We start from the raw sequence: 57,671 nt of genomic DNA, 5'->3' as shown, positions 1-57,671 counted from the left end.
ATTCTCATTGCGGGAAGATTCCCCTTGCAAGGCATATGGCTCAGTTCTCCGGTATGGCGCCATTGGATACACCGGATGCCCATTGGGGATCTGGATTATTTCTCCGTTAAGCAATATCTGGAGCGCTCAGGCATTTCTCAGGAGCCGATGATAAAACAGATTTGGATGAAAACTAGAGGACATCCGCTCACGTTATCCTTGATCGTCTCGACGACGATGGTTCAGAACATTCAGGGCTTGGAATTGGTGGATGAAATCGAAGTGTTCGAACATATCGTGAGCATCTGGTTAAAAGAGGTTCCGGACGACAATCTTAGGGAACTCGTAGAGACCGTAGCTGTTCTTCGGCATTTTAACCAAGAGCTGCTCTCCTATGTATTGGATCGGCAGGTAAAGACGGTTTTATTCCAACGACTGGTCGGACTTTCCTTCATTCGGAGAGTGGATAGGGGTTGGATCCTTCATGATTTGATGCGGGATGCCATCAGCTATGAGTTGCGTTTGCGCCAGCCCGAACATTACGACCGGTTATGGAAGCGCTGCATCATGTATTACTACAGCAGGATGACCAACCAGTCAAATAGAAAGATGATCGCTTGGGAAGGCGTCGAATGGTACTATTATATCGGCGATCATGTTGTCCGCAATTTCTGTTTTCAGAAATTGACTCCGTATCTCTTGGAGACGTTGAATCCGTCCAATTGGGCGGAGGCTGAGCAGTATTTGGAAAATCGTATCATCAATCTGAAGGAAGTTTGCCTTCCTCTCCAGAACCCGGACACGGGCGAGAGGTTTGAGTATATGATTTCTAAAGAAGAATGTTTTTACCCGATTAAGCATATTCATCTTCAAGAGCTTTACGAACTCGATCCTGGCATTGTTAAGCTGATGAGAGATCAGCAGGGGGCAATATGCGGTCTGACGGCAATTATTCCGATTCATACAGGAACACTTGACTACTTGCTAACTCACCCGCCATCATCCACTTATTTCCAAAGTCTCCCGAATCATAGGCTGAAGGAACTCCGGGTGCCGAAGGAACATATTGCGGGTTATTTTGTGAAAACGGTCGATGTGTCGGATTTTGAGGACGTGGCGATACGTACAACTGCAGGGCTATCGTTCATCTCACTGCTTATATCTTCCGGTTATGTCGTGACGACTGCTCCTCCGGAGCTCTCCTTCTTAAAGGAATTCCACCTTAGCTTGGGGTGCGAGCAGGTGAAAAACGTTGCCCATTACGATTATGACATTAACGCTCCTACGCCATATTACGTTCTCGATACGAGGGGCGGCAAGCTGCAGGATTATTTGAACAAAATGATAGCGTCCTTCGGCCTTGTAGATCATTCCAAGCAGCAGGATGATGGTATGCAGACGCTATCTGAGCGGGAAAAAGAAGTGGTGGGGCTGCTGGAGAAGGGTTATACGAATCAAGAAATTGCGGCGGACTTGTTTATTACAGAAGTAACGGTCAAGAAGCATTTGACAGCGGTATTTCGGAAGTTGAATGTCAGGAATCGAACGCAACTGGTTAACAGCTACTTGAAAAAAACAAAATGATCGTAATCAGACAAGTTTTCTCTTAAGAGAGAGCTTGTCTTCTTTTTTTTTTCCGTGAGGAGAACGAAGGTATACCCGAATTCGACTGTTTTACTACGTTCGGATAATAGAATGCGCGAAAGCAGGATGGTATTCTTAATGAGATTAAAAAACTTAATTTACTGGAGGAATAATACAATGTCCAATGACAAAGAATCAAAAGATTTAAAGCTTGAAGATTTGGAGAAGCCATTGACGGAGCTGGAAATGAAAGAAACAACCGGAGGAGCGGGGACAGTAGGGGCGTCAGGAACAATTGCCCCCCTTCCAAAAGTAAGCCCGAGAGGAACTAGTCGAAGCTCAAACTAAAGCACAAGTAAATACGACATACTTTGATTGTAGCAATGATTTGATTCTTTTAAAAACAGATTGTTGAACTGGAAAAACCTAACTATCGTTAGGTTTTTTCCAGTTCAATGTGAAGAGGTGGCTTATTATGGATGCTATGGAGCTAGTAATGTTTAACGTGAACGGTACGGAATGGCGTCTACGCGATGTATTAAAGCTTGCGTGCATGGAGGGGCGTTTTTCCGCTGTCGAGGATAGCATTCGAAGAGCCATTATGAAGGAGTTTGCGGAACAGCATAAGATATCAATCGATGAGCAGGAATGGAAAGTGAAAGTCAATGAGCTGCGACAGCAATTGGGGTTATACAGTGCTGCAGAAACTGTGGCTTGGCTTAAAGCGCGAGGGTTGGTAATGGCTGATCTGTTCGAGTCGGCCAAAGCCCGGCTTCTGGCGGAGAAGGTGAAGGAGATCGTATCAGAAGACAGGATAGACGCTTATTATTTGAAAAACAAACTTTCCTATGATAGAGCAATCATTTCTCAATTAATAGTCGGTAGCAGAGAGCAGGCACAAGAGTTGCTGTTTCAGCTTGAAGAGGGCGAGCCGTTCTACCAGTTGGCGCAAATCTATTGTTTGAACAGCAGCAGCAAGTACGACGGCGGGTACTTCGGGTCAATTAGAAGAACTGAAATGAGCGGGGAAGAGGAGTCATTTGTTTTCAGTTCGGAAGCAGGACAATCGGGAGGGCCTTTTCCAATAGGATCTTGTTTTCGATTACTGTATGTTTGGGAAGTGATTCCGGCTGCACTAACGGGGGAGCTTAGGATCAAGCTTGCTGATTTGATTTATGAAGAGTGGCTGAACGAAGCTGTAAAAAGATCAAAAGTCGATATTAAACTATGGGACTATTTGGCAGGGGAGCAATTAGGCTGATCGTTCGGGAGGCACAGGAATGCTGGATGTACATCATTTGATTTTGGATACAATCCCTATTTTTCAGGTGCTGTCGCCACAGGAGAAGGAAGAGTTATTTGCCTCCTTTGAGAGGCTTTCTTTCCATATGGGTGACACGATTATTGAAGCTGGGGAAAGAGGAGAATCGTTCCATATCATCTTGGCGGGCAAAGTACGAATAATCGGTAAGGATGAGGATGGTAAAGAGATCAATTTCGGATTAATGGAAGCGGGCTCGCATTTCGGACAGGAAGCGCTGTTGAATGAACAATTTCAGGAGCATACGCTGAGGGCATCGGCGAAGCTTGAGCTGCTACGTTTATCCAGAACCATGTTTATGCAAATGATCGACGCGCATCCTGAATTGAGGGTGTATTTACTTGAACAATTAGCCGATGATGCGATGCGCAAATTTCTGAAGCGGACGGCGCTGTTTGCCCCGCTGCATCATCAGGAGCTGCGCTCGCTGCTTGATATTATGGTTATGAAGGAATATGCACCCGGCGAGGCAATTGTCAATGAAGGGGAGACAGGAGATGCATTCTATATCCTTCGTACCGGTACGGCTTCTGTACTTAAGGAAAGCGAGGGGAATCGGAAGCTTAATATCGTCAAAGCAGGGGGGTTTTTCGGGGAACTCGCGCTATTGACCGGGGATCCTCGAAAGGCCAGTGTTGTAGCGGACGAAGCGGTTTCCGTGTTCAGTCTGGCCAAGAGCGACTTTGATAAGTTGATTCTTAAGTACCCGAAGGTTAGGGAAACGATTATAGGTATTGCTTCTGCTTATTTACAAAATGCGGTAGCGAGCGTTACCGATAGCGCAGTTTATGCGTCCGAAAGTGTTGAGGATGAAGCCGAACAGGAGAAGCAGCAGCGGTACGGCGGACGAAGGACTTGGCGTTTAAGGAATCGATTCCCGGTACGTATTCAGCAAAGTGAGATGGACTGTGGCCCAACCTGTCTCTCGATGATCGCCGAGCACTACGGCAAGCGATTGAGCATTTATCGGCTCAGAGAGCTGGCACAAGTCGGGTTGGAAGGAAGCACGTTATTCAATCTGTGCAAAACTGCGGAATTGATCGGTTTTCAAGCGGAGGCGGTCCGCAGCAGCTTGAAGGGACTCACCGAGCAGACGCTGCCAGCTATCGCCCACTGGAAAGGCAATCATTATATCGTAGTCGTTAAGGTAGACGAAAGATACGTGACCGTGGCCGATCCGGCTGTTGGGTTACTGACTTATTTGCATGACGATTTTCTGAAAGGATGGACACTGAATACGGTGTTTATGAAGCCTGTTGAAGCTTTCTTCACCCAAGAAGAGTCGAAGCCTTCATTCAGGCGCTACTGGGCTTTTCTCGTCTCCCACAAGAAGGCGTTGTTCCACCTCCTATGGATGACATTACTATTACAGCTCATTAACCTGGCGCTCCCACTGTTTACACAGCAGGTGATCGACCGTGTGCTTATTGGTAGAAATTATGATGACCTGAATGTCATGATGATCATTATGCTTGGAGTCTCTTTGCTAACCCTACTTGTACAATCGATCAGGGAATGGGTCATAGCGGGGACGTTCATTAAAATTGATATCGACATGATCATGAGCTTTTATCGTCATGTATTTCGCTTACCCATGCGTTATTTCGCCACTCGGAAAGTGGGAGACATCTTGACGCGTGCCGGGGAGAATCAGGTCATCCGGAAGTTTCTTGTCACGAACAGTATGAATGCTGTGCTGAATGTGATGACGATTGTTGTTTACATAGTCATTATGTTTACCTATAGCGTTACGTTGGCTTGGATCGCCCTGGCGTTCATTCCCTGCTTCATTGCTCTTACGCTGATCGTGACTCCCCTTATGAAGCGCAACAGCAGGAAGCAATTCCAAGCTGATGTCGATTTGCAGAATGTATTAGTAGAAGCTATTGGCTCCATGCGTACCGTGAAAGCTCTCGCGGCCGAGGACGAGGTAAGGAAGAAGGTGGAGGGAAGGTTCCGTCAAACTACTATTGTACAAATGAAGGGGTGGAAAATCGACATCTTCTCCGGTTCTGTCGCCACTGTGCTGCAAACCTTAAGCGGAATAACCGTACTGTATGCAGGGGCTGTATTTATTATCGGGGACAAGATGACCGTCGGTGAGCTAATGGCTTTTAGTGCAGTGTTTGCAATCGTTACCGATGCGGCACTAGGTCTAATCGGAATGTGGGATGAGTTTCAAGGCGTACGGGTTGCCTTGGAGCGGCTTGACGATGTATTCGAGACGGAGGTGGAGGAAGCCGATTTGAACCGATTGACAGCACTGCCGAAGCTTACGGGGGCGATTACTTTTGAACGCGTATCGTTTCGCTATAGTTCAGACGGGAAGAATGTGCTGCAGAACATTACCTTCGACATGGCTCCAGGCCAAACGATTGCTATTGTCGGTCGAAGTGGGTCAGGGAAATCGACCTTGGCGAATTTACTGCTTAAGCTATATGCTCCAAGCAGCGGGGCGGTTCGCATCGATGGGCATGACCTGCAGCGGGTGCAGGCTGATACGCTCCGTAAGCAAATTGGAGTGGTACAGCAGGAAGCTGGACTTTTTAGCGGAACGATTCATGAGAATATTGCTTATCAAATCCCCGATGCTTCGATGGATGAGGTGATGGCGGCTGCCATGCTTGCGGGGGCACACGAATTCATTATGACATTTCCGAATGGCTACGATACACAGGTTGGAGAGCGGGGCGCAAGCCTTTCCGGCGGGCAGCGCCAGCGCGTCGTCATAGCGCGGGCGTTGATCGGAAATCCGCGTATTTTGATTTTCGATGAAGCAACCAGCGCGCTCGATAATGAATCCGAGAAGACGATTCAGCGGAATATGAGCACGATATTAAAGGATCGAACGACCCTCATAATTGCTCACCGACTGAGCACGATTCGGCATGCAGACCGCATTCTCGTACTGGATCAAGGTGTTATTGCAGAGTCAGGTACTCATGAGCAGCTAATGATGGATAAAGGTCTTTATCACATGCTGGTTAGTCAGCCGTTAGAATAAGTATAGAAGAAATCACACGGAATTCGCGGTCATTGCGCTGAAGCCACAGACTGCACGAGAAGGTATACCCGAAATCGACTATTTTGCTACGTTCGGATAATAGAATGCGCGAAAGCTAGATGGTACCCTTAATGTTATCAAATCAAGGTTTTCTAGAAAGGAGAAAACTGGGTAATGAAGTGGTTGGTGTTGATACATGTATTATCGGCGGTTATTGGTGTTGGTCCGACATTTTTCGGACACGTGTTGGTTAGGAACAACCAAACGTTGGAGCAATTGAGACACTCTATGAAGCTGGCTCGTCTACTGGACTTTTTTCCGAAAATCGGGGGCTCCATTGCGGTGATCTCAGGTATTCTGCTCATCACGCTGGGCAACTATGGTTCTTACACGCAGATGTGGATATTGGGATCGCTTATACTCTATGTCCTGATCCAAATCGTCGTGATCGGCTTTGTGGCTCCGGCGCAAAAACGTGTCGCACAATGGGTGTTCGATGCGACGAACTTAAGCAAAATCGAGCTTCCTCAGGAGCAAAGGGGCAACCTCTCTAGAGCAAATACGATGCTTTATGCAGCTTCGGCAATGGGCTTGGTATTATTCGTATTTATGATTATTAAGCCTTAATTAATTGAGAAAATGGAGTGGGATGCTATGAAAAAGATTATGTTATTGGCTGTTAGTCTGTTCATTCTAATGTGCGGCAGCGTATCGGCGCACGGAATAACGGCGAGTGAGAAGAAAAGCGATGGTTTGACCATTATGGTCAACGGAGTTGAAGTGAAATCCGCGGCGAATCATGTAACGACCGATGGTAAAACGTATGTGTCCGTTCGAGCTTTCGCTGATTTGTTCGATCGTACGTATACCTTGAGCAATGGGAACAAAGAAGTGGTTTTTAACGATAAAAAGATTTCAAATATATTCATGAAGCAAGATGAACCGACGGCCTGGATCCGGGATTTGGCCGATGCTGTTCACGCCCAGCAAGTCAGTTGGGACGGTAAACAGGAAGTGTATGTACTGGCGCTTCCCGAAGGAACGATCAAAATAACGGAGAGCGTACCTGCCATGGGCGAACATTGGTCAAATCCACAAGCAGGAGACCTACCGACCGGACCGATCTTCGGCGTACACGATGGAAAACTGGTGTTCCTTGAATATATGATTGCTCAGGACGATTTTATAAAAGGAGTTAACCATACTAACCTGGCTGGTATGAAAGGGGTCCCGTCACCCGCTGTCGTGCAAGTGGATATCGAGTTCCAAAAGCATGGGCACGAAGGTTTCGAAGTTCCGCATTACGACATTCATGCATACTTTATTACCGACGAAGAGCAGCAGAAAATAAAATAATCAGCAATAAGCGTGTTCAGCCTATTAAATAAACAGGGGCTGAGCGAGGTAGGGTGAGGGATAGAATAGGTAAGGCCCGATTAGCTTGGTTTAGAGCAAATACGGGCCTTTATTTGTGCCTAATTCATCATCTCTGCTCTTTACACGTTTGAAGATTCGTTTACCCGTTTACTAAAATAGTGGGCAGTATGCAACGGGCAGGATAACGCAAAACATAGATTTAGCAGAGAGGTTACATGGGACCCCACGAAGAATATAAACTTATACACTGTAAATTTAGGAGTTGGTCAAATGTTATCAGATGAAATGATCCGAGATGACCTAATAAAAACATTTCATCGCCTCTTCGATTTGAAAGTACTTGAATCTACTCCAATAAAACGAGGTTGGTTAAACTTAAAATGGAAAGTTGCAACTGATTCAGGTCAATTTTTACTTAAACAATACAACAAAAAAAGATATAAATTGTATAATCCAGAGGAGCTATTGTTTGCATTCTCTCAACAGGTTAGATTATTTAACCAAGGTCTTGCTTGTCCAAATATGAGGATTTTTATAAAAAAGTTTGATCAATTAAATGAGCCTTATTCAACTAATGCCCTCCGTTACTATAAGTACAATATTTCACAAAGTTTCTACTTTTCCCTATTGTAAAACTCGAAAGTAAAAAGTATTTCCAACTTCCGAAGAACACCCAGATCGTGCATCTATATACCTCGCTAACCTGTTTGGCGGTATTCTCAAGTTTAGCGGATATAGATTTTTTTTGTACGCATTTTTTCATTAAGAACAAAGGTTCGCATTTTTCCTTTTCTTTAGAGCAAATATTTTGTATGATAAAAGAGAAGTGAATGATAGAGGAGGAGTTTGGATGTATCGACAAGTGGATGATTTTTCAAAGGAATGGGCAGTTGCTGTGAAAGGGACATTGCAAGTATTGCAAGCCGTAACAGATGACAAATTAGGACAAAGTATTTTGGAAGGGCATAGTACACTAGGTTGGTTAGGCTGGCATTTAGTAGAAACAACAGGTTATTTTAGTCATTTAGCAGGTTTAACTGTACCAATGATTGGTCAAGATGAACCAGCTCCAGCGACAGCAAGAGAAATTGTAGCAACTTACGAAAAAGCAGCAGAGGCAGTCAAGGAAGAGGTAGCCAAGCTATCCGATGAGGACTTGCTAACAGAAACAGGCATTGCAAGTCTTGCAACAAAAGGCGCAGTATTACGTTTCTTAATTGACCACCAAACACATCACCGCGGCCAAATGATGCTGCTATTACGTCAAGCAGGCTTACCAGTACCGCCTGTGATGGATCCAACAAAATAAATGCAATAACGAAAAGATGCCTTCCTTGGTAGTGACTCCTTAAAGTTAGAGTTTTTATTATACGGCTGATTGGTTGGTTTGAGTTCGGTATTGCATTGGACTCAAGCCAGCCAATAAAAAGTACAAGAAACACGCTCAGCGAGTACGTGAAATAAATTTTCCTCCACGCCTTCTTTTTCTTTTCCCCTCCAGCCTCCACTGTAATATAATAAAAAAACTAAACTAGAGGTAGGTGCGAACAAACATGATTCAATTAACAAACCGCCAGGCACGGCAATTTCTGTTGTTGAAGCATGGACTTTTGGGCAAATATAAATTTAGTGGGAAGCAGGGCGTATTGGATTTTGCTCGGCAGGTCAACTGTATTCAATACGACCCCATCGATGTTTGCGGAAAAAACGCCGAATTGGTGCTACAATCGCGAATTAAGGGATTTACCAAGGGAATGCTCGCCGAGTTGCTTTATGAGGATAGAAGCCTTGTCGATTATCCCGACAAGAACCTGGCCATTATCCCTGTCGAGGACTGGCCGTATTTTGAGCGATACAGGCAAGCCGCCCGACAACATGCCGAACGCTATCCCGAAATGGAAGCGTTGACAGCGCAAGTACGGGCTCATATCCAAAATCACGGTGCGCTAAGTTCGAATGATTTAAAATTGGATGGAGATTTCTCTTGGCAATCGGTCATCCATTGGAGCGGTGGAAACAATTCATCTCGATCGGTGCTGGAACAGATGTATTCGACGGGTGAGTTGATTATCCATCATAAAAAAGGAACGCGTAAATATTACGATATCGCCAAGAAGTACATACAGCCAAATCTACTGAATGCATCAGAGCCGTTGGAGGATGAGCTTGAGCATCATAAGTGGCGGGTACTGCGTCGAATTAGCTCTGTTGGTCTCTTATGGAATCGTGCGTCAGATGCATGGCTGAACATATGGGGGTTGAAAGCAGCACAGCGTAACGAAGTTTTCCGCCAGCTATTACACGAAGCTTGCATTGTTGCTGTTGCCGTGGAACAAATGAAGGATATGCTGTACTGCCTCGCGGAGGATTTACCGCTTATTGAAGCCGTTCTGCAAAATCAGGAGCCGAAATTGCGTTGCGAGCTTATTGCCCCGCTAGATAATTTCATATGGGACAGAAAACTTATCAACGAATTGTTTGACTTCGATTACACCTGGGAGATTTACACTCCTGCAATCAAACGAAAATTCGGCTATTATGTACTGCCTCTATTATATGGAGAGAGCTTCATTGGACGAGCCGAGATAATCGCGGAGCGAAAAACTGGAACGCTCGTTGTTAAAAACATCTGGTACGAGAACGGTGTGAAGCAAACAACACAATTGCGAACAGCCTTGAACAGTTGTTTCCAAAAGTTTGCGTTATTCAACGGGTGTGAGACGATTTCGGCAGATTCTATGAACTGATATTTCCTGTATTTGTATAGAGATAATAAAGTTGTTTAATTCGTTGCCGAATCTTCAACTTTTGCCCCTTACCCTAATTCTAGCTGGCACGCTGGTTTTTCGCTTGAGAATGCGAATGGTGTTGTTCATTGCACCCTTATAAATATAACATAATTAAGACTCACTATTAATAGGATTTCGGTTGAAATAAATACTTAACCCTGCGCGGGTAGCTAAAACACCTAAAACGCCAATTACTGCAGAAATTGCAACCACCGCTAAACTGTTTGAAGCAATACCAAAATTCATGAAATATAGCGTGTAGTGAAGTCCAAAATACATAATTAGAGGCTATAAAAGAACTGCTTCATGGTGTTTATACAGATCTTTTTAAATTACTTCCCCTCTCGCAGCTACACTATGATTTATTGAAAGCAAGAGGGTTGAAAGAAAATGAAATAAAGGAACATGGTTATGGATCCTTACCTATATCCGATCGACATAAAATTAGTAAAATATTATTTGATCGCTATGGTGAAGCTGCTCTTTCTTCTATACCGGGGGTTTATTCAAAAGAAGGTAAATACGGAGATTATTTTACAATTTTCGGTGGTACTGGTTTTATGATTCCCATTATGAATATTAATCGTCAAATTATTGGTATTCAGGTGCGGTTAGATCAGCCAAGTTCTAAAACAAAATATATTTGGCTATCTACAGATAGTAAAAAAAACGGAACAAACAGCGGCAGTCCGGTACACATAGGCTGGGGACAAATCCTCCTGCAGCTTTCCATCCACTTCTGGGATCGCGTTATTCCCTACATCCATTAATTATTTTAATAGAGTTTACACAAAACTATTGACAGACCCATGCTATCACATAATGAAAGTATTTTGCTTGAATCTGATAACGGAGAACGCTTCACGGTGATGGAATATTGCCAGGGCAAACTAATTCCACCAGGTAAAACTAATGTACATCAAATATACGATTTAGGTCGAGCAACAGGAAAAATGCATCGATTGTTAAACGATGGAACACTTAGTATTAAAAATAGCCCACAATTTATTCCTCCAAGCCGTAAGCAGCGTTTAGCACATTGGAACTCAGTTTGGGAACAGGCAAAGGAAGCTGGTAAAACTCGGTTGCTTGCTGATATAGAAACTCAACGTAGAGCAACTGAAGATATAAATATAGAAATACTCGAATTACTTCAATTAGGGTGGACTCATCGTGACCTGTGGGTCGATAATCTTTTATTTGATGATAATCGATTAAGTGCAATTCTTGATTTTGATCGGCTAAAATATGACTATCCGCAGCTTGATGTTGCTCGTGCTGTTATATCATGTGCGTTAGATGATAATTTAGATATCTCCCTTGCTTCAGCATTTATTGAAGGGTACAGCGAAGAACGCACCGTGATAAAGGGTTACTTAACAAATTCATTAAAGTTGTTGTGGTATATGGAGAGCACATTGTGGATAAATGCTAACATGGATCAACATAGTGTACCTCCCGCTCGCTTCGCAAAGGAAATGCTTTGGCTTGCTGAAAATCAAAAGAATATGTCCGCTTTGCTAGGAAATATTTAGATAATGCGAAACAATTATATGAAATAATGTAAATGATTATCCATTTTCCGTTAAGCGGAAAACGATATGATAAAAACTTAGACGCAGCTGCAGGCAACGATCGGCAGCCGCGTTATGCTAACAGGCAGATTAGCTGTGTAAGAATAGTCTTTATACGATACAATTAATGTACACATAGCTTTGTTAAGGGGTCTTTATTTTGAGGGCCAGAGTTATCCAATTGGCTGCTATAGGGCGATATTTTACGTTATTCAAGCTAGTAATAACGGGGCAGGTGAAACTAATTTAAAAGTAATTGTGAAATAAAATAGATAGAAGCTTTCAGACGAATCAGTTCGACTGAGAGCTTCTTCATTTATTAAGAGTTTATGTTTCGTTAATTAATGTACGTTTACATCAGCAGTCTTGATTATTTTGTCTTGGGAAGCATGTAGTTTTACCATCGCAAATCGTGCAATTGGTTGAATTACTAAGCTCTCAGCGATCAGTACAATTAAGAAATTTCTTGGCCAATTCGTCAAGAAGTGGCTAAAAATTTCAGAATGAAAACCGTTTCCTACAATATCACCAATAAGCGTCATACAGGCTGACATTCCTATTACAGTGAATAAGATGCGGAATAAAATTTTGGCATTAAAGCTATCCGTTGATTCTGTAAATTTTACAACCAATTTTTCTGCAATACGGCCAACAAGAACCGGTTCAAGAATCATAGCAATAATCCACATGATCGGTAACGTCTTAAGGATCGTTAAGGCAACGTCTGCATTAAATTCCCCAACCGCTAGAATGACATTTGATGACGTCATAAATAGAGCTGTCAGTGTAACAATAATTGCGCCGTACAATGCGCCCTCCTTCCCGTTTCTTGGCAATCTTGTTTCTTGATTCATTTTTTTCTTCCTTTCAAAAAAATATTTCTGACCTTAGCAATACGCTAAGTACAGCGACGATTATGCCAATAATCGATAACGTTACGGAGGAAATAACGTTTGGCATTCGTAAATTTCTACATTAAAACGCCTTAATTATATTCGGTAATAGTTTAGCGATCGTTTTTAAAGGATCTGTTGATTTTTGCGTTAAACAAAGCATCATCGCACCTTCAATCGAAGCTGTCATCAACAATGCAATAGCGGAAGCTGATTCATTTGAAAAGCCATCAGTTACAAGTTTTGCACAGTAAATATGTTGAATGTTTTCATAAAGCGCACTACATGCATTGCGGACAGGTTCACTCACTGTGGCCATTTCACTGACAATGCTGCTAAATGTATAGCCGATAATGGTACCTTCTGTCTCTAAGTTGTGAATTAACTTATCAAGTATTGATTGTGTGGCTTCCTTAGTTGATAAATGTCCCCTGAAAATATTCTCGATATCTGTCGTAATTGCTTCGTTTAATGCCTGTAAACAAGCAATTAATAGTTCTTCTTTGCCATTTGGAAAATGATGATAGAGCGCTCCTTTTGTAACTTTACAAGCTTTTAAGATTTCATTGAGTCCTACACTTTTGTAACCTTTTTGCTGAAAAAGAATTGTAGCAGTATCAATTATTAGCGATTTTGTATCCACATTAATGTATTCCTCCTAACATACCAACCAGTCTGTTTGATAGTATAACAAATTTTTTACCAATGATGTAAGTGTTTTTTTTCTCTTTAATTAAAATTAGTTCCAAATTTAAATTTCGCCCTCCTTATGATCCGTATCACAAGTAAGTACAGGATTCGCAACTACTTCTGCCCATTTTCGTTATTGTGTGTGAGCGATTTTTATCCGGAGTACAGAATCATTGGTTACTAGGATGACTGAACAGCAATAGTAAATTATCAATTTATGGAGTTGAATCATGCCATTTACACTTGCCCATCCAGCCTATGCATTCCCATTAAAATATATAAGTCCGAAGTATTATAGCTTAACAGGACTTGTGCTTGGAAGCATGGCGCCTGATTTTGAATATTTTTATCATTTAGAGCCATATCAAAGTATTGGTCATTCAATATGGGGCTTATGTATACAGGCAATACCAATATGTATTCTCCTGGCAGTTATCTTTCATTACATAGTTAAAGAATCGCTTGCCTTACATCTGCCATCACTATTTAACATGAATCAGAGGGCATATAATATATTAGGTGAATGGAAACTTAATAGTTTCAATGCTTGGATTATATTTTTAAGTTCTGTGATTGTGGGCTTTATATCACACGTTACAACAGATGCTTTTACACATGCTGGTGGTCTTTTTGTTGTTCATTTTTCTTCTCTAAGAGAAGTGATTATATTTAATCTCCCAAATTACAAAATGTTGCAATATGGTTTATCGTTCATTGGGTTATTCGCTATACTTGGAGTTGTTATATATTATTTAAATAGTAGTAACCCTAGGGCTGAGGGGATGCCCAAAATAACAAGGAGAAATAAGCTTTTATTTTGGATTTATATAATTACAACTTCAGTCGTTATAACTAGTGCTAAAATAGTTGTTTCGGATAGCCCTAATATCATTGGCATCTTAGTGGTTGCTCCTATATCTGGATTATGTTTAGGCTTGGTTTTATCATCATTGTTAATGAGGATGGCAAGATGATCATGATTAACGTTAATAGATTAACTAAGTAGATTGCCGCGGCAGTTGCTCCTCGTTTTCGGTGAAAAGATTGTTCAATTTTCCTGTTGTGGAACGTTAGTTGAAACAAACTAGGGAGCAGATCGCCGCGGCAGCTGCTCTTTTTATCATTAAGCTATTCCAGCTAATAGCTTGTCAATATTTAATTATTAATCAAAATAATAAAGGGTGCTATACTGAAAAAAGTGCATAACAAATAACCGTCCCATAGATATTGGGAAGGTTTTTCTCGATGTCTAAACTTTGCTTATTCAGTCTAGGCGGAAAGTTTCAAGACATTAATTTACTTTCGGAATCTGCTGCCGATCGGCAGTCTCGTTGATAAAATAATGATAATTGATTGGACGTAAAGTATCTGCCATAGTCCGGTCCCATTCCGTTTCTAAAATTTATTCAAATTTAGGATATATCAAATTTTATAGCGATTTACATCCTATCAATAAGATTGCATAATGATCTATTGTAAAGTATGCATATTTATATCATATACTACTAAAAGGAGAGTGAAACTTGTGCGCGAAACCTGTGTTCCGAGTGGCGTGAAACTAAAAGAAACTGGCTTTGGATACACGTTGTCCTTAATAGGCGGTAAATATAAAATGATCATTATGTATTGGCTGTCTGAAAATAAGGTTATGAGGTTTAATGAGCTGAAGCGATGTATCGGTAGCATTTCCTTTAAAACGCAAAGCATCATGTTAAAAGAGCTGGAGGCAGATGGACTTATCATACGCAAAGAGTTTCCCCAAATACCTCCAAAAGTTGAATATTCATTATCTGAACGTGGTCTTTCTCTAATTCCATTGTTAAATATGATGTGCGAGTGGGGAGAGAAAAACAGTTCGCCAGTTCTGGAGGCTGTACAGCGGTAGGAATAGCTATTTTGTTTAAATCAAAAGAGGTATCTCCTGAACAAGGAAATACTTCTTTTTTATAGTAGTCTTAATAAAACTACCTATTACAGGTTGTCAACAAAATTCAAATAATTTAGTGCACTTTTTTCCAATTCACTTGTAGACGAATCATTTTCTGTACCAGGCACATTTTCACCAGGCTCATTTTCCGTACCATAAAACGCAAAGAACGAACGATAATTTGCATTGCAGTATAGGAAGGTAGTTTCAAAAGGAGATAATAAATGATCAAGTGTATAGCGATATCTCCCTTCTTCACTATAATCTTCTTTTTTAATTCCGGCAGATACAGCTAAAGCAGCTTTGCGATTCTTTAATTTATCGCCTCCATTTGAACCATAGGCCCACCCAAAAGTCAAAACATCGTCAAGCCATTTTTTAAGGAGAGGCGGACAATTAAACCAATATATAGGGAACTGCAAAACAAGATTACCATGCGATTCAACCAATTTTTGTTCTTTTTCCACGTCTATGTTTCCATCAGGATAAGCCTTATGCAATTCGTGAACAGTATACTTTTCCGGATATTTTTTGAGTTCTTCTACCCACCGCTTATTAATGACAGATGTTCCTATGCTTGCGTGTGTTACGATAACAAGAGTTTTCAAAGATTTGTCCTCCTTAGTTCTTATTTATTTCCTTTTTTTGAGTATAAAGATTGCACTGCAAATATGTAAGTATGCACTTTTAGTACAGGTACTGTCATAAAGGTGAGTGTCACCCGAGCATATACACTAATCATTTATTTACTTAGCTAACGGGATACGAGAATTAACGAGCATGATTTCACGCATTCCATATTTGATAAGAAGAAATCTTTAATTGAATCATTGTCCCGCAGGTGAAGTAGATGATATTCGTTTTTTTTCAATATTTTGCTAAACATAAGAGACGATAGTTCCTGGAACGAGGGTTAAATTTGGTTTAACATTCGAGGGAGTACAGGCTGATAGAACTCTAGATGATTTGAACATAGTAGACCTTTTTATTGTGTGTGGAGACCCTGTAAGGGGGCGAACCCCAGGGTCAGTCCGCACCCAGGGAGCGAAGCGGACGAGTACAGCATGGGTCTCTACCGCTGCGGTTGTCCTCGTCGAGTAAGCTTCTGCGTAAGTGAGATCAAGGATATCCATATCCCCATAGGCACCACCATACATATAACCGCGTAACGCATGGGTTTCCAAGCGTTTTTTGTATTTTCAAGGGTTGAGGATCGGAATGACCAAGTATCTCTTTGACGACTTTTGGATTGATATTGCGGCTTAACATTAAGCGATCATAAGACAATCCATCCACGTAGCGGTCAGCTAACGCACACTTTTGCATTGGTTCAAGCACTGATTTTGGTAATGAGCTAGATTTGGACACAAAAAGTTTACAAGTCGGCGACGTGCATGATACAAGTAAGCCTTAAACTAAGTAGCGAAACGTATTGCCACTTTATGACAACAATCTACTGTTGGTTGAATCGGCTCATTCGAACGAAGTTGTATAGATGGGATTCCTTCACAGGAGAGGCAATACAGTTTGGTTGTACATTTTGCAGTGTTACGTGGAGGACGAATGGAGAAAACCAAAATTTTAATTATCGAGGATGAGGCAGCCATTGCGGATTTGCTCGAGTACGGGTTGAACAAGGAAGGATATTTGACCAAGAAGTCAAAAACGGGAGCCGAAGGCTGGAAAATACTTGAGACATTTAAGCCGGACTTGCTGTTGCTGGACTGGATGCTGCCCGACGAAAGCGGTCTGGACATTTGCAAAAAAGTGACGGCAGCTTATAACATGCCGATTGTCATGCTTACGGCGAAATCCGATATAACCGATAAAATACTAGGTCTGGAATTCGGAGCAGACGACTATATTACAAAACCTTTTGATCTACGGGAAGTTGTAGCCCGAATTCGCACGATTTTACGGCGAATCGCCCAAGCGAATCGGACGAGCATGGAATCCAAAGAGGAGCTTATTCGAATTAAGGATATTGCGATTTCTACAGCGGAGCGAATGGTCCAAAAAAACGATGAATGGATTGATTTGACGCCCAAAGAATATGACCTCCTGATGATGCTGTACCAGTACAGGGGCAGAATCTTCACCCGCACGGAACTGCTGGATACGGTATGGGGATACGATTATGTCGGGGATACGAGAACGGTCGATACGCATATTCAACGGTTGCGCAAAAAGCTGGGCTTCAGCGACTTGATCACTACCGTATTCAGCATCGGCTATAAATTCGAGAAGTAGGTGGGTTCATAGCATGTTTCGCACCATTGGAGCTAAGCTGTTCATCGGGTTCTTTTTGATTTTCCTAGTTTTCTTTTTGATCTTGAATCAGATGGTGGCAAAAAACATTGAATCCGGCAATCGTAAGATCATAACCGATAACTTGATTGGACTGAAGAACAACAGTAATGCTTATGTGCGGCAATCTTTCATGATCCACCATTTTGCCAACGACGAGCTTTATTTCGTCCAAATTGCTGAAGAAATGGCGAAAGACTTACAGCATGATATATCCTCTAGCATTGGAATGTATTCTTTAACCGGGGAGTTGCTGTATGCCTCTGATCAAAAGATTTTTTCTTCAAGCGGAGACGACTTGAATCAGGCGCTGCAAGGCAAGACGGCCTACAGCATTTCCTACGAAAATGGTACCGCATCCGTCCTCTTTTCCTACCCCGTCATAGTCGATGGAAGCAAGGTAGGGATTATCCGCTTCGCCAAGGACTTCACGCTGCTCTACGAGCAGAGTACCCAGATTCAGCGTACGATCTTTACGATTGCGATGGCGGTATTCGCAGCGGCTTTCCTGTTCTCCTATTTGCTATCCCGTCACCTCACCGTTCCGTTAGTGAAATTGACCAAAGCGTCCACGGAAGTCATGAATGGCAATCTTGACACTCGCATCACGTTCCGACGGAACGATGAGATCGGCAAGCTCGCCGCCAATTTTAGCAGGATGATTGAAAAGCTTCGGAATCAGTTCGCTAAAATCGAGAAGGATCGAGATCGGTTGGAGGAGTTGAATCTAGTACGCAAGCAATTTTTCGACAACGTGACCCACGAGTTGAAAACCCCGCTCACTACGATTATGGGCTATGCGACTATTATCCGAGAGAACGAAACGCAAGATCCTGTTTTATTCCATAAAGGAATGAACCATATTATAGATGAGAGTAAGCGGCTGCATGACCTGGTGTTGAAGCTGCTTGAAATGTCGAAGGAATCCTATGATCCAGACTCGTTTGCGCTTGTCGACTCGGGGCTTGTTTTGCGAGACGTTTGCGAGACGATGATGATCAAAGCTCAGCGCTATAAGAAGACAATTCTCTGTGAAGGCGTGGAAGCTTTATTCGTTCATGGGCATGCTGACAAACTGCGGCAGCTGTTTATTAATCTACTCGATAACGCGATCAAATACGGGTATGCTCATACGGACATTGTGGCAAGCGTTAGATTGGAGTCCGGCTATGTACGCTTTACATTTTCTAATCAAGGACCGACGATAAGCCCCGAGCATCTCAGCCGAATTGTTGAGCCATTTTATCGGGCTGATCCTGTTAGTCATGGAGCGGGCAGCGTAGGTTTAGGGCTTAGCATTATCAAAGGTATCGTCGAGGAGCATCAAGGCAGCATCCGCTTTACTAGCGAATTGGAGCAAACGAATGTATATATCGACATCCCCTATAGAACGGAGAGGGTGCTGGAATGAGCAAACGAGGGGCGGTGTTATTCGTTCTTCTCATGATTGTATCCGTTCTGCTGACGGGCTGTTTACGAGAAACACGGTCGGAAACGATAATAATTCCGGATTCGGGGGATGAGGTAGCGACAAGTGAGAAGAACGAACTGTTTGACGTCAAGACCATCTATCGCGTTTTGGACAAAAGCACGGAATCCGGGATGCCATTAGGGTGGATTGATCAAGATGCGCTGCTTAGCCTCTTTGGAGAGCATACCCGCTCACCTAGTCTGAATCGTGTCGACCATCCTTACGAATCTCACCTGAAATTGCGAAATGCGGATGTGCAGGAAAACCACATATCCTTATCGCCTAACGGTCAAACTGTTGCTACCACCGTAAAGAGGGACGACGGCACTTATGCCGTGAATCTGGTTTCACTTAACGATCAGCAGCAGACAAGTATAGGACGCTTATCGAATGAACAGATTCGATCCGTCAAATTCGGATGGTCCAATAATGGTCGGCACCTCATCTATATCGCCCGCAGTGGAGTAACCGGGGAAGTCCAGATCAGCGTGTACGATACGTCGGGGAAAACGATGAAAGGCTATACGTTCGCGGGATGGAAGCCGAAGGATACGATCTCCTCGGTCCATATTGCCGACGACGCTCAAAGTGTGGCGATTGTCAAAACGACGGATAAGCTTTCCTACGTCCAATTCGGCATATGGAACGGAAACGAATTTGCAAGCAAATATGAACATCTCGTTACACGCGACAGTGGGGTGGAATGGATTCATAACGATCAACTCACGTTCATCGGTCCGGAAGGTACCTTATATGCATATGACCGACGAAATGCCACGCTCTCCATCTTAATAGAGCAGATCGGCATGTTCCGCCTATCGCCGGATCGCAAATATATCGCGTACTCGCAGGATAAGGACACGCTCTATGTAGCTTCGCTGTATGGAAACAATGTGTTGAACAAAACTCAAATTTTTAAAGGGGTCGTGCCTTTACAGATGATTTGGAGTCCTGACAATGGAAGGCTGATGCTTAGCGGTTTGAAAGGTTACGAACAGGAGCCTCGTGTTGTTATAGCGCCTGGACCCATAGGCATTCAAAATTTGGTGATCGAGTTCAAATAAACTCGTGGAAAACGACACCTGCGCGTACAGGCGCAGGTGTCGTTTTCCGTACACATTAAATTTACAAGTTGGAGAAGTGATGGTGACATCCATGGACTATATTGATCTTGTAGGCACATAATCTTATGACATGGATGGTGGGAATCGAACATGAATAAACAACGATATTGGATCGGACTTAGCCTGAGCTTGGTTATGCTGGGGATGTCGGCTTGCAGTTCAAACACGAACAGCGGCAGAACGGATGGGACGACTGTTCCAAATACGGAGGAAGCGGGGAAGACAATATCTCAGCAAGAGACAGGGACGACTCCAGAGAGTTCCCCTAAAGGCGGGAAAAAGACAATCGTGTTTTCCACCTTTAATCTGGACAGTGGAGTGAAGGAAGCCAAGATCAAATATGAAGCTGCTCATCCGAATATTACCATTGATCTTCGACACGTTGAGACAGATGATGCACACGCGGAAGCTGAGCTCAAGAAATACGTAACGGCGACGAATACAGCGATGTTGTCAGGCAAAGGTCCTGACATGCTTACCTTGGATGTACTTCCGAGCGAGAAGTATGTGGGCCAGCATCTGCTTGCTGATCTTAGCGGGATGTTGAAAAAGAACCCCTCATTTATCAAGGGCGATTATTACAACAATATCCTGGAGAACAGCCACACCAATGGCGCCCTCTATGGCTTGCCGCTCGCGTTTTTTCTAAACGTTATGATCGGTGACGAAGGAGCCATTAAGCAAAGCGGCGTACAGATCGACGATAAAAACTGGACATGGGAAAAGTATGCCGAGACTCTAAAGCAATTGAGTCAAAAAGAACCGTTCAAATCGGGGCGAGGCGGAGTTGGAAATATGATTTTTTTACCGCCAAAAACAAAACAAGAACCGATGCAAGCGCTGCTGAGCAAAATGGTGAAAGAGAATTATACGCGTTTCGTGAATGAGGATCGCCGAACGGCAAACTTCGACTCTGCGGCATTTACCGATATAATGGCGCAGGTTAAAAGGTTGGTCGATGACGGTCTCGACTTAAGTAGCCTCAGTTCTATGTTTAGGACAGTTAATGTGAATTCGGCATCGGATTATCTCATTATGATAAAAGAATCCGGCAAGCAAGCGAGATTATACGCCAAGCCGCGCGCAGAGGGAACGAAAGCCGGAGGTTGCTTCTACCCATACCAAATTATCGGAATCAATGAGAAATCGACTGTGAAACAAGAGGCATTGGATTTTCTTCAGTTCCTGATGTCGGTGGAATTGCAGTCAACGGCTAAACGGGCGGGGTTTCCGATTAATAAAAAGGCATATGAGAAACAAGTGCAGCAGCTCTTGACTAAGGGAACGTTCAAAACCTATGAGGAAGGTCCGCTGAAAGGACAGGCGTTTCCAGTCGATCCTGCGCAGCTTCAGGTTTTGGAAGGTTACTTGACGGAAGCCATTCATCCTGTCGCGTTCCAGCCTTCCAAGATAGAAGAAGTCGTCTTCAAGGAGAGCCAAGCCTTTTTCAGCGGTCAGAAATCGTCGAAGGATGTAGCTAAGCTGATTCAGAATAAGGTTACGACTTATTTGAATGAATAAACTCCATTTGTCGGCTTGGCTTGGTAAGGACGGAATAGCAGCTTGGATTTTCTTGGCACCGAGCGCGGTCGGCTTTATTTTGTTTTATATGATCCCGTTTGGTGGGGGGATCGTTTACTCGTTTACAGACTCAACGCTCGGTGGATCTTTTGTCGGCATCGACAATTATACTGCGCTGCTAAGTAGCAAGTCGTTTCACAAAGCGGCTACGAATACCTTGATTTTCACCAGTGTGAGCGTCCCGCTGCTTATTATTTTGTCGATATCCCTTGCCCTCCTATTGAATCAGCGACTGCCTATGCGGAATTGGCTGCAGACGTCTTTTATTTTGCCGCTCGTCGTGCCAGTCGCTTCTATTATTATGGTTTGGCAAATCTTCTTCGATTGGAACGGTACCTTGAATGCTTGGATGCACAGCCGTCAGTGGGGACGGATAGATTGGTTGCAATCGGAAGGTTCAATGGGGGTACTGGTGTTCTTGTATATATGGAAAAACATCGGGTATAACATGATCTTGTTTTTGGCGGGACTTCAAGCGATTCCCATCTCATATTATGAGACGGCACGGATTGAAGGGGCGAGCAGGCTGCGCCAGTTGTTTCATATCACGCTAGTATATTTGACTCCTACGATGATTTTTGTCGTGCTGATCTCGATTATAAATTCGTTTAAAGTGTTTCGAGAAACGTACTTTCTTGCAGGCGATTATCCGTATGACCGCATCTATATGCTGCAGCACTATATGAACAATATGTTTTTTTCGCTGGATATTCAAAAGCTCACAGCTGCTGCCACGCTCATGGTCGGCTGCATCCTTATGCTAGTATCCATGTTGCTGGCTGTAGAGCGTCGGTTCCAGTCGTTTATGGAGTGAGAGGAGAGGAGGGGATGGAGCAAATGAAGCGTCATTTGCTTACGGTAGGATTGACCCTCCTATTAGGGATAGGAGCGCTGTTAACGCTAGTTCCAATTGTGCTGACTATAACGAATTCAATTATGACCGAACATGAGATAGGGCTGAATTATGATCTCCTCGGTAAGATGACGGATGAGGCAGCGGGTGAAAAGGATGTATTCGTGAATCTGAAGTGGATTCCCGATTGGGTATCCTTCGAACAATATGCAGAAGTGCTAGTGCGAAATCCGAAGTTTCTTCATATGTTTTGGAACTCGGTAGGCATGGTAGTTCCGATTATCGTTGGACAGATCGTTGTTGCGTCGCTAGCGGCCTATGCGTTTGCCAAACTTAGCTTTCGAGGGAGGGACAAATGGTTTTTGTTCTATCTTATGACGATGCTTATGCCTTTCCAAGTTACGCTGGTACCGAATTATATTATTCTCGATGAGCTGGGGCTCCTGAACACGAGGGCTGCGATCATCTTACCAGGTATCTTCGGTGCATTCGGTGTATTCATGCTGCGTCAATTTATGATCCATATTCCAAGCTCGTTAATGGAAGCAGCCAAAATAGACGGAGCTGGACACTTCACGATATTTAGCCGAATTATTTTGCCGCTCGTGAAACCTGGTTTAGCTGCATTAACGGTTCTGTTGTTCGTCGATTACTGGAATATGGTCGAACAGCCACTCATTTTTTTGCAGGATGTGACCAAACAGCCTTTATCGCTTTATTTGTCCCAGATCAGCAAGGAAGCTCAGGGTGTCATCTTCGCTGCGTCTGTGTTATTTATGAGTCCGATCGTTTTACTGTTTTTGCATGCGCAAACGCACTTTATAGAAGGGATTCAACTTTCCGGGATAAAGGGATAAAAAGCAGGAGGAATCAAATTGGAATTACAGACGAACGACGAAAGCATCGTAAGACGGAAACGCTGGCTTAGTCTAATGACCGGCTTACTGATCGCCTTCCTAGTGATCTGCACCTTACTCAGTAACACGCTATACGCTTTAACGCTGCCGAAAGTGACAACGCAAGTGGTCGGTCAGGGACCATTGGATCAAACATTCAAAGGCAGCAATGTCATCAAGCCAGTGGAAGTCAGAGATGTAACAGGACAGGCGGGTTGGAACGTTAAGAAGGTGCTGGTACGGGGAGGAGACGTTGTCCAACAAGGACAGTCGCTTGTACAATACAGCAACGACGAAGCTGAGCAACAACTTGTGTCGGAGCAGGCTGCGCTGAAAAAACTCCAGTTGTCGGTAGAGAAGCTGGAGTACGATTATATCCTATCGGAGCGGAACGAAGATAACGGGACTCTCCTTGCCGCCAAGGCTGCTTTGAAAAGTGCAAAGATCGATATCAGCTTGCAGCAGCAACACATACTCGACTTGCAGGCAAAGATTAGCTCGTACCAGGTCATGAAGGCTCCTTTCGATGGAATTGTTGCAGCGGTGAATGCCAAAGAAGGGGTATCCGCAGGCGTAGGTGTACCAGATATCCGACTTTCTAATGCGCAGAGTGGGTTTCAGCTTGAATTGCAAATCCCTTCAGAAATAGCCGAAAGTCTTACAGTTGACGAAGTAATGGACGTTCATCTTCCTAGGCAAAACAATCGCGTCATTGAGGGGAAAGCTGCAAGTCTGGTACAAGCCGATTCCGCAGCAGAGCTAGGGATTTCTCGGTTGACGGTCCTGTTGCAGGACCCATCGCTTGTAAGTGGAGAGAGGGCAGAGGTCATCATAACTAAAAAAGGAAAAGCCGACACATTGCTCATCTCAAGTGCCGCTATTCGGAAAGATCATACAGACACATATGTCTACACGCTCGAGGAAAGAAAAGGTCCGTTGGGCAACGCTTTCTACGCCAATCGCAGGACCGTTACCGTGGCTAGCTCCAATGAGCATGTCGCCGCTATCAGCGCAGGCTTGTTCAACCAGATGTCCGTGATCGTCGAGAGTAGTGAACGGCTATTGGAAGGGAGCCGAGTGCGAGTCTTAACCAAATAATCCGCCGTTGGAAAAATACAGCTGTCGGACCGTCACAACCGAATCAAGGCTTTCAACGTCGTCATTACTTCACTCGTAATCGCGACCGCTATAAGGCTGGGATTTTAGTCGAATGTAACCGCAATCGCCTTTTGTGTTAATTAATCAAGAACTGATTGCTACCCCACGATTCGTTGTTATTGGTCACAGTTTTCCTTTCTTGAGCGCCACAGCGCTCTCGAACGTAGAAAAATAAACTCTAAAAAGCCTTGTCCCACAAGGCTTTCTTCTGCTATCACCGAGGCGTTTTTCTTTTTTCAAAGACGAAATTAATCCATCTACAGGAATTCTAACGGAGAACAAAAGTTCAATGGACGTAATTATGAGGGGATTTCTTCCTTTAGTACGTCCATCTTATTTTTGATTATTTTTCCTTTTTACTACTAAATAAATTATAGATATTATTAGGGCAAGAACGACAATATAAACTATAGAATTTAAGAAAAAAACAGACCAGATTACTCTCATACTACTAATTTCCTTAAAATAATATTATTATTTCATAAGCCGCATGCTTTCAAGTACTTTTAAACATCTCCAGAAGCTCCTATTTAGCAGTTTACCATGCATGATGCATGATGCTCGAGCAAAAGTTTTTCCTCAATGTTGAGACCAGCAAAGCCTGAATGAAAGCGCTTAGAATTAGGTTTACATACAAAAAAACGTTTGCTATAATCATATTATCTTAATCATTAAAGTATATAGTGAAGTACGGGAGGCACATCCTTGAAAAGCTTGAAACCAATGTTGCTGACTGAGAAGAAGTTGGAGAGACGGATTACGGATTTGAGCAATACCGGAATTGGACCGGATGGTTGCACACATTGATGTGATTGGTGTAATTGATCAAGTCGATAACGGGGGCGTGAATGACTTAATATTGGAAAGCTTGCAATATTGGTCGTTTCAAGGGAAACTGATTGTCGTCAATAGCCGCAACAGAATTGGCTTATTTCACGGATTGATTGTAAAAACTAATGAAATCGAGGTCATGCGAAGTATAAATAAGAATTCCTCTCTCATACAAGAAAGTCAACACGAAATAGTTACAGCAGGGTTCAATTGTCGGATCAAGTGGGCAAACCCTGCTGTATTTTTTTAGGTGATAAAGGCGCAATGTGGATTGAAATTCAATTGTGTACATTTGTTCCGACAGAAGCTGTTGCGCCACCCATCGATATCACCGGAGCCGGAGATTTGTTCAATGCAGCTTTGATCTCGGTATTGGGAGTAGGCTGCAGCAGAACGATGGCTGTGGCATTCTCTCACTTAGCTGCTAATGTTTCCATTCGGAAGTTAGACGGCGCCGGTACAGCTTCTCCGGAACAAATACTAGGCGATTACGATGAATTGAATTAGGGGAGGCTTATTGTCTCTTTGTTGATGGTCCAATTTTGCCGCTTGGCGGAGAAAATCAGAAGTGATAGGTACTTTGATGGAATTGCTTTTTGTGGTGAGAAACATTGTTCCTTATTATTTCTAGGGGGAACTGAAATGAAAGCTGTTGTCAACTATCAATCCGGAGCGGGAGTGGTTAAAGTATGTGACGTCCCGGCACCTACCGAACTGAGGCCGAAAGACATATTGATTCAAGTGAAAGCTGCAGGTGTCTGCGGTAGCGATCTGCATATGTATCACGATATAAAAAGCTTGGCCAAAGTCTGGGTACTACAGATATCGTAAATTTAACACAAGTGGAAGCAGCAGACAGTGTGTCCAAGCTGGAAGATGGATTGGGAGCCGATATCGTGTATGAATGTGCGGGAAAAAGTAATGCTGTGGGTATGGCCTTCTCCATCGCTCGCAGGGGCGGGAAAGTCGTTCTACTTGGTGCAGCCTGCAAGGATGCGAAAAAGGTTGACAAAGCGCTCGATGTTTTGGATTCCGGGAAAGGGATCGGGAAAACGCTGATCGAGCTTACCTAATAATATTCGAAAAGATTGAATGTTAAAATTCGAAATGGGGAGACAAAACCGTGACAAAAACAATTCGTGTTGGAATTATAGGCAGCGGAAGCGTCGCTAGAGCGCATGCGGCCAATTACAAAGCACTTCCAGGAGTAGAGATTGTCGGGGTGGCGGATATTGTTCCCGGCAAAGCGAAGGAGTTTATCGAGGTTAGACAGTTGAACGGTGCTTCAGCGTTCGAAAATCACCTCGATCTACTGAACGAGGATATTGAAGCCGTCAGCGTATGTACGCCGCACGTCGCGCATCATCGTACAACAGTCGATGCACTTCTCGCAGGTAAACACGTGCTCGTTGAGAAACCGATGTGCTCCTCTTTGGAGCAAGCGGTGGAAATGGTTGAGGCTGGCAAAAAGTCCGGGAAAATATTAACGGTTGGCTTCCAACCGCGTTATGACCCTAACCATAAGGCAATGAAAGAGATCGTAGAATCGGGGCAGCTCGGTAAAGTGTATTATGTTCAGACTGGTGCCGGTCGCAGACGCGGTATGCCTGGCGGAACGTTTATAAGCAAAGAAATATCGGGTGCTGGAGCAATATTCGACATTGGCTGTTATTCCCTAGATATGGCACTGAACACGATTGGTTATCCGAAACCGATCACTGTTTCGGCCTATACGTCTAATTACTTCGGAACTAATCCGAAATATCACAATCAATCGGAAAAATTCGAAGTCGATGATTTCGGCGTTGCAATGATCCGTCTTGAAGGAGACATTCTTCTCAACTTCAAAATATCTTGGGCGATGCATGCCAATTCCTTTGGGCCGACTTTGTTCCTTGGTACGGAAGGCGGTTTGAAAGCGAATCCATCGGGGCAGACATGGGATAGTCCGGTTGCAAGCATGACTTTGTTCCACGACCTGCTAGGACACCAAACAGACACGTCGATTCCGGTTAAACAGCATAAAATTGATGTATTTCATGAAAAAATTCGCGATTTTGTAGAGGCAATCCGTGAAAAAAGGTCTGCTCCGATCCCGGGTGAACAAATTATGATCAACCAATCGATTCTTGACGGTATTCTCCGTTCTTCTAAACTAGGCAGGGAAGTTGAAGTTCATATCCCCAAATTTTAATGGCTATTGGATTCGAGTGTTCCACACCAAGACGGGATCCCCACGGGCTGAAACCGCTATTCAAATATGACAGAGAGGACTTGATGACCATATGAAATGGAAAATCGGTATGCGTATTCCCAGGATGATTGGGCAGCAAGGCTTTGAAAATACAGCGAAATGGGCGGCAGGAGTAGGGCTCGATGTACTGGATATCGGGGGAACCGAATTGGCTGCAAAGAAGGAAATATGCGATCGATACGGCCTGGAGATCGGTTCCGTAGACGCGAGCCTTGTCGGCCATTTGCTAAGCGCGGACGAGAGCAAGCGAGAAAACGCTCTCGAGTCCATCAAGAGACAAATGGATGACATGGCATCTATCGGGGCAAGCGTCATGTTTATGTGCCTCGTTCCAGAAGACCCTAAAATGCCGCGTCACGTAACATTTGCCATTTGGAAGGAAACCTTTCCTGAAGTCGTCCGGTATGCAGAACAGAAGGGAGTGTACATTGCCATCGAAGGATGGCCGGGCCCGAGTCCGGAACTTCCTACGATTGGTTGTACTCCGGAGATGTGGCGCGCCATGTTCGAAGCGATTCCTTCCAAGCATTTCGGACTGAACTACGACCCTTCTCATCTCGTTTGGCTTCGCATCGACTATTTGCGGGCTTTGTCGGAATTCGGGGAGCGGATAAATCACTGCCATGGCAAGGATACGGAAATTTTGTACGATGAGTTATACAATTCCGGTGTTATATCGCCGACCTTTGGTTCGAAGTATCACTATTGTGGCGGCTCCTGGAGGTATACCATTCCGGGCCACGGAACGGTGGAGTGGGATAAAGTAACGGTTCGACTCGATCGTTTCGGCTACAAAGGAGCGATTTGCATTGAACTTGAGGATCATCGGTTCCATGGTACCATCGAGAACGAACAGCAAGGCATTGTGAAAGCCTACGAACACTTGGCGAAATACTTTAAGTGATTTTTAAAAAAAGACTCCTAGGCTTTGACAAGGTGAGTGTTTTCACATGAAATTATCTTATTGATTAAGTAGAATGAGTGAAAGGAGGCCAGCTTGTGTACAAAATGGAGCAAACCTACGATTTGGAACGATTAATCCAACAAAACCTGCATATTCACACTACGTATTCGCCTTGTGCCAAACCTGAAATGCTTGCTCGCGATATCGTGAACATGGGAGTGAAGGACGACATTCGGGTTATCGCGTTCACCGACCATTATAATAGTGGAGATTTTCCGATACTGGACACGAATCGCAAATTAAAGAAACAAGCGGAGGAATGCGGTACGGATCTAAACGTTTTGTACGCCGCCGAGTTGTCTGCATACGGTGTCGGCAAATTTCTCGATACGCCTGACATTAATGAAGCTTTGGATTACCGCCTGTATGCCTACAATCATTATCACCTCGATTACTGGGAGCACCCCGAAGACAAGTCGCCGCGAGGGTATGTGCAGCATGCGCTGCAAGTACTGGAGTCGTTATTTGCTACGAGTCGGGCTGATTGCATCGCCCATCCTTTTATCGGCAGATTTATTCATTGTTTCGAAGACAAGACACTCGTTACGAAGGAAATCACTGATAGCGAACTGGGGTATATACTGGAAAAGGGGAAACGAAGCCAGGTTGCCTGGGAATTGAATGTGCCGGCTTTGTTCGCCGATCCGGAATTTTCGAAGCGATATTGGCGTATAGGCAAAGAGGTTGGCGTTGTGTTCCATTTGGGTACTGACGCCCATTCGATGGCCGCCGTCTCGACGTCCCAGCACTTGGAGCGATTGAAACAGTTATTGGAGTAGATAGGTTCCTAAAGCGAATCATACCTCCAGATACGCCGATCCAGGAGTGGATCATACTGCGTGGATGCGTGGAGCGGCTAACTCTAAATGAATAAGAAATTAACTTAATGAATAAGAATACATAGTGGCGACTGAGTAAGAACTATAGGCTGTAACGCGTATTTCGGACCGTTTGAATTGAAGACGTCCCGAAATGAATTGGATCGTAGCCAGCCAAAGGAGAATCTTTTCTATGTTAATGTATATCTGGCTTCACTCAGCTTAACGGGCGGGCGGAGATGCACATTGCAAGCTAAATTTCGAATATTGAGGAAGTGATAGTATGTTGAACGTTCATAAATTGAAACATAACCATCCATTCTCTGGAGTGTTTTCATTGCTTCTTACCCCTTTTCTGCAAGACGGAAGTATAGATTGGAACTGCTACGATAAATATGTAGATTGGCAGCTCTCCATGCAGCCAAACGGCCTATTTGCCGTTTGCGGCAGCAGCGAGATGGGGTTGCTGACCTTGGATGAACGGTTGTCCCTTGCGGAAATTGCTGTGAAGCGAGCTGGCAATATGCCGGTTGTCGCTACTGTCAACGTCAGCCCCGACACCGGCAGCCATGCTGAAGAACTGCTCCGTATGGAGGATACTGGTGTGTCAGGTGTGGTTTTCATTCCTCCAAAAGGAATGGGTGAAAATCAAGAACGGCTTGGTGCATATTTTGCTGATCTGGCCGACCGATCTTCGGTGCCCGTCGTTTTATACGAGTGTCCGTTAAATAAGCCGCATCTTATCGATCCGCATGTGTACAGCAGTCTTGTTGTTAATCATGGAATTGTAGGGATAAAAGACACGACTTGTACGATCGAAGGTATAGAGGCGAAAATAAAAGGTGCTCCAGATAGTATCGTCTACCAAGCAAATACGCAGCACATGTTGGATGCAATTCATCTCGGTGCAGGAGGCATTATGGCCATTACGGCAACAGCTGCGGCTGACGTCGTGATACAGTTATGGCGCGAAGCATTAAGCCAATCTGACGAGGCTGTCAAAACACACGAGAAGCTTGTAGCTTTAGATAGCGCGCTTGGCTTGTGCTATACAGCAACCGCGAAATATCTTGCAGCTTTACGTGGAATACCAATGAGTAATGTAACAAGGTCAAATAAAAGCCTGAGTGAAGAAGCGGCAGCTGCGATACGCGAATGGCACAGTTCAACCAGGGACCTATGAAGAAATCGTTAGGGAAACATCGTGATCCAGGTAGAGCTTGCTTCACATGTTTCTGAGATGGGCACGAATGAAGGGGCTTCGCTGATGGCGCAAAATGTCAAATTCACGGTCGTATTTATTGCGATTCTGCCTATCCTGGTCGTTTATCCATTTGCGTAGAAGTATTTAGTTCAAGGCACTATGCTGGGAGAGGTGAAAGGATATCTGCTCCACTATAAGAAAAGTAGGAAAGGTTCGTGAAGGAGTATGACCATACGGATGTATATAGTCAGGCATGCGCAGCCTGCGAATCAAGAGCAGGGCTATACAGGCGGGCCTAATTACCCGCTGGGCAAGCTTGGAATGGAGCAGGCAGCGTGTGTAGGAGAACAATTCGCCAATTGGCTGCCACTGGATGTTATCTATTCCAGCACCCTGCAAAGAGCACTTCAGACCGCAGAAGCGATCCATAAAAAGAGGAGCGTACCTTGGTATGTGTATCCGGCGTTGTCTGAAACCGATCGCAGAGGCTGGCCACTGATGCGTGAATTGGTAGGTGCAGGGAGCTATCAGGTCCATGCTGAAGAAGCGGCTGCCAACAAAGCCGCCCAAAGCGAGCATTACCCGTTATTATCTAAAGTAGGAGAGCTGTTCCCCGGTGTACAAAGAGGACGGGACTTCAATTGGCCGGATATTTGGCATCCTGCACTAGAAGCGGAAACGAGAGAGAAAACCTATGATCGCGCGAGACGTGTGATGGCGACTATCAGGAAAATTCATGAAGGCACAGATGTCACGATTGCTATTGTCTGCCATGCGGCGTTTGGCTCCGTTATGCTAAACGAACTCCTGGGATGCGATCCGTGCGACCATAACCGGTTCAGCTTCTCACATGCGGCCATTGCCAGGGTTGATATCGAGGATGACGATTCGGTAAGCCTCCGACTGTTGAATTATGTTGGGCATCTTCGGCCGGAAATGGTCACTGAAGGTCTGGAATTGTAGGTGTAAGACGGCTTCAGGAGCCATTGGGAGTAAGCCATTCGAATTATAAAAAAAAACGGGTCGAGCAAATACGATAATGGTAAGCATGAACATGTTTGTAAGCGTGTGCAAAACAATCGTCAAGTTATAACAAATAAATTACTGGAGGAATCAAAATGAGTAAGTATTTCAATTTATTTGGTAAAGTTGCTACGTTTGGATTAACCGTTGCTATGATGACATCATGTTCAAGCTCTGGAGGTACTACTGCTTCACCTGCACCTTCTGGATCATCTTCAACACCTGCAGGGCCTGCGCCAACAATCAATATAGGTTTCAAAGGGGTGTTTGCAGATGGAGACAGAACCAAAAACCCGGTATTAGACGAATTAATGAAAAAAACCAACACGGTTATTAAAGTTCAAGAGATGCCGGATGACGGTTATGTTCAAAAAATCACTTTGCAATTCAACAGCGGAACCGCGCCTGATGTCGTTCATTCCAGCACCGATACTACAACGATCGGGATGATCAACAATTTTGGAGCCAACGGTTTGTTGATGAAAATGACGGACCTGTTGCCTAAAATGCCGAATGTTCAAAAATTTTATGATAAAGAAATGCAAAGCAAGTTTGTAAATGCAGACGGCAGTTTATATATCTTACCTACACCAAGAGATGTTGGTTATGGCGCTGTATTTATCAGACAAGACTGGTTGGATAATTTGGGTTTAAAAATTCCAAAGACATTTGATGAATATAAGGAAGTTTTAAAGCAATTTGCCACAAAAGATCCTGATAAAAATGGCAAAGATGGCGATACTTACGGCGCTGTATTTGATAAATCAGGCAGTTTGGAACCGGCATTAGCACCTTTCGGCGTTCCTACCGCAGATTGGATGAAAACGGCTGACAACAAATTAGTTTGGTCGCAGATCACTCCCGAATATAAGAAAGCTATCGGGTTTGCAAGAGAACTGGTTACAGCCAAAATAGTTGATCCTGAATTTGTAACCTATCAACCCAACAATGGTAAATCTCAACTTATAAGAAACAGCAAAGTTGGGGTGTATCAAGGGGTTTCCTCTGGTGCTGCTGCAGACTTAGCTATTATCCAGGAAAAGGCACCTAATGCTAAAGTCGTTGTTTTAGAGGTTCCACCAGCACCTGGAGTTGCAAAGAGTGTATCAGCTTATGGCAATATTATTAAAAAAAATAGCGAGGGTTTGCCTGTTGGTTTCTCTAGCATATGGGCCGTGAATTCAAAAGTAAAAGCTGATGTATTAGACGGTGCTGCAAGAATTTTTAACTTTACATCTGGCGACAATTTAATGACCGTTGGGGTTGAAGGTAAAGATCACACCAAATCAGGTAATGAGTATAAATTAACTAAAGACTTAAAAGGGTTAAGACAAGATGGGGCTTGGGATGTTTACACCATCGGTAATATGGAGCAGCAAAGAGTGTTCTGGAAAGACCTGTGGCCAGCAGAAACAGCTGCTAACATGGCTAATACAGGATTATCCACTCAACCAAGAGTCATCTATTTCTCAACTCCTACAACGGATGCACAATTAACACAAATTACATCTAAAGCAACTGAAATATTTACACAAATTATTTCAGGTAAAGTGGAATTAGAAGCAGGTTGGGCTGAATGGGAAAAACAATTTAAATTGTTAAAAGGCGATGTCATGTCTCAAGAAATAAACGAAAGATATGCTAAAAATGCTAAATAAAGCAAGCGAGTTATTTTAGATATTACAAGTGCAAGGATAAGGAATTTCTTGTCCTTGCACTTATTGATTCATAGATATAGAACTCCGTTTAGTAAAGAGGAGATGCCAAAATGTTTGTTCAAAATATCAAGAAACACTTTTCACTATATATGCTTTTATTGCCCGGGCTTGCCTTTTATATCATTTTTAAATACGTGCCTATTGTTGGTTACTTAATGGCTTTCCAAGATTTCAAAATAGGAAAAGGTCTATTCGGGAGTCCGTGGGTTGGCTTAGATAACTTTCGTTTTATGTTTCAAGATAATAACTTTGTAAACGCTTTAAGTAACACTCTCATAATCAGTGTATATAAACTTATTTTTGGAACTGTCGGACCCATTATCTTAGCATTATTATTAAATGAAGTAATAGGTACTAAATTTAAAAAGGTAATCCAAACCATATCTTACTTGCCTCACTTTATATCATGGGTCATCATTGCCGGTATATTGACAGGGATCCTTTCTTCTAAAGGTATAATAAATTATGTTTTAGTTGAGATGCTTCATCAAGATAAAATTATATTTTTGGCAGACCCAAAATATTTTAGAAGCATTATGGTAATTACCGAAGTATGGAAAAACCTGGGCTGGGGTACCATTATTTATTTGGCTGCCATATCTGGAATAGATACAGAAATGTATGAAGCGGCAATTGTTGATGGGTGTTCCAGATTTAAACAAGCCCTGTATATAACACTTCCTTGTATGATACCAACGATTATTGTACTGTTGATTTTGCATTTAGGAGGTATTCTTAACGCAGGGTTTGAGCAAATTTACTTGTTCTATACCCCACCTGTATATCCTGTTGCGGATATTCTGGATACACTCGCTTTACGTATTGGTATCCAAAATAACTTTAACTACGGTGTTGCAACGGCTATAACCATATTTAAATCAGTTGTAGGTTTACTCTTGATTATTGCAGTAAACAAAATAGTCAAATATGTGGATAAAGAACATGGCATATGGTAGGAGGCTAAGATGACAAGACGTACAACAGGTGAGAAAATATTCGGTTACGTTAATGGGTTACTACTAATAATTTTCAGTATATCAATTTTATATCCATTTATTAATATTATTGCCATATCTTTTAGTTCTACGGCTGCTGCTAACACAGGATCAATAACTATTTTTCCTATAGGTTTTAATATAGCAGCATATAAATATCTGGCTAATTACAGTCAACTTTTGACGGGTTTTAATGTAACTATGTTTGTGACGATTGTAGGTACAGCTTTAAATTTGATTTTTACAGTAGTTACGGCGTATCCGTTATCAAGAAAATATTTACCTTACAGAAAACCTGTTAAATTTTTCTTATTACTTACCATGCTTTTTCCACCAGGTATTGTGCAGCTGTATATTCTTTATATTAATTTAAACTTAATAGATTCGATATGGGTTTTAATTATACCGGGACTTATTAATACATTTAACGTCATTGTTATGATTAGCTTCTTCGAAACTATTCCACAAGATATTATTGATGCTTCCAGAATTGATGGGTTATCAGAGATACAAATGATTATCAGAATTATATTCCCGCTATCAATGGCAGCTATAAGCACAATTGGCTTGTTCTATGCTGTAGATCACTGGAATGCTTGGTTTAATGGATCTATTTTTATAAACACCAAAGATAAATGGCCATTACAGCTAGTGTTGAAAAATATTTTAAGTACAACGATAGCCGCCGACACTAATGTTGATACGGGTACAATTCCACCAGCCTATCAAATTCAAATGGCCATGGTGTTTATTACAACATTACCTATTTTGCTTGTATATCCATTTATCCAAAAATACTTTGTAAAAGGCGTTATGATTGGTGGTATAAAAGGCTAATCTCCATAGTCTATTTCTTAGTGTCTAATTCAGGAGGTACTTATGATAGAAGTAAGAAAACTAACGAAACATTACGGAAAACATGTAGCGGTAGATCATGTAAGTTTTACAATAGCCGATGGCGAAATTGTAGGCTTTCTTGGACCAAATGGAGCAGGTAAATCTACTACAATGAATATAATGACCGGATACATGGCTTCAACAGAAGGAGAGGTTATCATATCGGGACATAATATTTTGGATGAGCCGGAAAAAGCAAAATCTAAAATAGGATATTTGCCTGAACAACCACCGCTCTATTTTGACATGAAAGTAGATGAATATTTAAACTTTGTGGCTGAAATAAAAAAAGTCAAGTCTAGTCAAAAAAAGGCAATGATCGAAGAAATAAAAGAAACGGTACGGATTAAGGATGTATCTAATAGGTTAATAAAAAATTTATCTAAAGGATATAAGCAAAGAGTTGGTTTAGCACAAGCTATGATAGGTAATCCTGAAATCATTATTTTAGATGAGCCTACAGTAGGTTTAGACCCTAAACAAATTATTGAAATGCGCGACGTTATTAAAACATTAGGTAATAAACATACAGTCATATTAAGCTCACATATACTTTCAGAAGTTAGTGCAGTTTGTGACAGAGTTATAATTATCAATAAAGGCAAAATTGTTACTAGCGAGACTCCTGACAAATTGTCAAATAACTTGATACAAAGGTCTAAATTGTTGTCTCGTATTAAAGGGACAGAAGCAGAAATTAAAAATGCGATTGCTAGTTTTCCATTAATAAAGCATGTAAAAATACTGGGGAGCAAAGAATGCGATACGATAGATGTTCTTTTTGAGGGAGACGGTCACACGGATATAAGAGAATCTATTTTTAATGCTATGTCAAAAAGTAATTTACCGGTATTAACACAACAACCTCTTAATCTCTCCTTGGAAGAAATTTTCTTAGAAGCAACAGGAGAAAGGAACAATTATGACAAGCATAATTAAGAAAGAATTAAGAACCTATTTTACTACCATGTCAGGATATATTTTCTTGACATTTTTATTATTACTTTCAGCGGTATATTTTGTAATTGGAAATATAAGTGCACAATCAGCAGATTTTTCGGGAGTACTAACAAGTATTGCTGTTTATTATTTGTTTTTAATTCCAATATTGACCATGAGGTTATTTTCGGAAGAGGCTAAATTAAAAACAGACCAATTATTATACACATCGCCTGTTTCAATAACTGATATAACTGTAGGCAAATTTATAGCTGCTTCGATTGTATTATGTATAGGTACGGTAATTACATTCATCTTTCCTATAATATTATTACTATTTTCAGATATTAACCTGATGCTCATCGTTGTTAGTTATTTAGGATTTATATTGTTTGGTTTAAGCTTAATTAGTGTTGGAATGTTTGTATCGTCTTTAACAGAAAACCAAATCATAGCTGCGGTTATAACATTTGCAACGGTATTTTTGTTCTTTATAATGGACGGTTTAGCAAGAGCGCTGCCAGCTGATATAATGAGCTCCCTATTTTTTATTACAGCAATAATAGGTATATTTGGAATCATCGTGTACGACAGTACGAAAAATAAAGCAGTGGCAGTTTTTATTACCCTTTTATTCATAGTAGTAGAAGCGGTTTTATATTTCATAAAGCCAACCTTATTTGAGGGTACAATTGCTTATGCTCTACAATGGTTTTCTGTGTTTAACAGATTTACAAATTTTCAACGTGGCGTTTTAAATGTATCTGACATTATTTATAACCTTACATTTTTTATTGCGTTCATCTATTTAACCATAAATGGAATTGAAAAGAGAAGATGGAGGTAATAATGACTAAATTAATTCATGCCCTGAATAGTAAAAAATTTAGATATGGAGCATTTTCAACATTAACAGCAATAGTCGTTATAGCGGTGTTGATCGTTGTAAACTTAATTTTTTCCAGTTTAAATTTAAGTTATGATGTTAGTAAAAACAAATCATATTCCATATCAAAATATTCAATAGATATTATTAAAAAAGTACAAGATCCAATAAATATTTATGTTTTGGCAAAGTCTGGGAGTGAAAATCCTGATTTTAAAGATATTATCCTCGATTATACAAAATATAACAGTAATATTAAGGTTGAAGTAAAAGATCCCAATTTATATCCGCAGCTTGTGGACAAATTTAAATCGGACCCGTCGCAATCGGTTTCAAGTAACAGTGTTGTGGTGGAAAATGGAAAAACAAAAAAGTTCAAATTAATTGATGCCGGGCAAATGATTACAATAGGATTTGACCAGCAATCATATAAAGAATATGTGCAGTCAATCGATGTTGAGCCTCAAATTACTAATGCAATTGAAAATGTTACAGGTAATAAAACACATATAATTTATAGTATAACAGGTAATGGAGAGCTATCTTTGCCAGAAAAACTCATTAATGCTATTAAACTTGCCAATTATGAGATGAAAGATATAAATGTATTAACAGAAGAGGTTCCAAAAGAGACAAACTTAATATTTGTAACAACACCTGCTAAAGACTGGACACCAGAGATGGCGAATAAAGTGAAAACCTATTTGCAAAATGGTGGACAAGCGGTTTTTGCACTTAATTTTACTACTTCTGGTTTTCCTAATTTAATGTCAGTGTTGGGTGCTTATGGAGTGTCTGTAGATAATAAAGTGATAATAGAAACAAATACAAATAATTCTTTACCAAATCAAACTACGGTATTGCTACCTAACCTGGAAGTAAATGAAATTACAAAAAGTTTAGCAGACAAACAATACAAAGTATTGTTGCCGGTAGCAACTGGCATAAAACAAAATAATATTAAGAGAAATTCATTAAAAGTTAATCCGATATTAACCAGTTCAGCTAAGTCATATGCTAAAAATAGTTCAGCTCAAAGTGTTGAAAAAGTGAATGGCGATATGTCAGGGCCATTTAATTTGGCAGTAATGATTACGGATTATACGGATACGAAAACTTATTTCGAAACAAAATTAGTAGTTATTGGTACAGATACGTTAATATCACCTGAATCAAATTCGGTATCCGGAGGAACGAATTATAATTTTATAGTAAATTCAATAAATTGGACTCAAGGCAAGGAAAGCGGAAGCTACATCCCTCCTAAAGCTCCTAATGTTGCTACACAGTTACAATTAAGTGGCGGACAAGCGGTTATCATAACATTAGTAACCGTAATTGTAATTCCTTTGACAATATTAGTTATTGGTATTGTGGTTTGGGCTAGAAGGAGAAATAGCTAAATGAAAAAAAATTTTATATTTTTAATCGCGGTAGTAGTAGTTTTGATTATCCTGTTGATTATTCAATTTGCAATTCAAAATAACAATAATAAAGAAGGAACTCACGCAGCGGAAACAACCGTATCAACACCTACATTTTCGATTAGTGGTAGTGAAAGCGAAGTAAAAAAAATCAAAATTGTAAACACAGCTGGTATGTTTGAATTGGTACATGCAAAGGGGATTTCGGGTAGCGAGAGTATAGATTGGGTTTTGGAAACCAAGCCAGACTTTCCGGTTGACCAGAATTTGTTAAACAATATTGCTGTAAATGCTATATTAACCAAATTCAATATGCTTGACGAACATGCAACGAATTTAATGCAATTCGGGTTAGACCCTGCAAATGCTGAAGTGATTGTTACTCTTAATAATGGTAGAGATCATACAATAAAAATAGGTAATCCAACTCCGGATCAGGCAAATTATTATGTTGTTATTAACAATGAAAAAGCGATTTATTTAATGAATAGCGGTAATGCAAAAAGATTATTAGTAAGTTTAAACGAGTTGTTTGACAACAAAATTCCTGAAATTAATTTAAAAAACTTAAAATCGATTGAGATCCTTAAATCAGGAAAACTTTTTTTAGATCTTAAAGCAAAACAAAATAAAGAGTCTGCACCTGCATCTTTACCAGGAGCACATCTTTTACCAAGTAATCATTTAGTTATGAAGTATCCTGTACCTGACAGAGATGTTTATTTGGAGGATTTTGCTAAAAGTACATTTGGATTGCCTAAGGGCACTTCCAATTTAACTAATAATACGATAAAAGTATTATCCATAGTTGATGAGAAGCCGTTAGACATAGGACATTACGGACTTTCGGTGCCTGCATTAGAGCTTAAAATTCAAGATGATAAAACTGATTATCATCTAATGTTAGGTGATGCTAGCGGTGATATCATTTATGCTAAATTTGCTAACAAGAACTATATATTTTCGATAAACAAAGAAAGTATCCATTCAATACTTACATTTGAGCCCATTCGGTTTATAGATCGCTTTTTAGCTTTAATCAATATTGTTGATTGTGATCAAATTTCAATAGAAGCTTCATCTTCGAAATTCAATGTAAAAATTAATCATAAAGAATTACCCTTAGCAAGTGGACAATCAACTCAAGGAGAAGAACAAAGCGGAACATTTAACGGTAAAGTGATCGAGGTTGATCAATTAAGAAAGTTTTATGAAATGATAATAGGACTAAGTTTTGATGCGGTTATAGAACCTGTAGAAAAGCCCGGAAATCCATTAACTACGATAAAATATACAACTAAAAAAGGAGAAAAGACAGTAATTTTCTATACATATAATGATAACTTCTATTTAGTAAAAGTAGGTGATGGACCTGCTCAATATTTAATAAATAAGCAAGCAGTTGATGAAGTCATAATGGCCTGCAAAGATATTATGTCAGATAGATTTTGAGTATTTCCTGGTATATTGCGTCTTTGGAATAACGGGGGTAAAGAAAGTACCATTGAGGGCTATCATGTGTATGACAATTTGAGTCACCGGACGGATAAAGGCGTTCGAATAGTAGACCCTTACATCATACCAGCCTTGGATTGGATAAACGTTGCATACGTTATGCTTATTTCTATCACATAATTGGGGGATGACGCTCGTTGAAGGCACTGATTATTTCTGATATCCACGCCAATATTTATGCATTAGAAAACATATGGAAACAAGAAAAAGACAGTGATGTTATTTTAATGTGCGGGAGATTTGGTAGATTACGGACCTTTTCCCAAAGAAGTACTACAGTGGATTAGGGAGCATAAGGCTTTGTGCGTGAAAGGAAACCATGATGAGCGTGTAACTGCCTTATATCGCGATAAAGATCAATTGTGGAATGTTTCGCTTGAGGAACGAACTTGGGCGCATGACAATGCTCAAAAGCTTAGTGAGGTGGATATTGAATTTTTGGAAAACCTGCCTTATTCTATAGCATTCACTATGGATTCTATTGGATATAGCATGCAGCATATGTACAACAATTACGAGACCATTCCTAGTCTCCATCATTATTATAGCTTTTGGGAACAGCAGACCAAGGAACCGATTACGAGCATGAAGCATAAACGAATGATATTCGGCCACACACATCGGAGAGCTATTCATTATCTCAGCAACCATGAACTGTGGATGAATCCCGGAAGTATCTCGTATCGCAGACCTGACGATCCATGTAAAGAAGCACATTATATGACGATTACAGATGGACGTATCGATATGAAGAGCTTACAGTACGATCGCTCACCCCTGCTGCAGGCAACCTTGTCCACAACACTTAAGAAAAGAGGAGAACTAGATGTAGCTCTTGTCTTTTTCGGGGAAAACTAGAGGTAGAAATGTTCTGGAGAAATTATGCAGAAATTGGATTTCATGTTTCTTACGATGGCTAAAGTATTTTTTTTCGACCTAGATGGTTGTATCTATCATACGGATCAACCGGCTTCTGAGCAAAAGAATTATTGGAACAGCTCCGTCTCGATGGAAAGAGAGTGGGATTTAGCACGAACAACTCTCAAACTGGTAACCGTTAGTTAAATAAATGCTGCATGATTTTCAATTAGCGGAAGATGCGGTTCAAGAGGCATTTACAGAAGCATTTCTGCATTTGAGTAAGCTGCGAACGGCATAAGCATTCCCAGGTTGGTTCAAAACCATTGTTGTACGGCAATGTTACCGGATCAACCGCAAAAAGAAGCACCGTGCAGTTCCCTATACGGAAGACCGGCCATCGATAGAGGCTACGGCAAGTCCAGCGGACATTTCGGACATTATTGAGAAAAAAGAAATGCAGCGGATGGTTCACGACTCTATTGCGGGATTAACGTCCCAATATGCGAATTGCTGTGCAATTATTTTATTTTCAAGGGTATTCTCTCCAGGTAATCTCCAATCTTCTCGGTACTTTGATTCCGGTGTTGAAAAAGCGCCTTTTTGATGCTCGCCGTAAGCTGAAGGGATCGCTACCATTAGCTGATCTGATATCGGTTTTCAACCATTTGTACGAAGGAGGGAAAGGAATGCTGCACATTGTAAATGGGGATTCAGTGGCGGAGAAGCTGCAGCAAGGAATCGTGCACGGAGATGTTCTAGTGTGGAGGGAGGTATACCCTCATGGTCCTGTAAGTTTATATCCTGCTGATTGGAACAATCGCTCTGTCAGGGCACAATATCTGGAGCAAACGATGGGAATTCCTCAAGCGGAATTTATCCAAGGCAGCGAGGCTCAAGAGAAATCCTTGGCTGATTTTCATAAATATGAGGAGATTGTATTATGGTTTGAGCACGATTTATTCGATCAGACGATGTTATGCTATTTGCTGCATTGGTTCTCGGGACAGTCTTTGTTAAAAACGAAGCTGAGCTTATTGTGCATATCCGAATATCCGGGAATTGAGCTGTTTCGAGGGCTAGGGCAGCTATCATTGGAGCAAATGGAAACTTTGTCGGGAACATGGAAGACTATTGGGGCCAAAGAATTGGAGTTAGGCAAAGCATTCTGGCAGGCTTACACGTCTCCAGATCCAAGCTTACTGCAACAATTGCTAAGTAGAGATACCTCCGCGCTGCCATTCGCGAAAGATGCATTTCAAATGCATTTATCGCGGTTTCCTTCTACAATCAATGGACTTGGCATCGTAGAGCAGACAACGCTTGAGATGATTCAAGCTGAAATAAGCAGCCCATTAGAATTGTTTCAGGATGTGGGAAATAAGCTGAACGCTTTAGGCATGGGGGATCTGGAATACTGGAATATTCTAATGAAAATATCACAAGCTCCTTACCCCTTGCTGCAAATTCACGGATTAAAGGCTTTTCCTGCCTATAACGAATCCTCGATAGCACTTCGTGACTGTGAAGCTGTTTTGACAGAGCTGGGTAAGAAAGTTTTGAATGGGGAAGAGGACTGGATCGCGAAGAAAGGAATAGACCAGTGGTATGGTGGTGTGCATCTGCAAGGGAATATCCCGAGATGGCGTTGGGATATATACGGACAAGCGCTATATGAAGTAAGTGGTGAGGATTAAGTTTGCTGGAGCACAAAGTAAATCATTGAATAAGGTTTTTCACAGGATTTTAAACAGGATTTTGGACAGAATTTTGTATGAAACTTTGGGCTCAAAACCAAATGAACTGCACCCCAATTGTTAGACACAATCTAACAATTGGAGGTGCAGTTTTTTTATGGGCAGATTTAGTTCAGACGAGAAATACTTGGCAGTACAAGCTTATTTAACTGGGAGAGAGTCCTACAGGGACATAGCACAGCGAGTAGGAGCTAATCCCTCCAGATTGTGCTCAAATCGGAATGTCTTTCCGAATGGTATTCCTCGATTTGAAAAAGCTTGTGCATGACTTTCTCCTTTAGATACATCCAAACCAATAACAGGATTCATTAAACCACTCCTTACCTTATTTTCACCGGCAACCCCTAAACCTTCTTGTCGTCTACAGCATCGCATGTGATTCGGGATCTTTGTCCCAACCAGCCTAATCATGGTTTAACAAGTAGGGGGGATGAACTGAATAGCTCTCGGGATCCAAGTCCCACGGGCAGAATCGTTCGATCCTCGGCTACCGCTTTCTTACGACCACACGAAAAGAGGTCTACCAGAAAGAACTGATGACCTCATAATACGAACGGGCAGGATAGTTTAATCGTTTCGTGAGTACCTTCAAGCATATAAGTTCACGAAAGCAGGAAAGTAAAGTAACTATGTGGAATAAATATACAACTTTACCGTATTAGGAGGTCGTGAAATGGCGTTTCCGACACATATTGTATCGGCAGGCGGAATTGTAGAAGATGGAAATGGAAATATCCTATTAGTAAAAGCCCATGACGATGGTTGGGTGTATCCTGGTGGGATAACTGAAGTTGGAGAAAATCTGATTGATGGCGTGATTCGTGAAATCAAAGAGGAAAGTGGAATAGACGCCACTGTTAGCCATTTAATTAGTGTTGTTTCGAATACAACGATCCATAAGTGGTATGACGGTGTGACTGATGTTCCTACGAAGGTCATGTTTGATTTCGTGTGCAAAGCTGTGGGTGGAGAGTTAGCTACTTCTGATGAAACGAGCGAGTGTAGGTGGGTTCCAAAGGAAAATGTTCTGGATTTGATTACTTTACCCGCAATCCGCATGCGTTATGAAGCTTATTTGAACTTTAACGGCTCTGTGAATTATATGGAGTACGTCACTGCGACAACGTCAGAATGTAATGTCAAGCTTCAAAGGCGTGTTTAGTTGTACCAGGGCTCGTGTTTTAAAAATCTTTGCACTAACGGAACACGTTTGTTCAATAAGAAACCAGGACGGGGGCATCCGGCATGGATCGGCAGCCTTTGTTGTACGAACGGGCAGGATACTTTCATGATTTATCGAATACATAAAATACGAGTCAAGTTATATCAAACCATTAAAAGAGATTGTGAGGTTATTCATACATGGGAGCATGGGGAATTGGAAATTTCGAAAATGATACAGTACAAGATTGGATAATTGAACTTGTAGAAACTCAAGACATTAATTTACTTTCGGAATCTATTGAAATGGTTTTAGAAGACAATTACTTAGATGCAGATGTAGCATGTATTGCCTTAGGAGCAGTAGAAATACTGGCAGCGTTACAAAATAGACCAGGGAAAGAAATATATGAAGATGAACTTCAAGAGTGGATATTACAACATAAAGGACAAGGAACAAACTATTAGAGAAATCCCACAAAGCTTTAGAAAAGATAATTGCGGAATCGGAACTTAAAGAATTATGGGAGGAAACAGAGGAATACGGGAACTGGGTTACTATAATAAAGGAATTGCAAAGTAGGATAATTAATTAAGAAAATTACTTAATATGGTAAAAATCCCCGGTCTGTTTATTCTGCTAACGGGAAACTATAGCTTAATAAGAAGAGGCAGTCTACGACTTTATTTTCCAAGTCTGCAGACTGCCTTTAGTTATTGTGGGGTTCAGTCTAATACTTAATTTTTAAAAGCTGACGATACTCCATCTCTAAAAACAAATTAAATCAACGAGTGCAGTCTACAACTTTATTTTCCTTGTGAAGGAAAAATTTTAAAAGTTCAGGCTTAAATGACATTGAATTTATTGATAAAGGCGACAATTACTTTGCTGTAAGAGTAGATGAATCAGATGTTGAATGGCACTCACATATTTCAAATTGGTTATACAATAAAGCGGATTTATTCGATTTACGTCTATTACAAACAACCAATTTGAATTATTTGATGTTACTTATCTGTAATGTGAGATGTTCGGCACTTTAGTGACAGTACCAACCGAAAAGAGAAAAGAAAATATACTGGGGCACTTAATTTGTAATGTTTGTTTACATATATGTTCTTGTCAAAAGTAACCCCATATTCACCGAAGGATGTCGTCAAAGCGCGGCAGGCTATGTATTAAAACCTATTGTTCTTTATTGAGAATATGATATGATAAATATAAATAAAAAGTTCACTATAAATGTGTGGTGTCATAAATATTGAGAAAATTTTTCGAATTAGTGAGAAAAAAACTCCATAATTAATGATAAATGCATATTTATGCATCGATATACATTAATTTGTGCCCAAGACTGACTGCCGATGATATTGAAGCGTATTTTTGCCTGTCAAGGGGCCAACAGGATAGGCGTCATCGACGAAATTTTGTTTCAGATTTTAATAAATCAACCAACATACAACGAATTGAACAATTTTACAAAGATGCCGTCCTATGGTGCTTACTATAGGAGGGCATTTATTTTTTTGGGATATTACTGAATGTTATTTTTAGCTGTATAAAATCATGTTATTTTGGAAATGTCTATTGGAATAGAATTCATAAATGATGAGAAGGAGCACATCATGTCTTGAAAAAGCTACTACATAGCCCAAGGATGTACGCTGACGAAAGTTTAAGTGGATTTCTTATTAGAGCAGTCCAAGATGTATATCCTCTTAACTACCTATATTCTGATCTTGAACTAAATAAGAAATTAAAGACTTTGAGGCCTGTAAATTACAATTTGGACGCTAGAGAATTATCGCAAAACGACTTGAACTGCATTGCGACACTACTCCGGATTAATAAAAATGATATGAAAAAAATGATGCTATTAAATCTTGATTCATCGGACGGATATTATCAATTTTTCGATGCAAAAGCATATATATCATCAATTTCCACTTTAAAAGCAAAAGTATGTCCTCAGTGTTTAAGGAAGGAAGAGTATTATCGTAAAATTTGGCACCATATTAATGTTTCGGCATGCCCCTATCATGGTTGTTTATTAATCGATAAATGCTTTAATTGTGGTAAATCAATTACATGGAAAAGTGCAAACATTCTAAAGTGTAATTGTGGCTTCGCTCATAAGTTAGCAGAATCAAATATTGCTTCTAGTGAGTGTGTAATGCTCTCCACCTTGGTGTACCAGAAAGTGGGACTTCTTACGAAAAGACCAATAGAGTTAAATAACTTCTTTATTGATGCAGAACTAAGCGAATTCGATGATACATTTTTCTTATTAGCTTCATTTATCGGAGAATTACGATTTAGATCACAATTCACGAGATTGAAAGCCTCAATTAATGAAATTGCGAGTATCCAAACACACGTTATGAATATTTTTTTAAATTGGCCGATGGGTTTTCACCAGTTCTTAAATGAAATAAGAACGAAATCTAACGAAGATAATGTTGAAAGGATTCTTAGTAGTTTTGGGAATTTTTATATTCAGTTGAAAAGAGATCGAAAAAACAGTTTTTTATTTTTGGCAAAGGAGTTCACAAACTACCTCCTCATTAATAAAAGCTCTTTTTGTGCTAGCCCAAATTTCTCCAGAATCGTTAATCAATTTGAGACATTGATTTTAACTGGTCAAGATGCTTTGAAGTATTTAGGCGTCACAAGAAGGACATTGATTAATTTAATCAAAGCTTGCGAAGTTGATGGGATGATTGTTGAATATGATGGAGAAACATGGATTCACGTTACAAAAAATAGTGCTGATCAATATCTCGAGAAAAAAAGAACGAAGTATTTAACAAAACAAGAAGCTCAGGATTACCTTAATGTCGGATATAAGTGCATCACTGATTTATTGAGTAAGGAAGTAATCACGTTCTCAAATGATGTACATAAAAACCTGATAAAGAAGGAGATGTTAGATCAACTATTAATTAATTTAGAAAATTCAATAGTGGTTAAAGAAGATGTAAATTTGGTGACATTCGACAAAGCAATTCCATCAATTTTTGGGGTTACTGATGGTGACGTAGTGAAATTTATTTTGAGTAGAGAAATTATCCCAAGGGGTAAAAGTACAAGGAGAGGAATAAAGTCGCTTCTATTTGATCGGAATGAGGTAAGCGAGTTTATTAATAATCAAGTTAAGAAATCCATAGGGGAGTTACATTCAACAGCAGATGTAGCTAGGATTCTTAAAGTTAAAACGACCACTATTGATTTCTGGGTATTGCTAGGTATCTTGAAATGTGCTGAGAGGGATAAAATTTATGGTAAATTATTTTTCCCAGATGAGGTGCTTCAATTTAATGAAAGTTACATAACAGTCACACAATTAAAGGATCTCAGTATAAGGTTAAAAGAAAAAATCTCTGCTTCTTTTTTGATAAAGAAAGGAATAGTTCCAGTTACAGGTGGAAAGAAAAACGAAGAAAGAACCTATGTGTTTAAAAGAGTTGAGGTTTTGGAATTAATAAATAATTTAAGTATCATCTGAATTAATGAAAAGGGCCCGGGGTAAAGGAATTGTCATTAAGTTAAGCTCAAAGACAAGAACGGAAATAAAAATGGAATCCGAAACGGCATGAGATAAAGCACTGTGCCGTTTGTTTTTTATGTGCAATCCTTTTTCGAAAACCTGTTCTCTTTCTTGATTTTTACCCAGCTCCTTAACTAATGACTTTAAAGTAATGGACCCTTTTACTGTTTTTCGTTTTTATTACCTGTGAAAGAGCTAGTTCGAATGTTGGGGCTTAGCTAATTATTGAATAAATACTTTGACCTATCTTTGACAATAAAATTGAAGGGAAGTCATAGTAATATCTTTTATGAGTTGGAAATTAGATCATATAGTCTTGAACTATAAAGAGATCCAGCTGAAGACTGAGAAATATGTTTGTTTATCTTCAAAAATGTTAATACTTTTATCATAAATTATGAAACTAACAGAGGAGATAAGCGTATGCCGTACAAACCAGCTCGTAAAATTAAGCCGAAAAGAAAAGGCTTCCGAGGGAAAGAACCATTTCTTAAAACTGGCGATATGATTCATTGGGAAAGTTTTCTTGAAAGGAACTTTATTAGATTAGCTGACTTTGATCAGCAAGTTGATAAGATTTTTTATCAACCAGTCTGTATCCATTATACATTGAATGGTAAGAAGCATAAGTATTTTCCGGATTTCAAAATAATCCTAAATGATGGCCGTGTTTTCATTATTGAGGTAAAAGCTCTTCGGTTTAAGAACTATCCGTCAAATGTTATTAAGTATGAAGTTGGTAGAAAGTTTTGCGAAGCTCAGAGGTGGCATTACGAGGTATTCACAGAGGAGGAAATAAACCCAAGGCATTTGCAAACCAACCTTTCATTACTTCGTCATCTAGGTACTCAAGAAGTAACGGATAATATTATGGACCATGTTTTGGAGCAATTGCAGTTAAAAACAGAAATGTATCTTTTTGAATTGAGGGAGTCTTGTGCAGAAATTGATGAAGAGAGCTTCTATAAGGCTGTTTATCAATTGATTTACCTACAAGAGATTTCAACAGATATAGTTAATGTAAAGATATCTGACGATTCAATTTTACGTATTTCAGTTGAGGAGGAGAGAAGTTCATGCTCATAGATTTCAAGTATGGTACGCAATTTCGAATTGGAACGAACATATATGAAGTGCTCCGGCACAGAGATGATGATGTTGAATTGCTTAATATAACACATGACACGAAGGAATTACTGTCTCTTAATGAGATCTTGAGTGCTTACAATGAGAAAAGGCTAATTATTCTGCACGAAGGTCAAGACTCTGGCGTAATTGAATACAGTACAAAAGATTATACTGATGTTCAAATCGATATTATGGAGAAACGGTATAAGGCGATTGAGCCTATTATTGAACGAAAAATAAGACCATCACAGATAAAGGCTTATACTGAAAACTATCCAGAGGAATTAAAACCAAATGGCTCGATCTCTCCCGCGTCAATTTATAGATGGTTAGATCTATGGTATAAGCGTGAGAACAAATTTGATTTAATTCCTCAAACGAGAGGGCCAAAAGACCATCGAGTCTCTACAGAAGTAATGACTGAAGTGTCTCGCATTATTTTTAAATATGGAAGGAAAGCGGAATACGTTACTATTAAAGACGAATATGATGTGCTGGATGCTGGAATAAAAAATATTAATTTGACCAGAGAAGCTCATGAGCAGCTGGAGATTATTTCAGAATCGACATATCGAAGGATACGGAAGGAAACAGTAGATACATATGAGCGCGATAAAGAACACATGGGGGCAAATCAAGCGGATTTGAAACACAATGGTGTGCATTCAAATACAAGAGCAACACGTCCACTTGAATGTATGGAATGTGACTGGACGCCAATTGACTGTTTAATCGTAGACTTTGAACTTGACGAGTTATTTCGTCCGGTCCTCATGTACGGAATGGATCAGGCAGTGGGAGAACCGATGGGATTAAATATAATCTTTAAGAAGGAGCCTGATGCTGGTGATTGGAAACAATTAATTTTACATTGCATCTTACCAAAGACTGGATTTAAAGAGTTGTACCCACGGGTTGAGAAGAATTGGACGGCTTATGGTGTCCCACAATCCATACTTTTGGATAATGCGAAGGTTAACGACGCGAAAGAAGTAGAAGAGGTGTGTTCGGCTCTTCGTATCGGCCTTAGATATTGCGAAGTAGCATCCGGTCATCAAAAAGGTTCCGTTGAACAAGCACTAGGAAATCTAAATCACAAAGCATTTCAAGGATTAGTCGGTTCACTTTTTTCAAATCCTACTGAAAGAGGACAATATGACTCAGCAGCGAAAGCGGTGGTCGATATTAAAGGACTGTATCATATCGCACACATAGCAATTGTTGACATGGTCGCCAACAATTTTAATAGAGGGCAGAACATCCAAGGGGTTCCAGAGCATTTATGGGCTAAAGGCTTAAAAGAAATGAAGATCCATCCTCAATTACCTGCAAATCGTCAGTATTTAGAATTACTCTTCTCTTCAAACTGTGATACACGCACCGTCGGTCCTCGTGGAATTTTACTTATGGGTCATTACTTTTTTAGCGATGAATTAAATGAACTAAGAAAGCGATTGGAACGTGAAGGTAGAAGTCGTGAAGTATTGATTCGCTATGGCTCTGATTTAAGGGTTATTTATGTAAAAGACGAATTCAATAAACGTTATATTGAAGCCTTTATTAAAAGTGGAGGCCTGGAACGGAAAAAGATGGACAAGAATCACCTGATCCATGCAGAGTTGTTGGCATATCTGACTAACAAAGATGGTAGTGCATATAATGACTATGATTCTTCGCTACAAGGCAGGGCCAGATTAAACATTGAAGAGATTCAACAAGAATGCAAATTAGAATATCAAGGGATTCGTAGAAGAAAAAGAAGGGAAGCAGCAGCCAATGAGACTGTAGCAAGTGCAATTAAAGGTGTACCTATCAAACAACTTCCTGGACTTGCAGAAGCTATGAATATATCGATTCTAAATCCTGAGGAAAATAGCGGAGGAATAAAACCTTCTAAATCAGTCAATAATCAGGATGAAACTATTATTGAAAAACCCGAACCTGGTGCCTTGCAAGTTGGTAACGTTGATTTAGATAAAATTGCAGACAGTTGGGGGAGTGGGCAAAAGGAGATAAGTTAATTGGATTTTGAACGATTAGATGGAAAAGCACCTGATTCAAAGGAATTGAAAAGACGTGTTGAGCATGTCAAAAAGATCATTGTCTATCACCCAAAGTATGAAAATCTGCTTGAGGAGATGGAAACGATCATGGATTTGTCGGATGACTCCGTTAGTCCAGAATGTTTATACATTTTTGGGCCAACAGGTGCGGGGAAGAGTACGGTAACCAGGGAATTCACGACAAGATATCCTCGTGAAATTAAAGAAACGGATGATCGAGAATATACGCATATTCCAGTATTAAGGGTAGTCGTTCCTCCAAAAGCAACACCGAGAATGCTTGCATCGAAAGTGCTAGAAGATATGGGGGATCCCTTCAGCCATAAAGGATCCGAATCTGAGTTGACCAGTCGTATCCATCACTTTGTTAAGGAACTTGGGATTAAAGTAATTATTTTTGACGAGTTCCAGCATCTAATTGATGCAGACACCGAATATGTGTTAGCGACAGCATCAAACTGGGTTAAAACATTTACTGAAGAAATTGGCATTGCTGTTATTCTCTGTGGAATGCCGGAATCAGTAAAAGTTTTTATTAGCAATCCCCAATTGGATCGAAGATTCTGTAACAAAGTTGCGTTAGAAGCTTTCGCATATGGTACCGTTGAGGAGATTCTTACTTTTAGGGTATTTCTTCAAAAAGTTGATAAATTGCTTCCTTTTGCTGAATTGGCGAATCTAGCTGATCCGCGAATGGCAGATAAACTGTACTTTATTTCAATGGGGATACCTTTTTATGTAATGAAGTTACTTGAATATGCAACCTATATCGCTGCTAAAGCGGGCGCTGATAAAATTGCTGAATCACATTTGGCGAAGGCACTTCTGAAAGTAAAACAAGTGGCTAGACCATTTGTTGCAAATCCCTTTGCTGACCCTAATTTTGATTTAGAAGCAGCGCTTGGAACAGAGAATGATGCGATGAACAAGTACAAAGAGAAACTGATGATTAAAAGGAAAAAGGGAAGAAACTCACAGAAAGCTCAAGGACCTTCGCTAAATGTATAAACGGTTAAAAAATTAAACGGCGGCCAGCCAGGCCGCCGTTTAATTTTTATCAAAAACTTCCATCAATATGTTCTTCGCTTTTCTCACTTCTTTAGGACTAATCGAAAGGAGAAGATCAATGATTTGTTCTAAATCAGAAGATCTCCCTTTTGTTTGGTTGTTTATCCTAGTATAAGAGAAGAGTTCAATTACCCCAACATTTAATGCATGTGCAATCTTTGCAAGATTAAGCACAGAAATATTTGTTTCCGCTCGTTCGACTCCCCCGATATAGGTGTAGTTTAAGTTCGCCAACTCACCTAATTGCTCCTGTGACAATCCTTTTTCTTTTCGTAAGTCCCGTATCCGTTTACCAATTAATTTCAAAATTGATTCAGACATTAGCTACACCTCTAATTGAAGTGTAGTCAACCAGAATATAGATAAACACGGGAGAAAAATGGTATTTACAACTGAATACTATATATATGAATGACGAATCTATCATTTGGCAATAATAGGACTAATAGAATAATAGGAGGTGTAACTAGTATGGAAAAATTAATTGATTTATTTCCAACTGAGCAAGCTGAGATAACAGAGAAAGGAATATTATTTAAAGGAACCACTTATACCTGCAGTATTGCAATACGTGAACAGTGGTATGGGAAACTCTCAGGAGATATACCTATTTTCGTTGATAATTACGACGAAGGGTACATTTTGGTCTTGTTGAAAGATGGAAGATTAACAATAGCTTTACGTGTTTACAATCATGTGGATGCCAATGAACAAAGTATCGAAAGTTATCAAGCGCGAATTCGTTCACTTAAAGACCAACTAAAGAGTCGTAAGAAAAGACGCTGGAAACGATGAAAAATGAATTTCATAAACAATTGCTAATTCGACCTTTTATCGTAAGTGATGAGAGTATATCAGGCTTTCTTTACCGAGCATCTAAAATGAATAGATACCGATTTTCGTACCTCTATAATTATCTGCACTTATCAATCTATGAAGCACAGAATAATGAATTTAATCAAGAAGCATTACAGATGTTTGCAGCGTTAGTAGATAGAGAAAATGGTTTTATTAATGAGAGGAATGGATACAACTTAAAAAGTTTTTTAGGAGCAGAACTATATACCAAAATTATTATGAAAAATAAAGTCAAATACTGTCCTATATGTATCCAAGAAAAATACTATCATCGAACAGCTTGGTGTTTTACTCCATTTCATCTATGTATCGTGCATAATGTAATGTTGGTTGATCAATGCCCACAGTGCAGGCAAATGATTAGTTTGTCAGCTTTTATGAATCGCGAGTGTGAAAAGTGTTTCTTTAATTTCGAAATCATACAGCCCAACGTATTTGATAATTTAATTTTTTTAGAATCACAAACACATATACAAAATGCCTTTTGGGAAAAAGATAGAATTGTTATTGCGAATTGTAATTTTAAAAAGTTTTTTCGATTGGCGTACTGTAGTTTTCACTTACTTATTGGTGGGATTGATTATACCGCGATGTCTGCAGAAAATTTATCGTTTTTTCATAATCAGTTCGAGGGTGTGAAAAGTGGGCTAAAATTAGCAATTGGACTAGCCAATGTGTATTGGATGTATTTAGATTTTCCAAATAGCTTCTACATGGTTCTGAATGACTTTTTAAAGAGAAATGTAGGAAGTCAACGATATGAACGACTTAGTGCTTTCGGAATTATACTTGAGGAACTCGAATTTTATATGATTGCTGAGGCATATAACGCTTACTTTATAAATCAAATTGATGATGGGAATGTCCGGAAAGATTTTTCTGTATTCAAAAGATATCCTAACTTACTAGAGCATAGAGGTAGAGTTCGAAGGGAAGAAGTAAGACAGACTACAGGTATTGCTTATGAAAAATTGCATGAATTGAACGATTATAACGAGTTACACATCGAAACGAAATATACAAACGGCCAGCAAAGATATTTAGTTGAAAAATCAAAGTTAGATAGCTACTTGAGCACCAAACAGAATCTGATATCAAAAAAGGAGGTGGGATTAATTTTTGGAATCATACCAAATTCTGTTCAAAAAATAGTTGATGCTGGCTACCTAACTCCAATGCGTTTGGCAAATTCTCCAAAAGTACTTTATCTAATTCAAGAAGTAAATAAGTTAATTGAGGATTGTCTTGGTGTGGTCGTGGAAGAAATAAGTCCCTCAATGGTTAAATTCCATCATGTTTTATCTAAATATGCTAAGCATTCATTTACAATTCTAGAGATTATTTCTTTTACATTATCAGGACAACTTATGCCATATCGACTTAATGAAAGTAGAACTTTGGTTGAAAACTACTATGACGAGGAACAGCTTAAGGATTGTATGGAACTTATTAAAAAAAGAAAGCAAGAAGAAAATGGAATTTGCTTTAATGATGTAATGAAAACCTTGAAAGTTGGAGAGAAGAAGTTATGGAAAGTGTTGAAAGAGGAAGGGATCAAGGCTGATTTTACTTTGATTTGGAAGGATGGTAGGAAAAGGTACTATTTTAAAGAAGAGACCATTTCTAGAATCCAAGAATGCTTAATTTATAGGGGAAGGATTAGCTAAATGGGACTAGAAAAAATTAAGAAATTTATTAATGATGGTCGATATTTGGAACTTAGAATGGAAAAGGAGAAGTTACATATATTAAAAAACACTATTCGTGAAGAACAAGATCAATTAGATATAAAACGAATGGTTTGGGCTGAATTAGGCGTTGTTGGAGAGTTTCAAATCTATAAGCGATTTGATTATAACTCAATTGAATTGAAACACATACTTCATAGTATAGGAATACTGCCGCTTGTTTCTTACATTAAAGGTAACAATCTAACAGATGAGGAGTTAGATAAGATAGACCATATTTTCCCTAGAAAGAAAAGATATTTGAGGTTTTATCCAAATCAAAAATTAATGCAGTGTCAGAATGTTCCGGTGTTCAATACTGAAATTAACGACTTAAACTTAATTGAGAAAGTTGACTTATGGAGACAAAGTTATCGTAATTTCGAGCAACTAAATAATAGTTGGAATAGAGAAAGAAAAATAGCTCTTGCTTCACCAGAGTTAAGTATAAATACTAAATTTCCTTTCGAGTGCGGTACATTTTCAATTTTGGAATCTCCTCCGATATATAGAACTGATATTTTGATTGGATTCCTTGATACTGAGACAATCTTGAAAAAGGCTGTTGTAGATATTGTCAAACTTGAAGATTTCGCGGCAAGAGGCTTTATAAATTTTAGTGATTTAAAATTGTTTAGGAAAGTTGTTGATGTTCAAAGGAGATACTGGCTGATAACTTTGCAAAAAGAGAAGGATAAGAAGGTTTATTGGGAAAATAGACTTAAAAAGTTATCCATGCTTAGCCAGATTTAAGAGAGCTCAGTGATTGCAACAAATCGTAGGTTAGATTACTTGTGACTGCCTGTATACAATTGCAATAACACCGAAGGCATTTTAAAGAGCCGGCTGTGGCAGGTTGCTATTCAATAGCAGTAGCAGCGCACTGAAAGCTACGAAGATTACGAGAAGATTTGAATCACAGGTGAAAAGTGATTAAGAACAAATAGGTTTGGCTTGATAATATCGTGTTAGAGAAAATAAAGACCTTTATTTTCTCCATAAGCTAGAAATTAATAATTGAAGCTTTCCATGTTTTTAAAGTTCGGAAATTTCCGTATTTGACCCACTTATTTGTAGTTTCTAAAGACACCTCTCTTTCGCTCTGTTAAGCGTTCTTCTTTGTAGTTAGATATTTCTATTTGAAACGCTCGTTGAAGATCTTTTTTTTCGAACTGATATTGAAATAGTCCGATCTTAAAAGGATCTATTCCACAAGGTGTTAACACACCGGCAATTACTTTTTCAGCTATTTTGGCAAAGGAAGGATGATAATAGCTGGTCAATGGTCCAGTTGCCGTATCAAATCCAACACATATAGTCGAATTCTTCTCTATTAGGTTACTTTGAAAACGCAGTTCAAGTCAGTAACTGGTAATTAGTCTTCAGTCCGTCAGCATCACGCCATGTTGCCGAAAGACGGTTTTCCCGCAAGCTCGTAGTTGATTTCCTGATCAATCTTATCTTTCCGGAAGATAAGTCAGAACAACGACACCTGAACCGAATGTCTTTGTTTCCGCCAGTTTCAGCACTTTCTTATCGATCCCTTCTCCAAAGAGACGTTTTCCGTTTCCAAGCACAACTGGGAAAACCATGAGCCGATATTCGTCGATGAGGTCAAGCTGCATCAGCGTTTGAACGAGCGCGCAGCTGCCAAATACCAAGATATCCTTACCAGGCTGCTGCTTCAGCTTGGATATTTCCTCTGTGATATTGCCCTTGATCAGCGAGGAATTGTTCCATTCCACTTTTTCCAGGGTTGTTGAAATCACGTGCTTGGGGTAACCGTTCATCATCCGGCCATATTCCCCTTCTTGCTCGATCAAATTAGGCCAAGCCGCTGCAAAATTAACATACGTTTCGCGTCCAAGCAGAAGAGCGTCGCTTGCTTTCAGTTCATCGAACTTGAATTGCTTTGTTTCCTCACTACGGAATTGGATCGTCCACTGCGGATTCTCCATGACGCCATCCAGCGATACAAACTCAGATACAACTACTTTTCTCATTTTCATTCTCCTTTAGTTTTTTCAATACTATCCGTCTGTCTGATTGTACGTTAGCGCGTGTAATGCTGACATGTACCAGGTATTGTCGACGGACGCAATAAACAAGCCCAGCATCAGTCCCGCGAAGATAAGTCCCAAATTATTTTTCTTTATTTCCACGACTTGGTTAATCCTTCCGCAGTTGCATTGTTCGTTGTTCACGAAATATATTAGCATGAGACATGTGAACAGATTTCTCATGGATTGCTATTCCCGAAAAAGTTTGGATACGATACTTAAACATTTTTTTCTTTTTGAATATCAAGTTAGCATCGCTACTAAACCTTTGCGGTCAGATCGCCGTAGGTGATGGTATCGGTAGAGATACAAGCAGTTAGCAAACGGTTAAACATCTGACCTCCAAACTGCCGACGATTGGTTCGAAAGCAGAATTCATTCAAATAGGATTGCAGATGCTTGGAATCTAATCCGTGAAATGTGCCGCCAATAAATGCTTTGGCGTTGGAAATCATCGTATGCAGCCACTTCAAGTGATCAGGATTATCCTTTACATTGAACTTGATTGGTTGGTGGTCAAATTCTTCAGCGAGTGCGTTATAAGACCGATATGCGTCGCTACTGATCGTTGAACCTGGCTCGATGTGCAGTTTCGCAAACTCAACAAGCGTCTTACCTTTCACGTCTGGAATCACTTGCATCTTGACGTATTGCGGTGCTCCTTGTTTATTGAGCGAAACTCCAACAAGCACTGGCGTTTGATCCGTGCCACGCCCACGTTTGCCGCCTTCTGTTGGCGCTCCGAAGAATGCGTCATCCAACTCAACCAAACCAGCCAGTTGGTAGTGGGCATCTCGATCACTCATTGCTTTGCGTATCTTGTGAAGCATCAACCATGCGGTTGGGTAGGAGATTTCCAACTCACGCGCAAGAAAGACGGCGGAAACACCGCGTTTATCGTGCGCTACAAGGAAAATCGCCCAAAACCAGGTCAGCAGCGGAGTATGCGATTTATGCATAATCGTGCCGGCAGTTGCAGACGCCTGATGCTCGCAGCGCATGCATTGATACAGCTTTCGGCTTTCTAAAAAATAGAATGTACTGTGCCCGCATTTAGGGCAAGAGTAGCCGTTCGCCCATCGCATTTGGAACAGATGCTCGCGGCATGCATCATCAGAGTGAAACTTCTCTTGAAATCTCTTCAGTGTCATCACTTCTTGTTGAGCCATGTCAACCTCCCGAACATTCGTTTGTATTAAGTATATCAAACAAACGTTCGTGTTGGAAGAATTTGCTGAGGCAACTTGATATACAAACAAATTATTAATGAGCAGGTGCCTTGGCAGCCTGCTCATTTCATTAAACTAAAGGGCAGATTAACGCAACGACCAGAAGTTGCCTGCGTCTAATAGTTGGTTGGAGAAATATGGAAGGAGTTGAACGAGAAAGATGACAGCATTATTTTCACATAAGCCCGAAGGATACGAATGTCCATTTTGTCGTGTTT

58 protein-coding genes and 1 pseudogene (1 of these 59 running past the window's edge) are annotated in these 57,671 nt (G+C 40.6%); 51 read left to right on the top strand and 8 right to left on the bottom strand.

The annotated features are described in order from the left end of the window. The 11 genes from GC093_RS01610 to GC093_RS01560 form a co-directional block, all read left to right on the top strand. Positions 1-1,563, top strand: partial view of a LuxR C-terminal-related transcriptional regulator gene (locus tag GC093_RS01610; protein WP_171650105.1) — the 3' portion only. It extends 495 nt beyond the left edge of the window; 1,563 of the gene's 2,058 nt are visible here — the last part of the coding sequence; the start codon falls outside the window, past its left edge; the stop codon is at positions 1,561-1,563. A gap of 177 nt (positions 1,564-1,740) precedes the next feature. Continuing rightward, positions 1,741-1,911, top strand: a complete 171-nt coding sequence (locus GC093_RS01605; protein WP_171650104.1) for a hypothetical protein — start codon at positions 1,741-1,743, stop codon at positions 1,909-1,911. 127 nt (positions 1,912-2,038) lie between these two features. After that, positions 2,039-2,824, top strand: a complete 786-nt coding sequence (locus tag GC093_RS01600) for a peptidylprolyl isomerase (RefSeq protein WP_171650103.1) — start codon at positions 2,039-2,041, stop codon at positions 2,822-2,824. Positions 2,825-2,843: 19 nt separating this feature from the next. Beyond that, positions 2,844-5,888 (top strand): peptidase domain-containing ABC transporter, encoded by a 3,045-nt coding sequence (locus tag GC093_RS01595; RefSeq protein WP_171650102.1) that lies wholly within the window; start codon positions 2,844-2,846, stop codon positions 5,886-5,888. A 174-nt stretch (positions 5,889-6,062) separates the two neighbouring features. After that, a complete protein-coding gene (locus GC093_RS01590) occupies positions 6,063-6,515 on the top strand; it encodes a DUF2269 family protein (RefSeq protein WP_171650101.1) in 453 nt (150 codons plus the stop codon). A gap of 27 nt (positions 6,516-6,542) precedes the next feature. Further along, positions 6,543-7,244 carry a hypothetical protein gene (locus tag GC093_RS35420; RefSeq protein WP_216624452.1) on the top strand — a complete coding sequence of 234 codons (702 nt, stop codon included), beginning with the start codon at positions 6,543-6,545 and terminating at the stop codon, positions 7,242-7,244. Positions 7,245-7,535: 291 nt separating this feature from the next. Further along, positions 7,536-7,898: a hypothetical protein gene (locus GC093_RS01580; protein WP_216624451.1), complete on the top strand. Its 363-nt coding sequence runs from the start codon at positions 7,536-7,538 to the stop codon at positions 7,896-7,898. A gap of 217 nt (positions 7,899-8,115) precedes the next feature. After that, on the top strand, positions 8,116-8,574 hold the full coding sequence (locus tag GC093_RS01575) for a DinB family protein (protein WP_171650100.1): 459 nt from the start codon (positions 8,116-8,118) through the stop codon (positions 8,572-8,574). A gap of 244 nt (positions 8,575-8,818) precedes the next feature. Continuing rightward, the gene (locus GC093_RS01570) at positions 8,819-10,012 is read left to right on the top strand and encodes a winged helix-turn-helix domain-containing protein (protein ID WP_171650099.1); all 1,194 of its coding nucleotides are present in this window, start codon (positions 8,819-8,821) and stop codon (positions 10,010-10,012) included. Between the two features lie 422 nt (positions 10,013-10,434). After that, positions 10,435-10,824: a hypothetical protein gene (locus tag GC093_RS01565; RefSeq protein ID WP_171650098.1), complete on the top strand. Its 390-nt coding sequence runs from the start codon at positions 10,435-10,437 to the stop codon at positions 10,822-10,824. A 39-nt stretch (positions 10,825-10,863) separates the two neighbouring features. Beyond that, a complete protein-coding gene (locus tag GC093_RS01560) occupies positions 10,864-11,589 on the top strand; it encodes a phosphotransferase (RefSeq protein WP_171650097.1) in 726 nt (241 codons plus the stop codon). Between the two features lie 380 nt (positions 11,590-11,969). Here GC093_RS01560 and GC093_RS01555 read toward each other — a convergent pair whose 3' ends face one another. Both GC093_RS01555 and GC093_RS01550 read right to left on the bottom strand, forming a co-directional pair. Beyond that, a complete protein-coding gene (locus GC093_RS01555; protein WP_171650096.1) occupies positions 11,970-12,482 on the bottom strand; it encodes a DUF2798 domain-containing protein in 513 nt (170 codons plus the stop codon). Positions 12,483-12,603: 121 nt separating this feature from the next. Continuing rightward, positions 12,604-13,164, bottom strand: a complete 561-nt coding sequence (locus GC093_RS01550; RefSeq protein ID WP_171650095.1) for a TetR/AcrR family transcriptional regulator — start codon at positions 13,162-13,164, stop codon at positions 12,604-12,606. 277 nt (positions 13,165-13,441) lie between these two features. On the opposite strand from GC093_RS01550, the gene GC093_RS01545 reads away from it, so the two are divergent. Next, positions 13,442-14,185, top strand: coding sequence for a DUF4184 family protein (locus tag GC093_RS01545; protein ID WP_171650094.1), 744 nt, complete (start codon positions 13,442-13,444; stop codon positions 14,183-14,185). A 551-nt stretch (positions 14,186-14,736) separates the two neighbouring features. Next, on the top strand, positions 14,737-15,096 hold the full coding sequence (locus tag GC093_RS01540) for a winged helix-turn-helix transcriptional regulator (protein WP_171650093.1): 360 nt from the start codon (positions 14,737-14,739) through the stop codon (positions 15,094-15,096). Between the two features lie 86 nt (positions 15,097-15,182). Here the strand turns inward: GC093_RS01540 and GC093_RS01535 are convergent, their stop codons facing one another. Next, positions 15,183-15,746, bottom strand: a complete 564-nt coding sequence (locus tag GC093_RS01535; protein ID WP_171650092.1) for an NAD(P)H-dependent oxidoreductase — start codon at positions 15,744-15,746, stop codon at positions 15,183-15,185. A gap of 955 nt (positions 15,747-16,701) precedes the next feature. Here GC093_RS01535 and GC093_RS01530 point away from each other — a divergent pair. The 35 genes and pseudogenes from GC093_RS01530 (at position 16,702) to GC093_RS01365 (ending at position 51,519) form a co-directional block, all read left to right on the top strand. Continuing rightward, complete coding sequence (locus GC093_RS01530) at positions 16,702-17,388, top strand: response regulator (RefSeq protein WP_171650091.1); 687 nt, start codon at positions 16,702-16,704, stop codon at positions 17,386-17,388. Between the two features lie 13 nt (positions 17,389-17,401). Further along, a complete protein-coding gene (locus GC093_RS01525; RefSeq protein ID WP_171650090.1) occupies positions 17,402-18,856 on the top strand; it encodes a sensor histidine kinase in 1,455 nt (484 codons plus the stop codon). Continuing rightward, a complete protein-coding gene (locus tag GC093_RS01520) occupies positions 18,853-19,980 on the top strand; it encodes a TolB-like translocation protein (RefSeq protein WP_171650089.1) in 1,128 nt (375 codons plus the stop codon). Before GC093_RS01525 ends, GC093_RS01520 begins: the two co-directional genes overlap by 4 nt. 150 nt (positions 19,981-20,130) lie before the next feature. Then, on the top strand, positions 20,131-21,561 hold the full coding sequence (locus tag GC093_RS01515; RefSeq protein ID WP_171650088.1) for an ABC transporter substrate-binding protein: 1,431 nt from the start codon (positions 20,131-20,133) through the stop codon (positions 21,559-21,561). Beyond that, on the top strand, positions 21,554-22,435 hold the full coding sequence (locus GC093_RS01510) for a carbohydrate ABC transporter permease (RefSeq protein WP_171650087.1): 882 nt from the start codon (positions 21,554-21,556) through the stop codon (positions 22,433-22,435). Before GC093_RS01515 ends, GC093_RS01510 begins: the two co-directional genes overlap by 8 nt. 23 nt (positions 22,436-22,458) lie before the next feature. Further along, complete coding sequence (locus tag GC093_RS01505) at positions 22,459-23,331, top strand: carbohydrate ABC transporter permease (RefSeq protein ID WP_376768613.1); 873 nt, start codon at positions 22,459-22,461, stop codon at positions 23,329-23,331. Positions 23,332-23,349: 18 nt separating this feature from the next. Next, complete coding sequence (locus GC093_RS01500) at positions 23,350-24,468, top strand: efflux RND transporter periplasmic adaptor subunit (protein WP_171650085.1); 1,119 nt, start codon at positions 23,350-23,352, stop codon at positions 24,466-24,468. Between the two features lie 5 nt (positions 24,469-24,473). Continuing rightward, a pseudogene (locus GC093_RS37030) lies at positions 24,474-24,608 on the top strand (ISL3 family transposase); the annotation flags it as partial. A gap of 710 nt (positions 24,609-25,318) precedes the next feature. Then, on the top strand, positions 25,319-25,609 hold the full coding sequence (locus GC093_RS01495; RefSeq protein WP_216624449.1) for a hypothetical protein: 291 nt from the start codon (positions 25,319-25,321) through the stop codon (positions 25,607-25,609). Between the two features lie 14 nt (positions 25,610-25,623). Continuing rightward, entirely contained in the window at positions 25,624-25,866 is a 243-nt protein-coding gene (locus tag GC093_RS01490) for a PfkB family carbohydrate kinase (protein ID WP_171650083.1), read from the top strand. 135 nt (positions 25,867-26,001) lie between these two features. Further along, a complete protein-coding gene (locus GC093_RS01485) occupies positions 26,002-26,190 on the top strand; it encodes an alcohol dehydrogenase catalytic domain-containing protein (RefSeq protein WP_171650082.1) in 189 nt (62 codons plus the stop codon). Between the two features lie 11 nt (positions 26,191-26,201). Next, positions 26,202-26,432, top strand: coding sequence for a zinc-binding dehydrogenase (locus GC093_RS01480; protein WP_312886446.1), 231 nt, complete (start codon positions 26,202-26,204; stop codon positions 26,430-26,432). 50 nt (positions 26,433-26,482) lie between these two features. Then, positions 26,483-27,553: a Gfo/Idh/MocA family protein gene (locus GC093_RS01475; protein WP_171650081.1), complete on the top strand. Its 1,071-nt coding sequence runs from the start codon at positions 26,483-26,485 to the stop codon at positions 27,551-27,553. Positions 27,554-27,644: 91 nt separating this feature from the next. Next, positions 27,645-28,517, top strand: a complete 873-nt coding sequence (locus GC093_RS01470) for a sugar phosphate isomerase/epimerase family protein (protein WP_171650080.1) — start codon at positions 27,645-27,647, stop codon at positions 28,515-28,517. 95 nt (positions 28,518-28,612) lie between these two features. After that, on the top strand, positions 28,613-29,356 hold the full coding sequence (locus GC093_RS01465; protein ID WP_171650079.1) for a hypothetical protein: 744 nt from the start codon (positions 28,613-28,615) through the stop codon (positions 29,354-29,356). Between the two features lie 340 nt (positions 29,357-29,696). Further along, on the top strand, positions 29,697-30,578 hold the full coding sequence (locus GC093_RS01460; protein WP_171650078.1) for a dihydrodipicolinate synthase family protein: 882 nt from the start codon (positions 29,697-29,699) through the stop codon (positions 30,576-30,578). 21 nt (positions 30,579-30,599) lie between these two features. After that, a complete protein-coding gene (locus GC093_RS01455) occupies positions 30,600-30,737 on the top strand; it encodes a hypothetical protein (RefSeq protein WP_171650077.1) in 138 nt (45 codons plus the stop codon). A gap of 99 nt (positions 30,738-30,836) precedes the next feature. Next, positions 30,837-31,562 (top strand): histidine phosphatase family protein, encoded by a 726-nt coding sequence (locus GC093_RS01450; protein WP_171650076.1) that lies wholly within the window; start codon positions 30,837-30,839, stop codon positions 31,560-31,562. A 155-nt stretch (positions 31,563-31,717) separates the two neighbouring features. Further along, the gene (locus tag GC093_RS01445) at positions 31,718-33,280 is read left to right on the top strand and encodes an extracellular solute-binding protein (protein ID WP_171650075.1); all 1,563 of its coding nucleotides are present in this window, start codon (positions 31,718-31,720) and stop codon (positions 33,278-33,280) included. Between the two features lie 110 nt (positions 33,281-33,390). Continuing rightward, a complete protein-coding gene (locus GC093_RS01440; protein ID WP_171650074.1) occupies positions 33,391-34,296 on the top strand; it encodes an ABC transporter permease in 906 nt (301 codons plus the stop codon). Positions 34,297-34,305: 9 nt separating this feature from the next. Further along, positions 34,306-35,172 (top strand): carbohydrate ABC transporter permease, encoded by an 867-nt coding sequence (locus tag GC093_RS01435; RefSeq protein ID WP_171650073.1) that lies wholly within the window; start codon positions 34,306-34,308, stop codon positions 35,170-35,172. Positions 35,173-35,214: 42 nt separating this feature from the next. Beyond that, complete coding sequence (locus GC093_RS01430; RefSeq protein ID WP_171650072.1) at positions 35,215-36,171, top strand: ABC transporter ATP-binding protein; 957 nt, start codon at positions 35,215-35,217, stop codon at positions 36,169-36,171. Continuing rightward, complete coding sequence (locus GC093_RS01425) at positions 36,155-37,018, top strand: ABC transporter permease (protein ID WP_171650071.1); 864 nt, start codon at positions 36,155-36,157, stop codon at positions 37,016-37,018. The genes GC093_RS01430 and GC093_RS01425 overlap by 17 nt, the downstream gene beginning before the upstream one ends. Positions 37,019-37,020: 2 nt before the next feature. After that, complete coding sequence (locus tag GC093_RS01420) at positions 37,021-38,460, top strand: GldG family protein (protein WP_171650070.1); 1,440 nt, start codon at positions 37,021-37,023, stop codon at positions 38,458-38,460. Beyond that, positions 38,461-39,933, top strand: coding sequence for a DUF4340 domain-containing protein (locus tag GC093_RS01415; protein ID WP_171650069.1), 1,473 nt, complete (start codon positions 38,461-38,463; stop codon positions 39,931-39,933). A gap of 303 nt (positions 39,934-40,236) precedes the next feature. Then, the gene (locus GC093_RS01410) at positions 40,237-40,854 is read left to right on the top strand and encodes a metallophosphoesterase family protein (protein WP_246313281.1); all 618 of its coding nucleotides are present in this window, start codon (positions 40,237-40,239) and stop codon (positions 40,852-40,854) included. 24 nt (positions 40,855-40,878) lie between these two features. Further along, entirely contained in the window at positions 40,879-41,061 is a 183-nt protein-coding gene (locus GC093_RS01405) for a hypothetical protein (protein WP_171650068.1), read from the top strand. 482 nt (positions 41,062-41,543) lie between these two features. Then, the gene (locus GC093_RS01400) at positions 41,544-42,551 is read left to right on the top strand and encodes a DUF1835 domain-containing protein (RefSeq protein WP_246313280.1); all 1,008 of its coding nucleotides are present in this window, start codon (positions 41,544-41,546) and stop codon (positions 42,549-42,551) included. Positions 42,552-43,284: 733 nt separating this feature from the next. After that, positions 43,285-43,773, top strand: coding sequence for an NUDIX hydrolase (locus GC093_RS01395; protein ID WP_171650067.1), 489 nt, complete (start codon positions 43,285-43,287; stop codon positions 43,771-43,773). A gap of 200 nt (positions 43,774-43,973) precedes the next feature. Continuing rightward, positions 43,974-44,240, top strand: coding sequence for a DUF4259 domain-containing protein (locus GC093_RS01390; protein WP_171650066.1), 267 nt, complete (start codon positions 43,974-43,976; stop codon positions 44,238-44,240). Between the two features lie 26 nt (positions 44,241-44,266). Further along, positions 44,267-44,368 (top strand): hypothetical protein, encoded by a 102-nt coding sequence (locus GC093_RS36760; RefSeq protein WP_376768612.1) that lies wholly within the window; start codon positions 44,267-44,269, stop codon positions 44,366-44,368. A gap of 1,035 nt (positions 44,369-45,403) precedes the next feature. Beyond that, on the top strand, positions 45,404-47,278 hold the full coding sequence (locus tag GC093_RS01380) for a TniQ family protein (protein ID WP_171650065.1): 1,875 nt from the start codon (positions 45,404-45,406) through the stop codon (positions 47,276-47,278). Positions 47,279-47,743: 465 nt separating this feature from the next. Further along, a complete protein-coding gene (locus GC093_RS01375; protein ID WP_171650064.1) occupies positions 47,744-48,406 on the top strand; it encodes a TnsA endonuclease N-terminal domain-containing protein in 663 nt (220 codons plus the stop codon). Continuing rightward, positions 48,397-50,469, top strand: a complete 2,073-nt coding sequence (locus tag GC093_RS01370; protein WP_171650063.1) for a TnsB C-terminal domain-containing protein — start codon at positions 48,397-48,399, stop codon at positions 50,467-50,469. The genes GC093_RS01375 and GC093_RS01370 overlap by 10 nt, the downstream gene beginning before the upstream one ends. Continuing rightward, on the top strand, positions 50,470-51,519 hold the full coding sequence (locus GC093_RS01365) for a TniB family NTP-binding protein (RefSeq protein ID WP_171650062.1): 1,050 nt from the start codon (positions 50,470-50,472) through the stop codon (positions 51,517-51,519). It abuts the gene before it with no gap. Positions 51,520-51,558: 39 nt separating this feature from the next. On the opposite strand, the gene GC093_RS01360 is transcribed toward GC093_RS01365, so the two are convergent. Beyond that, complete coding sequence (locus tag GC093_RS01360) at positions 51,559-51,900, bottom strand: helix-turn-helix domain-containing protein (protein WP_171650061.1); 342 nt, start codon at positions 51,898-51,900, stop codon at positions 51,559-51,561. 150 nt (positions 51,901-52,050) lie between these two features. On the opposite strand from GC093_RS01360, the gene GC093_RS01355 reads away from it, so the two are divergent. The 3 genes from GC093_RS01355 to GC093_RS01345 are packed head-to-tail and all read left to right on the top strand — an operon-like array spanning position 52,051 to position 54,917. Continuing rightward, positions 52,051-52,374: a hypothetical protein gene (locus GC093_RS01355; RefSeq protein WP_171650060.1), complete on the top strand. Its 324-nt coding sequence runs from the start codon at positions 52,051-52,053 to the stop codon at positions 52,372-52,374. Next, positions 52,371-54,104, top strand: coding sequence for a TniQ family protein (locus GC093_RS01350; protein WP_171650059.1), 1,734 nt, complete (start codon positions 52,371-52,373; stop codon positions 54,102-54,104). The genes GC093_RS01355 and GC093_RS01350 overlap by 4 nt, the downstream gene beginning before the upstream one ends. Then, positions 54,105-54,917: a hypothetical protein gene (locus GC093_RS01345; RefSeq protein ID WP_171650058.1), complete on the top strand. Its 813-nt coding sequence runs from the start codon at positions 54,105-54,107 to the stop codon at positions 54,915-54,917. A gap of 314 nt (positions 54,918-55,231) precedes the next feature. On the opposite strand, the gene GC093_RS35415 is transcribed toward GC093_RS01345, so the two are convergent. The 4 genes from GC093_RS35415 to GC093_RS01335 form a co-directional block, all read right to left on the bottom strand. Continuing rightward, positions 55,232-55,447, bottom strand: coding sequence for a hypothetical protein (locus tag GC093_RS35415; protein WP_216624448.1), 216 nt, complete (start codon positions 55,445-55,447; stop codon positions 55,232-55,234). 174 nt (positions 55,448-55,621) lie between these two features. Next, positions 55,622-56,167: a dihydrofolate reductase family protein gene (locus GC093_RS01340; protein ID WP_171650057.1), complete on the bottom strand. Its 546-nt coding sequence runs from the start codon at positions 56,165-56,167 to the stop codon at positions 55,622-55,624. 27 nt (positions 56,168-56,194) lie between these two features. Beyond that, complete coding sequence (locus GC093_RS36255) at positions 56,195-56,326, bottom strand: hypothetical protein (protein ID WP_281365106.1); 132 nt, start codon at positions 56,324-56,326, stop codon at positions 56,195-56,197. 158 nt (positions 56,327-56,484) lie between these two features. Then, on the bottom strand, positions 56,485-57,393 hold the full coding sequence (locus GC093_RS01335) for an IS1595 family transposase (RefSeq protein WP_171650144.1): 909 nt from the start codon (positions 57,391-57,393) through the stop codon (positions 56,485-56,487). Positions 57,394-57,671: the final 278 nt, after the last annotated feature.

This window comes from Paenibacillus foliorum, from assembly GCF_013141765.1.
GTDB lineage: Bacteria > Bacillota > Bacilli > Paenibacillales > NBRC-103111 > Paenibacillus_S > Paenibacillus_S foliorum.
Note: the sequence above shows the minus strand (reverse complement) of the source record. Positions and strands in the feature narration are given on the sequence as shown.

Coding starts and splice junctions, on each gene's coding strand:
- GC093_RS01605 (WP_171650104.1), top strand. CDS start 1,741: ATGTCCAATGACAAAGAATCAAAAGATTTAAAGCTTGAAGATTTGGAG.
- GC093_RS01600 (WP_171650103.1), top strand. CDS start 2,039: ATGGATGCTATGGAGCTAGTAATGTTTAACGTGAACGGTACGGAATGG.
- GC093_RS01595 (WP_171650102.1), top strand. CDS start 2,844: ATGCTGGATGTACATCATTTGATTTTGGATACAATCCCTATTTTTCAG.
- GC093_RS01590 (WP_171650101.1), top strand. CDS start 6,063: ATGAAGTGGTTGGTGTTGATACATGTATTATCGGCGGTTATTGGTGTT.
- GC093_RS35420 (WP_216624452.1), top strand. CDS start 6,543: ATGAAAAAGATTATGTTATTGGCTGTTAGTCTGTTCATTCTAATGTGC.
- GC093_RS01580 (WP_216624451.1), top strand. CDS start 7,536: ATGTTATCAGATGAAATGATCCGAGATGACCTAATAAAAACATTTCAT.
- GC093_RS01575 (WP_171650100.1), top strand. CDS start 8,116: ATGTATCGACAAGTGGATGATTTTTCAAAGGAATGGGCAGTTGCTGTG.
- GC093_RS01570 (WP_171650099.1), top strand. CDS start 8,819: ATGATTCAATTAACAAACCGCCAGGCACGGCAATTTCTGTTGTTGAAG.
- GC093_RS01560 (WP_171650097.1), top strand. CDS start 10,864: ATGCTATCACATAATGAAAGTATTTTGCTTGAATCTGATAACGGAGAA.
- GC093_RS01555 (WP_171650096.1), bottom strand. CDS start 12,482: ATGAATCAAGAAACAAGATTGCCAAGAAACGGGAAGGAGGGCGCATTG.
- GC093_RS01545 (WP_171650094.1), top strand. CDS start 13,442: ATGCCATTTACACTTGCCCATCCAGCCTATGCATTCCCATTAAAATAT.
- GC093_RS01530 (WP_171650091.1), top strand. CDS start 16,702: ATGGAGAAAACCAAAATTTTAATTATCGAGGATGAGGCAGCCATTGCG.
- GC093_RS01525 (WP_171650090.1), top strand. CDS start 17,402: ATGTTTCGCACCATTGGAGCTAAGCTGTTCATCGGGTTCTTTTTGATT.
- GC093_RS01520 (WP_171650089.1), top strand. CDS start 18,853: ATGAGCAAACGAGGGGCGGTGTTATTCGTTCTTCTCATGATTGTATCC.
- GC093_RS01515 (WP_171650088.1), top strand. CDS start 20,131: ATGAATAAACAACGATATTGGATCGGACTTAGCCTGAGCTTGGTTATG.
- GC093_RS01510 (WP_171650087.1), top strand. CDS start 21,554: ATGAATAAACTCCATTTGTCGGCTTGGCTTGGTAAGGACGGAATAGCA.
- GC093_RS01505 (WP_376768613.1), top strand. CDS start 22,459: ATGAAGCGTCATTTGCTTACGGTAGGATTGACCCTCCTATTAGGGATA.
- GC093_RS01495 (WP_216624449.1), top strand. CDS start 25,319: ATGGTTGCACACATTGATGTGATTGGTGTAATTGATCAAGTCGATAAC.
- GC093_RS01490 (WP_171650083.1), top strand. CDS start 25,624: ATGTGGATTGAAATTCAATTGTGTACATTTGTTCCGACAGAAGCTGTT.
- GC093_RS01485 (WP_171650082.1), top strand. CDS start 26,002: ATGAAAGCTGTTGTCAACTATCAATCCGGAGCGGGAGTGGTTAAAGTA.
- GC093_RS01470 (WP_171650080.1), top strand. CDS start 27,645: ATGAAATGGAAAATCGGTATGCGTATTCCCAGGATGATTGGGCAGCAA.
- GC093_RS01450 (WP_171650076.1), top strand. CDS start 30,837: ATGTATATAGTCAGGCATGCGCAGCCTGCGAATCAAGAGCAGGGCTAT.
- GC093_RS01445 (WP_171650075.1), top strand. CDS start 31,718: ATGAGTAAGTATTTCAATTTATTTGGTAAAGTTGCTACGTTTGGATTA.
- GC093_RS01440 (WP_171650074.1), top strand. CDS start 33,391: ATGTTTGTTCAAAATATCAAGAAACACTTTTCACTATATATGCTTTTA.
- GC093_RS01435 (WP_171650073.1), top strand. CDS start 34,306: ATGACAAGACGTACAACAGGTGAGAAAATATTCGGTTACGTTAATGGG.
- GC093_RS01430 (WP_171650072.1), top strand. CDS start 35,215: ATGATAGAAGTAAGAAAACTAACGAAACATTACGGAAAACATGTAGCG.
- GC093_RS01425 (WP_171650071.1), top strand. CDS start 36,155: ATGACAAGCATAATTAAGAAAGAATTAAGAACCTATTTTACTACCATG.
- GC093_RS01420 (WP_171650070.1), top strand. CDS start 37,021: ATGACTAAATTAATTCATGCCCTGAATAGTAAAAAATTTAGATATGGA.
- GC093_RS01415 (WP_171650069.1), top strand. CDS start 38,461: ATGAAAAAAAATTTTATATTTTTAATCGCGGTAGTAGTAGTTTTGATT.
- GC093_RS01405 (WP_171650068.1), top strand. CDS start 40,879: ATGCAGAAATTGGATTTCATGTTTCTTACGATGGCTAAAGTATTTTTT.
- GC093_RS01400 (WP_246313280.1), top strand. CDS start 41,544: ATGCTGCACATTGTAAATGGGGATTCAGTGGCGGAGAAGCTGCAGCAA.
- GC093_RS01395 (WP_171650067.1), top strand. CDS start 43,285: ATGGCGTTTCCGACACATATTGTATCGGCAGGCGGAATTGTAGAAGAT.
- GC093_RS01390 (WP_171650066.1), top strand. CDS start 43,974: ATGGGAGCATGGGGAATTGGAAATTTCGAAAATGATACAGTACAAGAT.
- GC093_RS01375 (WP_171650064.1), top strand. CDS start 47,744: ATGCCGTACAAACCAGCTCGTAAAATTAAGCCGAAAAGAAAAGGCTTC.
- GC093_RS01370 (WP_171650063.1), top strand. CDS start 48,397: ATGCTCATAGATTTCAAGTATGGTACGCAATTTCGAATTGGAACGAAC.
- GC093_RS01360 (WP_171650061.1), bottom strand. CDS start 51,900: ATGTCTGAATCAATTTTGAAATTAATTGGTAAACGGATACGGGACTTA.
- GC093_RS01355 (WP_171650060.1), top strand. CDS start 52,051: ATGGAAAAATTAATTGATTTATTTCCAACTGAGCAAGCTGAGATAACA.
- GC093_RS01350 (WP_171650059.1), top strand. CDS start 52,371: ATGAAAAATGAATTTCATAAACAATTGCTAATTCGACCTTTTATCGTA.
- GC093_RS01345 (WP_171650058.1), top strand. CDS start 54,105: ATGGGACTAGAAAAAATTAAGAAATTTATTAATGATGGTCGATATTTG.
- GC093_RS01340 (WP_171650057.1), bottom strand. CDS start 56,167: ATGAGAAAAGTAGTTGTATCTGAGTTTGTATCGCTGGATGGCGTCATG.
- GC093_RS01335 (WP_171650144.1), bottom strand. CDS start 57,393: ATGGCTCAACAAGAAGTGATGACACTGAAGAGATTTCAAGAGAAGTTT.